Consider the following 57,671-nt stretch of genomic DNA (forward strand, 5'->3'; position numbering starts at 1 on the left):
GTCCGGCCTCGCCGACGACAGCGGCGCCCCGCCGTGGGCCCGCGGCCACCGGCTGGACATCGTCCTGATCGTCGAGGGCGCGGCGCGCGGCGTCGAGCCGGTACCCGGCGTACGCGTGGAGTCCGCGCCCGGCAGCGGCGACGACCTCATCACCGAGGTCGCCGCCCGCTCCCGCACCGCGGACCCCGACCGCCCGTGCCTCGTCGTCACCGCCGACCGTGGCCTGCGGGCGCGCGTCACGGAGGTCGGCGCGGCCGTCGTGGGGCCGCGGGCGGTCCGGCCACGCTGACGCCGGTGCCCCCGGGGGCAGGGCTCCGGTGACGCCCCGCTCGCCGGAAGGCCGTGTCCGATTTCCGCCAGCGCGGGGCGCCGGAGCCCTCGCATACTGGGACGCATGACAGTCGAGGACAGCAGATACGAGGCGGTGAGCAGCCGGGACGCGCGCTTCGACGGAGTCTTCTTCTTCGCCGTCGCCACGACCGGGATCTACTGTCGGCCGAGCTGCCCCGCGATCACCCCGAAGCGCAAGAACGTGTCCTTTTACGCGACCGCCGCCGCTGCCCAGGGCGCGGGCTTCCGGGCCTGCCGCCGGTGCAGGCCGGACGCGGTACCGGGTTCCGCCGACTGGAACGCGCGGGCCGACGTGGTGGGCCGCGCGATGCGGCTCATCGGAGACGGCATCGTCGACCGCGAGGGCGTCGCGGGCCTCGCCAACCGGCTCGGCTACAGCGCCCGCCAGGTGCAGCGGCAGCTCAACGCCGAGCTGGGCGCCGGGCCGATCGCCCTGGCCAGGGCGCAGCGCGGCCACACCGCGCGGGTGCTCCTCCAGACCACCTCACTCCAGGCCGCCGAGATCGCCTTCGCCTCGGGTTTCGCGAGCGTCCGGCAGTTCAACGAGACGATCCGGGAGATCTACGCCGCCACCCCGACCGAGCTGCGCTCGGACGCGCGCTCCGGGCCGGCGGGCGGGGCTGCCGGGGTGCCGCTCCGGCTGGCCTTCCGCGGCCCCTACGCCTCCGCGCGGGTCTTCGACTTCCTCGCCGCACGCGCCGTGCCCGGCGTCGAGGAGATCGTCGGGGGCCCCGGCAGCCGTACGTACCGCCGTACCCTGCGGCTCCCCCACGGCACGGGCATCGCCGAGGTCGATGAGCGGCCCGGCACAGGCGACTGGCTGGACTGTCGGCTCCACCTGGGCGATCTCCGCGACCTCACCACGGCCACCCAGCGCGTCCGCCGGATCTTCGACCTCGACGCCGATCCGTACGCGGTCGCCGAACGCCTCGGCTCCGACCCGCGCTTGGCCCCGCTGGTCGCCGCCCTTCCCGGCCTCCGCTCCCCGGGCTCCCCCGACCCGGCGGAACACGCCGTCCGCGCCGCCCTGGGCGAGGGCGCCGCGCCCCTTTCCCCGACGCCCCTGGCCGCCTTGGTCGCTCGACACGGCACCCCGCTGAGCGCCCCCGACGGCGCCCTCACACACCTCTTCCCGCGGGCCGAGGACCTGGCCGAGGCCGACCTGGGCAGTCCGGCCGACCGCTCCCCCGTCAGAGACCTCTGCCGCGCCCTCGCCGACGGTACGGTCACCCTCGACCCGGGCGCCGACCGCGACGCCGCCGAACGGTCCCTCCTGACCGTCCCCGGCATCACCCCTCTGACCGCGGCCCACATCCGCATGCGCGCCCTCGGCGACCCGGACGTCTTTCCCTCGACGGAGCCGGTGCCGCCTGGGACGGAGAGGTGGCGACCTTGGCGGTCGTATGCGGCTCATTACTGGTGGGGGGTGTGAGGGGGCGGTTTTGGGCGAGGGCGCGGTTGGGGCGGCCCGGGAGTGGAGCCGTCTTGAGTGCGGGGGGTGTTGCGGGCCGTTTAGTGTGAGGCCGGCGTGGGGGGTGAAGGTGCGGGGGAGCCGCCTCGCGCGGGGTCGCCGTGATCCCCTTTTTTGCCGCCCTTCCGCCTCCGGGCGCTTGGACCCGGTGTGGGGGCACCCCCGGACGGAGTCCCCAGCGACGCAGGCTCTTGGGCGGAGGGGTGCCCGGCTGGGTGGGTCAGGGGTGGGGCTTGTTCTTGAGGTTGTCCCGGCGGAGCCGTTCTTCCTCGAAGAGGCGCATGAACTTCTGCATGTGCTCGTCCGGTTCGGGGTCGGACTCCTCGTCCTCGTCGGTGAGGAGACCCTGTTCGCGCAGTTGCTGATCCTGGACCATGACGGGCGGGGTGGGGTCGGGGTCGGAGGGGCGGGGGCCCTCGGGGCCGTCGGGGCCGATGCGGATGAGGCGTTCGACGCGGATGACGCGGAAGTGGCGTCCGCCGACGTCGAGTTCGTCGCAGTGGTGTTCGTCGAGGTGGTCGGCGGCGCGGGAGTAGATCTCGCGTTGCTCGGGGCTGAGGTCCTTCTGCCAGGGGAGCATGACGCGCAGTTGCATGGCGAGGCCGTCGCGGGCCGACTGCGGGGTGGTGGCGGTGCCGCTGGAGTCGGGGCGCCAACTGCCGCCGTCGCGTTCCGCGGTCATGAAGGTGGCGGGGAGCAGGACACCGCCGGGATGGGTGTCGGCGGCGTGCCGTGAGTCGTCGCGGACGTCGGCGGGGACGGTGCCGCTCTTGCGGAGGGCGGCGAGGAGTTCCACCTTGAGGATGCCCTCGGACATGCCGGTGGCGTTGACGGGGTCGATGACCAGGCCCGCGGCGGGGTCGAAGCCGCCGGACTCGCCGGGGCCGCTCGGGTCGGGGTCGGTGTCGCGCGGGGGTTCGGGACCGTCGGGCCCCATGCGGATGAAGCGTTCGGCGCGCACCACGCGGTAGCGGATGCCGCGTACCGTCACCTCGTCGAGGGCTTCCCAGTCCATGCGCTCGCCCGCGGCGAGGAGTTCGGCCCGGGCCTCGGGGTCACCGGCCTCGTCGGCCGCGTGGGAGAGGCGGCGGAAGTGGGAGCCGAGGCTGTCGCGGGCGTCCTGCGGGGCGAGTCCGCTGAAGTACGGGTGCAACTCCCAGCCGCCGGACTCCAGTTCGCACGCGATGCCGAAGACCGGGCCGCCCGCGAACAACATCGAGGGGTAGGTCTTTCTCGCCTTCCACGCCTCGATGTCGGCGAGCGCCGCGACCGGGGACTCGGGCGTGGTGACCCGGATCGTCTGGTAGGCAGGAACATCGTCGCCGTGCGCATCCATGGGACCAGCATGCCCACACCGCGGGGCGTACGCGACCCATACGCCAAAGCCGTCATGGGTCCGTGAGTTGACGTGACGCGCGTCCACCGGCAGGTATGGGGGCAACAGTGGTTCAGACCGCGGGCTCCGCGAGCACGTGTCCGATGCCCTCGGGCGAGAGCAGATGCTGCACCGCCAGCCGCCGCGCGCCCTCGATGCCCGCCCTGCGGCCGAGCATCGTGGTCTCGATGGCGACGGTTCTGGTGGCCAGCGGGAGGGCCCTGCGGTAGACGGCGCCGCGGATGTCGGCGAGCAGGTCGTCGTGGAGGCTGGCGATGCTGCCGCCGAGCACGATGGTGTCGGGGTTGTAGAAGCTGACCAGCGAGGCCAGGACGTCGCCGAGCCGTTGGGCGGCCAGCCGTACCTGGCGGCGGGCCACCGGGTCGCCCGCGGCCACGAGGCGGACCACGTCGGCGGCGTGCTCGGCGGGCAACCCTGCCTCCCGCAGCTTCGCCGCGATGGCCGCTCCCGAGGCGACGGCCTCGACGCAGCCGGTGTTGCCGCAGTGGCACAGCACATCGTCGTGGCCCGGTACGCGGATGTGGCCGATGTCGCCCGCGGCGCCGCTGGCTCCGCGGTGCACGACGCCGCCGGAGACGATGCCGCAGCCGATGCCCGTACCGACCTTGACGTACAGCAGATGGGCGGTGGCCGGACGGTGGCCGTACTCGCCCAGGGCCATCATGTTGACGTCGTTGTCGACGAGGACCGGCGCGTGGTAGCGCCCGGCGAAGAAGCCGGGGACCCGGTAGCCGTCCCAGCCGCGCATGATCGGCGGCCGGATCACCGTACCGGTGCGGGCCTCGACCGGGCCCGGTACGCCGATGCTGATCGCACGTACATGGTCGGCGGGGTGTCCCGCGTCGGCCAGCAGGCGGCCGATCTGCTCGTGCACCCCGGTCAGTACGGCCTCGGGTCCCGCGTTGATGTCGAGGGCTTCGGTGGCTTCGGCGAGGACCCGGCCGCCGAGTTCCGCGACGGCGACCGTGCGGTGGGTGGCGCCGAGGTCGACGGCGCAGACCACGGCGTTCCGCGAGGCGAGTTGGAGGGTGAGCGGCGGGCGCCCGCGCTCGGTGGCCATCGTGCCGGTCTCGACCAGCAGTCCCTTGGAGATCAGCAGGTCCACCCGCTGGGCGACCGCGGCCCTGGACAGCCCGGTGGCGGTGGCGAGTTGACTGCGCCGGGTGGCGCCGCCCGCCACCAGTCCCGCCAGTTCGCTGAGCGCGGTCAACTGCCGGTCGCTTGCGGCTGTCACCGGTTCCTGCCCTCCCCTGCGCCGTACGTCCGTCGTCCTGGTCCGCGTCCTGGGCGGCCCGGCTCCCGATTTATGACAGAAGATAGCGGAAATATTGCCATTGTCAACCGAAACAGCGGTGGCTAGCGTTTCAAGCAAGCGGAAAGGGAGGGCACTTGTGGGCGGGACTAGCTCGGTTACAGCGGGTTCTTCGCTGCGCACGTCATCGCGTCCGGCACTGCGTACGGCCATCGCCGGTGTGGGAATGATCGGCCAGGTGCACCTGGACGCGGTGCGCAGGAGCGGCGCCCCGGTGGTCGGGGTCAGCGCATCGACGCCCGCGCGGGCCAAGGAGGCCGCGGCGGCGCTCGGGGTCGAGCGGGCCTTCGACTCTTCGGAGGCGCTGGTCACCAGTGACGACGTCGACGTGGTGCACATCTGTACGCCCAACGACGCGCACGCCGGGCTCGCCGAACTGGCGCTGCGGGCGGGCAAGCACGTGGTGTGCGAGAAGCCGCTGACCACGTCGTCGGCCACCGCGGACGCGCTCGCGGCACTCGCCGCTGACAGCGGTCTGGTGGCGGCGGTGCCGTTCGTCTACCGCTACCACCCGATGGCGGCCGAGGCGCGGTCCCGCGTGCTGGACGGCCGGGCGGGCGAGGTCCGGCTGGTGCACGGCCACTACCTGCAGGACTGGCTCTCGGAGCCGGGCGACACCAACTGGCGGGTCGACGCGACGGCGGGCGGACCCTCCCGCGCCTTCGCCGACATCGGCTCGCACTGGTGCGACCTGGTGGAGTGGGTGACCGGGCACCGGATCGCGGAGCTGACCGCGGTCAGCCAGACCGTGGACCGTACGGGTCCCGCCGGCGACGGCGGCGCGCGGGTCAGGCCGGACACCGAGGACGTGGTGCAGCTCCTGTTCCGCACCGACCGCGGCGCCACCGGTTCCGTGACGGTCTCGCAGATCTCGCCCGGCCGGAAGAACCGGCTGTGGTTCGAGGTGGACGGCACGCGGACCTCGCTCGCCTTCGACCAGGAGAACCCCGAGTCGCTGTTCGTCGGCAGCCGCGGTGAGAACGCGGCGGTGCTGCGCGACCCGGCCACGCTCTCGCCCGCCGCGGCCCGGCTCTCGGTGGTCCCCGGCGGCCACCCGATGGGATATCTCGACTGTTTCGCCGCCTTCGTCCGCGATGTGCACGCCGCGATCCGCGCCCCGGGCGCGGCGGGCGGGTCCGCGGCCGACGGCACCGGGGGCACGTTCCCCACCTTCGACGACGCCGCCCGCATGGTGCGCCTGACCGAGGCCGTACTGAATTCGGCGGCGGACCGGACCTGGAAAGAGGTCTCCTGAGATGAAGCTGGGCTTCCTGACCGCCTGCCTTCCGCAGCTCCCGCTGGACGAGATCGCCGCGTGGGCGGCCTCGCACGACTACCAGTCGCTGGAGGTGGCCACCTGGCCGTCCACCGGCTCACGGGAGTTCGAGGCCAGCCACATCGACGTGACCGGCTTCGGCAAGCAGCGGGCCGACGAGGTGCGCGGCCTGTTCGACCGGCACGGCCTGACACTGTCCGCGCTGGCGTACTACGAGAACAACCTGCACCCGGACGAGACCCGCAGGGCGGAGATCGCCGCCCACGTACGCGCCAATGTGGACGCCGCCCAACTGCTGGGCGTGGACTACGTCGGCACGTTCGTCGGCCGCCACCCCGGTCTGACGGTGAAGGAGAACATCGCGCTGGCCGAGCGGGCGCTGCCGCCGCTGGTGGAGTACGCGGGCGAGCGCGGTGTGAAGATCATCATCGAGAACTGTGTGATGGAGGGCTGGCACCCGGACGGCTATCCGGGCAACCTCGCCTACTCCCCCGAGCTGTGGGAGTGGATGTTCGGCCTCGGCCTCTATCTCAACTACGACCCCTCGCACCTGCTGTGGCTGGGCATCGACCCGGTCGAGGCGCTGAAGCCGTACATCGACCGCATTCCGCACGCGCAGGCCAAGGACGCGCAGCTCGACCCACGGGCCAGGGACCGTTACGGCTTCTTCGGCCGGTCGGTGGCGCGGACCGACGGCTGGGACAGCGGCTGGTGGCGCTACCGGGTGCCGGGGCTCGGCGACGTCGACTGGCGCCGGATCGTCGACACCCTTTACGAGGGCGGCTTCACGGGCACGCTCTCCGTCGAGCACGAGGACCCCGTCTGGAGCGGCGACGTCCAGCGGATCACCCAGGGTCTGGAGATCGCCCACCGCACACTGCGGCCGTTGATCGTCGGCTGATCCGACCGCGCGTCACCGCCGGCCGCCGCTCCCCCGCACCACCCGCACGCGCAGTACCCGCCGTACCCGCACCCGCCGTACTTCCAGGAGGCATCGTCACGATGGCCACGCCCTTGAGCATCCAGCTCTACACCCTCCGGGACCAGATCGCCGCCGACCGCGACGGCACGCTGTCCCGCCTCGCCGGAATCGGTTACACCGCCGTCGAGGCGTACGACCCCACGGCCGACCCGACCGGTTTCCGCAAGGTCGCCGACGACCTGGGGCTGAGCGTCAACAGCACGCACGCGTACGCCCTGTTCGACAAGGAGGCGTCGGAGGTCTTCGACGCGATCGCCACGGTCGGCACCGACCTGGTGATCATCCCCGGCGGGATCGCGCACGAGGAGTTCACCACCCCCGACGGTCTCTCGCGCACCGCGGACCTCCTCAACGGCTTCGCCGAGAAGGCCGCCGAGCGCGGTATGCGGATCGGCTACCACAACCACTGGTGGGAGATCGAGCCGCGCTTCGACGGCAGGACCGCGCTGGAGGAGCTGGCGGACCGGCTGGCCCCCGAGGTGTTCCTGGAGGTCGACACGTACTGGGCGGCGGTCGGCGGGGCCGATGTGCCGGCGCTGCTGCGCGCGCTGGGCGACCGGGTGCTGGCTCTGCACGTCAAGGACGGTCCCGGCGTGAAGGACGAGCCGCACACCGCGGTCGGCAAGGGCAGCATCGACGTGCCGTCGATCCTGGCCGCCGCGCCCGACGCGCAGCGGATCGTCGAACTCGACTCCTGCGCGGGCGACATCTTCGAGGCCGTCGCGGAAAGCCTCTCCTACCTCACCGCGCTGGAGCGTTCATGACCACAGGCCCGGTCGGCGTCGCCGTCGTCGGCGCCGGTGTCATCAGCACGCAGTATCTGGACCATCTCACCGCCTTCCCCGACCTGCGGGTGCTCGCCGTCGCCGACATCGACGTCGAGCGGGCCCGTACGGCGGCCGGGACGTACGGGATTCCGGCCGCGGGCGACCTCGCGTCGGTGCTGGCGATCCCGGAGGTGGAGATCGTCGTCAACCTGACGATCCCGGCCGTGCACGCGGAGGTCGCCACGGCCGCCCTCCAGGCGGGCAAGCACGTCTACGGCGAGAAGCCGCTCGCGCTGGCGCCGGCCGACGGGGCGAAGATCCTCGACGAGGCGCGGTCGCGCGGGCTGCGGGTCGGGAGCGCTCCCGACACCTTCCTCGGCGCCGGGCTCCAGTCCGCGCAGCGGGCGCTGGCCGCAGGGGTCATCGGCGAGCCGGTGAGCGCGACCGCCGTCACGCAGGGGCCCGGCCCCGAGTCGTGGCACCCGAACCCGGAGTTCCTCTTCCAGTACGGTGCCGGGCCGCTGTTCGACATCGGTCCGTACTATCTGACGGCGCTGGTCGCGCTGTTCGGGCCGGTGGCGCGGGTCTCGGCCTCGGCGCGGCAGGCGCGTGCCCAGCGGGTGATCGGTTCCGGGCCGAAGGAGGGCACGTCCTTCGCGGTGGAAGTGCCCACGCACGTGCACGCGTTGCTGGACTTCGCCGGTGGCCCCAGCGGCTCGGCGACCTTCAGCTTCGACTCCTCGGTGCCGCGCCGCCTCATCGAGGTCACCGGCACCGAGGGCACGCTGTCGCTGCCCGACCCGAACACCTTCGAAGGGCCTTTGCAGGTCCGGGCGTTCGGTGACGACGACTGGCGTGACCTGCCCGTCACCGGTACGGTCGCCGGTCGCGGCCTGGGCGTACTGGACATGGCCCGCGCCATCCGGGGCGGCACCGAGCACCGTGCCTCCGGCGAACTCGCCCAGCACGTACTCGACTTGATGGCCACGGTGACGGACGCCGCCGAAGAGCACACCGTCCGCACCCTCGAAACCAGCGCCCCGGCCGTGTCACCGCTGCCGGACGCGTGGGACCCGGCGGCCTCGACGCTGTCCTGACGCAGCAGTCGACCACCGTCGGCCCCGGTCGGCCCACCCGTGGGGGGATGGGTCGACCGGGGTTTTTGTGAGTACGGTTCACCGCTGCGCAGGTGGGTTCGCCGGTAGCCGGCGAGCCGAAGGCGGCGCCGGTGTTGAAAGGGAGAACGCGCACAGCGACCGAGGAACGAGGGAGCGAGCACGATCGACTGTCGACACCGGATTTAAGCCGCCGGAGGCGAGAGGGCGGCACAAAAAGGGGAATCGCGGTGAGCCTGCGCAAGAGGGCTCCCCCGCACGGCTCGCCGCAACCGTGGCCTCACCCAAGGCGCCTCCCTAGGCCGCGGGCAATTGGTAGTCGGGGAAGTTGCCCGGGAGGCGGTCGAGGGTGGGGCCCTCGGTGACGGCGTGGACGAGTAGTTCGCCGCCGACGAAGGCGCCGCGCCAGGAGGCGCCGAGGCCGCCGAAGAGTTCGTCGCGGTCACCGCGGGAGCGGGGCGCGCCGCGGCCGACCTTGAAGGCGCGGACCTGGGAGGCGAGGCGTTCGGTGGTGCGCGGGTCGTCGCAGGACAGGGCGGCGACCAGGGCGCCGTTGCTGGCGTTCATGGCGGAGAGCAACTCGGCCTCGGTGTCGACCAGGACGATCGTGTCGACGGGTCCGAAGGGCTCGGTGTGGTGGAGCGGCGAGGACGGCGGAGGGCCCAGCAGCGTGACGGGGGCGAGGTAGGCGGAGGTGTCCTGGCCGGGGAGGAAGAGGCCGGGGTCGAGGGCGCCGTGGTGCAGCGGCACCGCGCCGCGGTCGACGGCCTCGGCGACCAGATCGGCCAGCTCCTTCGCCTTGGCCGCGTTGATCAGCGGCCCGAAGTCGAGTGCGGGCAGCGGGTCGTCGGGCGCGGCGACGGCCAACGGGTGGCCGGTCCGTACCGACTTGACCGCCGGAAGGTACGCGGCGAGGAAGTCCGCGAAGCGGGAGCGCTGGACGACGAACCGCGGGTAGGCGGTGCAGCGCTGCTTGGCGTAGTCGAAGAGCTTGGGGATCTGCGCGCCGAAGGCGTCCCAGTCGCTGTACTCCCACAGGCCCCAGCAGTTGAGCCCTTCCTGTTCGAGGATGTGCCGCTTGCCGACGTCGGCGACGGCGGTCGCGATCCGGGCGCCGGTGTCCCGGCCGCCGACGAAGGAGACGCAGCCGATCTCCGAGGACTGCACCAGGGCCTCGGAGAGTTCGCCGCCGCTGCCGCTGACCAGCGTGACGGGAATGCCCTCGCGCCTGGCGAGCGCGGCGGCGAGGGTGAGGCAGGCCAGGCCGCCGTCGGTGGGCGTCTTGGCGATCACCGCGTTGCCCGCGAGCGCCTGGACGAGCATGGCGTGCACCAGCACGCTCATCGGGTAGTTCCAGCTCGCGATGTTGGAGACCGGACCGGCAAGTGCGGTGCGGCCCGCCACCATCGGCTCGATGCCGTCCACGTACCAGCGGACGCCGTCGATGGCCCGGTCCACGTCGGCGCGGGCCAGCCGCCAGGGCTTGCCGATCTCCCAGACCAGCAACAGGGCCAACAGGTCGCGGTGTTCGGTGAGGGCGTCCAGAGTCGCCGAGACGCGCGCCTTGCGGTCGGGCAGCGGTACGTGCCGCCAGCTCCGGTGTTCGTCGAGCGCGGCGCGTACCGCCTGTCGCGCGGTGGCCGCGTCGAGCCGGGGCGGACCTGCTATCGGGCTGCCGTCGACCGGTGAAGTGGCGGGCAGCGGGCGGCCGTCGGCCTGCCAGCGGCCGTCCCACAGATTCAGCACACGGTCGTCGCGGAATGCCTCGGGCGCGGTCCGCAGGGCGCGCCGCCACGCGTCGCTCCAGGCCGTTCCGGGCTTGAGGATGAGGGTCATACGGAACTCCGCTCTCGTCGGGGGGCGGAACTCGCGCGGCGCACCACCGCGCGTCTGCCGACGATAGCGACTGGACTCCCGGGGGTTCCGGTGTTCGACCACGGGTGTGTCGGTCGTCACCGTGCCCGGCCACGGCACGGGAGGAGGCGGGTCACGGCACGGGAGAGCGGGGCTCACCGCACGGGAGAGGGGCCGGCCGACGGGATGCGCCCCCTGTGCCGGCCGGCCCCACTGTGTCCCCCGTGTACCCCTGTGTGACTAGGGGTAGCTGGTCAGGTACGTGACCTGATGGCCGCTGTTCACGGCCGCTCCCGTGGTGTTGATGACATGGCTGATGGTGCCGACACCGCCGAGCGAGACGGTCACCATGTCGTGGAACTTCACCCCGGAGGTGTTGGGCACCTGGAAGGAGTTGGCCGACACCACCGAGGAGTTGGCGGAGAAGTAGCAGTAGCTGCCGAGCCCCCACGCCTCATGGCTGGTGACCGAGTCGGCCACCTTGTAGGCGGGGTAGCCCTGCGAGGAACCGTTCATCCAGGAAGCCTGGTTGGGCGGATCGTAGGGCATCTCGTTCTGGAAGAAGTACGTTCTGCCGCCGTTGCCGTTCCACTGCACCTGGGTCTGCTGGTAGTGCTCGACGAACAGGCCGTACATGGTGACGTTCTGGCCGTTGACGACGAGACCCGTGGCGGCGGTGTTGGTGTTCCAGCCGACGGTGCCGCCGTTGCCGTGGTCGGCGCGCCACAGCCACATGTGGTCGCCGATGACGTTGTTGCTGTTGACGACCAGGGACTGGGTGGCCTTGCCGACGGCCGCGCCGCCGATCCGGAAGAAGACGTCGGACAGGCTGGTCGGGTCGGCCGCGTGGTTGGCGGACGAGCCGGCCGGGCCGATCTGCATCAGCGTCTGGGAGTTGGTGGTGCCCGCGTCGATGAGCAGCCCGGCCAGCTTCACACCGTCCACGTCGGCCGTGGTCAGCGCGGTGACGCCGCCGTCCGGGACGAGCGTGGCCAGACCGAGACCGAGGACGACGGTGTCGGGCCGGGTCACGTTGATCGTCTGGTTGAGGTGGTAGACACCCGGCGTGAACAGCAGGTTCTTGCCCGCCGCGAGCGCCGCGTTGATGTCGGAGGCGGTGTTGCCCGGCTTGACGATGAAGAACTGGTCGATCGGCAGCGACTGTCCCGCCGGCGTCTTGCCGCTCCAGGTGGTGCCGGACGCGTTGGACTGGAGCGCGGGCACGAAGACCTGGTATTTGCCCGCGCTGTCGATGTACAGGAAGGGCTTCTCGCGCACCACGGGCGCGCTGGCGACGGTGGTGTACGTCGGGAAGCTCTGCGCGGGCGCGCCCTTGTCGCCGACGAAGACCATGTTCCAGTTGGAGCCGCTCCAGGACCCCATCTCGGTGTCCTTGGTGAGGAACTGCTGCTGGGAGCCGGACTGGATCTGCCCGTCGATCTTGGAGTCGGAGATGAAGCCGCCGCTCGACCAGCCGCCGTCGTCCAGCGCGAGGTTGCCGCGGACGTGCATCCGCCGGTACGGGGCGGCCTGCGAGACGGCCCAACGGTCGCTGCCGCCGGTCGGGTTGACGGACATGTTCTCGGCGTCACGCCAGAAGTTCTGGGTGGCGTTGCCCTGGAACCAGTCGGCCTCGGCGTGCACCTTGCCGTTGATGGTGACCGAGTCGGGGCTCAGGCCGAGTCCGGCGACCTGGGTGTAGAAGCCGACGTTGACGTCCGCGCTGTAGGTGCCGGGCTTGAAGAGCACCGCGTAGCGCTGGCTGCCGAACTGGTTGGTCTCCTGCTGGCTGAAGATCGAGTTCAGCTTGGACTGGATGGTCGCGGCGGACATCGACGGGTCGAAGACGACCGTGTTCGGGCCGAGGTCGGGGTCTCCGCCGCTGGGCGGGGTGGTCGGCGGCGTGGTGCCGCCGCCGCTGCCGCTGACGTTGAACGACTGCGCGGCGGTGCCGTTGCACGTGTACTGCTGGAGCTGCACGCTGTCGGCGGTCGACGCGCTGGGCACGTCGAGGCACTTGCCGCTGTTGCGGTTGACGAAGTGGAAGGCGCCGCTGCTCTCGGCGACGGGCTGCCACTGCTGGTTGCTGCCGCCGCCGTACAGCCAGAGCTGTGTGGTGGCGCTGTCGGCGGTGGAGACGCCGGTGACGTCCCACACCTGGGCGGGCGCGGTGGACACGCCGATCCGGTAGTAGCCGCTGTCGGTGGCGGTGAACTGCCACTGCTGGGCGGCGCTTCCGTTGCAGGCGTACTGCTGCACCGCTGTGCCGTTGGCGGTGGCCGCGGCGCGCGCGTCCACGCACTTGCCGCTGCTGACGCTGGTGACGCTGGCCGGGGCGGCCGGGATGGTGGCGGCGCCCGCGTCCCGTGCGGTGACCAGGGCGATACAGGCCGAGACCGGCAGGACGAGCGCCGCCGCTATGGCGGCTGTTCGTCTGCGGGTGCGGGAGGTGCGGGTGAGCGTGCCGGGCACGGTGGGGACCTGAGTCACACGTGTCTCCTCGGTCGCGTTGTGGGGTCGCGATGCGGTGTGGACGCTAGGGGCCGCCCGTCGGCGAGTCAATACACATCAAAAAATAAGTCGTGAACTATCAGGCCGGAAAAGAGGGCCCGGCCGTCCCGGCCGGGCCCTCGGAGTGCGTCTGACGGGGGGTCAGGAACCGATCGTGTCCGTCGTCAGGAGGCCGATCAGCACGATGCCGACCACGATCCGGTAGATCACGAAGGAGTTGAACGAGTGCTTGGCGACGAACTTCAGCAGCCACGCGATGGAGACGTAGGCGATCACGAACGACACCACGGTGCCGACGGCGAGCGCGGGCACGCCGACGCCCCCGCTGGTGGCGTCCTTCAACTCGTACAGTCCCGCGCCGGTGAGGGCCGGAAGGCCGAGGAAGAACGACAGGCGGGTGGCGGCCACCCGGTCCAGGTCGCGGATGAGCGCGGTGGAGATGGTGGCGCCCGACCGGGAGAAGCCGGGGAAGAGCAGCGCGAGGATCTGCGAACAGCCGACGATCATCGCGTCCTTGAAGGTGACCTGGTCCTCGCCTCGCTTGAATCGCGCCATCTGCTCGGCGCACCACATGACGACGCTGCCGCCGATCAGCGAGAAGGCGACGACCCACAAGGACGCGAGGGCGCCGTCGATCAGCGGCTTGGCGGCCAGTCCGACGACGACGATCGGGATGGTCGCGTAGATCACCCACCAGGTGAACTTGTAGTCGTGGTTGTCGCGCTCCCTCTTGTTCGCGAGCCCCTTGAACCAGGCGCCGACGAACCGCTTGATGTCGGAGAAGAAGTAGACGAAGACGGCGGCGATGGCGCCGGTCTGGATCACCGCGGTGAAGCCGACGACAGCCTTGTCGTCCACCGGGATGTTCATCAGGCCCTCGGTCATTTTCAGGTGACCGGTGGAGGAGACCGGAAGGAACTCGGTCACTCCTTCCACGACGCCGAGAATGACGGCTTGGCCGACGCCGATGACGCTCATTGGGTGGTCCCGCCCCTTGTCCGCCGGTGATCACCCCGGCCCGTTACGACTACATGTTCGTAGACAACGGTCAGACTTTAGAGGATCGGCGGCCGGACCCCGAAGCCGGGGCCCGGCCGCCGCGGGAGGCGGATCAGCAGGCGCCGAGGTCCTGCCAGACACCCCACTCACCGGTGGTGCCGGGCGTCTCGCCCGTCGTCCACCACTTGGCCTTCCAGGTGTGACCGGCGTACGAGACGGTGTTGCCGCCCACGTAGACCGCGCTGCTGTTCCACGCGGTGGCGGTGCAGCCGGTGGTGGTCCCGGTGACCGTGAGCGTGTACGCGGCGGTGTGGGTCGTGGTGCCCGCCTTGCCGGTGACGGTCAGGGTGTACGTGCCGGGGGCCGCGGCGGCCGTGGTGGCGACCGACAAGGTGGCGTTGCCGCCCGCGGTCACCGAGGTGGGGCTGAGCGTGGCGGTGACGCCGGCCGGGGCGCCGGAGACGGTCAGCGCGACGGACTGCGCGGTGCCCGAGGCGACGGCGGTGTGCACGCTGGAGGTGGTGGAGCCGCCCGGCGCGACGGAGCCGGAGGCCGGGGTCAGCGACACCGAGAAGTCGTTCGCCGGGGGCGGGGTGGTGGTGCCGCCGCCGGTGAAGGGCTGGAAGGTGTGGCTGAACTGCCAGGTGCTCTGCGCGACGCCCGAGCAGGTGTCGGAGCCGCCCTGGCCGGGGCAGCCGCCATTGTCGCGCTGGAGCGCCCAGAAGGACAGCGTGTTGATGCCCTTGCTGACCGCCCAGTTGTAGACGGTGGTGGCGTTGGCGGTGGTGAAGGTCTCGGCCGCGCCGAAGTCGTCGATGCCGGGCATCTCCGTGACACCGACCATGCCCCAGATCTGCGCGTCGGTCTTCGACGGGTAGAGCGCGGCGAGCTGGTCGTGCAGGCCGGTGGCGGCGGTCTGGGTGTCGGTCGCCATGTTGTGCGTGGCGTTGTCGTAGTAGTCGAACGTCATCAGGTTCACGACGTCGACCTTGACGCCGTTGGAGATGGCGTTCTTGATCACCGACAGGCCCGAGCCGTCGCCCGCGGTGCCGGTGGTCAGCCCGTGGGTGGTGGTCGGCAGGGTGTAGGAGAACTGCACCGAGCGGCCGTTGCTCGCCGCCCAGTCCTGGACCATCTTCACGGCCTTGTTGCGGCGGTCGATGCCGCCGGCGTTGGTCAGCGAGTTGTCCTCGATGTCGAGGTCGATCCGGCTGATGTCGTAGGTCGTGATGACCTTCTCGTAGGCCGCGGCGATCGAGCTGACATTGGTGCAACTGTCGGCGATCTCGGTGCCGCTGTTGTCGGCCGCGTAACCGCCGAAGGACGGGATGACGTCGCCGCCTCCCGCCTGGAGGGTGTCGATGTCGGCGCCGAAATTCGCCTGGGCGATCGGCAGCGAGCTGTCCCCGTTCCAGTACGGGGTGCAGGAGCCGACGGACGGCGTCTGGATGAACGCCATGGTGAGGAATTTGTTGCCGGAGGCCGAGGCCAGGCCGGAGAGGCTGTCGCCGTTGTACGCCTCGAAGTACGGGGCGAACACGTGGGCGGGCAGCGGGGTGGCGGCGTGGGCGGTGCCGCTGCCGGTCAGGGCGAGCCCGGCCGCCGCGGTGGCGGTGACGAGTCCGGTGAGCAACGCGCGGAGGGGTCTGCGAACGGGTCCGGTCATGGACCGCGCTCCCTTCGAGGGGGGATGTGTGGGGCCGACAGCACAGGGGGCGCTGCTGGTCTGGACCAATACTGTTGGTCTGGACCACCCGACTGTCAAGAGTCCTAACAGATAACGGAGTTGGACCACTCACCCCACGGGACCGGACATTTCCGGCGCCCGCACAGCACGCGTCACCGCCGCGCCCGCGCGGACGCGGCGGTGACCTGTCAGTACCCCGCTCGCGCGGTCAGCGCCGCCAACTGGCGATCGCCAGCGCGGGAACGAACCGCGCGGCGTCCAGCGTGCCGACACCGGTCGCCATGTCGTACCCCTTCACCGCGGTGTAGCCGGTGACGCCGTCGTAGGAGTTGTTCGTGCCGTCCTTGACGTCCACGATCCCGGTGAGCCTGCTGTCACCCCGGTAGAGCGCGTACAGCGCCTGGTGGATGTCGCCCACCCGGTGCCCGGCGAGCTGGTCGGCCAGCGCGACGATGCCGGAGACCAGCGGGCTGGACTCGCTGGTGCCGCCGTAGACGTCCCACCCGACGGCCGTCGGGTCGAAGGAGGAGTACACCCACGCGCCGCCGTCCACGGCCGCGGCCATCGAGATGTCCGGGGTGCCGCGCCGGGCGCCGACCACGTTCTTGACCACGTCCTGGTACGAGGGCCTGGTGAAGACGTGCGACTGCCCGCCGCCGCCCGCGCCGTAGTCGTTGTAGACGCTGTCGGGCGCGGTGCGGTCGCCCGTGTCGTCCAGGTGGAGCTGCGTGCCGCCGATCGAGGTGACCAATGGGTCGGACGAGGGCCAGGAGTTCACCGGGTACGGGTAGTCGGTGGCGCCGTCCGCCATCGAGTCGGTGGCGCCGCCGTCGCCGGAGGACGACAGCACCGTCACGCCGTGCGCGGCGGCGGCCTTGAAGGCGTACCGCAGCTTCTGGATGCTGGAGAAGTCGCCCCGGTCGAAGCCGGGGAAGGTGTTCTCGGTGGCACCGAAGCTCTGCGTGATCACGTCGCCGACGCCGTGCTCGATCATCGACTTCTCGGCGTCCATCATCTCGGGCAGCCCCTCGACGCCCTCGGTCTCCGCGACGCCGGTCTCCACCAGCACGATGTGCGCGTCGGGCGCGACGGCATGCGCCATCTCCACGTCCAGCGTGCTCTCGCTCGCCCAGCCGGTGTGGTCCGGATTCGTCGGGTCGAACGGCGGCACGTCACCCCACTTGACGACCTGTACGTGCGAGCTGGCGATGCCGAACTGCCGGCTGTACACGTCGAGGTCGTGCTGGATCGACGGCGACCCGAACGAGTCCACGATCACGATCGTCCGCCCCTTGCCGGTGATACCGGCGCGGTAGAGCGGCTTGAGGTCGTACGCCTGGCGGTACTGCTGCGGGGTGTAGCAGTTGATGCCCCACTTCGCCTGGCACTGCGCGCTGGTGAGCGGGCTGCTCACCCCGCTCACCAGCCGGTGTCCCGTGACCGCGGGCACGGCCTTCACCACCGGTGCGGTACGCGCCGGGGCGGCGGTGGCGGACCCGGCGACGGGAGCGGCTGTCAAAGCGGCGGCGGCGAGGGCGGTGACCCCTGCCGCCGCGACCGCGGCGCGGGGCCGCGGACGGAATCTGCGCATGGACTCTCCTTGTGTGGAGTGCGACCGCACGAGACGGATGCCGCGATCACACCCACAGATCATGCCCAGGACAAGAGACTTCGCCGTTTGCTGCCGACCGCTTTACTCCGGATGGCCGCCCCTTGGTCATTTCATGGGCATGCCATGACGAGGCGTCATGGTGCGGCGGCGTCACGGGGGTCCCGTCACACCACGGCACGTCACGGCAAGCACGGCCGACGGCGGGTCACGACACGATGTCCTTGGTGCGGAAGCCGCGGAAGGCCAGCGCCGTCAGCACGATCGCGTACGAGACCGACACCGAGGTGCCCTGGAGCATGCCGGACCATTCCATCGTCGGCTGGAGCGCGTCCGCCCAGGAGAACTGCCAGTGCGCGGGCAGCACGTCGCGCCACCGCCCGAGCGCGGTGACGGCGTCCAGCACATTGCCGACGATGGTGAGGCCGACCGCGCCGCCGACCGCGCCCAGCGGCGCGTCGGTGACCGTGGAGAGCCAGAAGGCGAGCGCGGCCGTGACGAGTTGGCTCACGAAGATGTAGATCACGGCGACGGCCAGCCGCGGCAGCGCCTCACCGGACGCCAGCGCCCCGCCGGTCGGCAGTTCCAGGTCCCCCCAGCCGTACGCGACGGTGCCCGCCACCAGCGCGACCGCGGGCAGCAGGACGAGCGCGACCGCGCTGAAGCCCAGCGCCACGGTGAGCTTCACGGCCAGCAGCCTGGTCCGCGGCACGGGCGCGGCCAGCAGATAGCGCAGCGAGGACCAGCCCGCCTCCGAGGCCACGGTGTCGCCGCAGAAGAGCGCGACCGGTACGACGAGCACGAAGCCCGCGGAGACGAACAGGCAGGTCGCGCAGAAGTTGGCGCCCGAGGCGGTGGCGGTGTCGATCAGCGTCGGGCCGTTCCGGCCCTCGCCGCTCGGGGTGCCGCCGATCGCGAAGGCGGCGATCAGGATGAACGGCAGCGCCGCGAGCAGCGCGGCCACGATCATCGTGCGGCGCCTGCGCAACTGCCGCCTGGCCTCGACGCGCAGCCGCAGCGTACGGCCGGGGCGGTAGCCGGGCGCGGTGGCGCGGGCCGGTGACCCGTCCGGTGCGGGCGCGGGGGCGGGCATGGCGGGTGCGGCGCTCACGAGGAGCCTCCGATCAGGGTCAGGAAGGCGTCCTCAAGGCGGCGGTGCGGCCCGACCTGGGCCACGGGCACGTCGAGACGGACGAGTTCGGCCACGAATTGCGCCGGGGTCAGGCCGTCGAGCACCGCGAGCAGACCGTCCTCCTCGCGGACCGCGGTGGCGACCCCGGGCAGTGCGGCGACCTTCTCGACCGCGCTCTGCGGCAGTTCGCCGTCAATCCCGACCAGCACGGTGTCCGCCGAGCCGATGATGTCGGCGACGGGACCGGCCGTGACCAGCCGCCCGCGGTCCATGACCACCAGATGCGTACAGGTCTGCTCGACCTCGGCCAGCAGGTGGCTGGAGACGATCACGGTCCGGCCCGCCTCCGCGTAGCGGATCAGCACCTCGCGCATCTCGCGGATCTGCGGCGGGTCGAGTCCGTTGGTCGGCTCGTCGAGGATCAGCAGGTCCGGCAGGCCGAGCATGGCCTGCGCGATGGCCAGCCGCTGCCGCATGCCCTGCGAGTACGTGCGCACGGCCCGTTCCAGCGCGTCGCCGAGGCCCGCGATCTCCAGGGCCTCCGCCAGGTGGGCGTCCTGCGCCGGCCGGCCGGTGGCCTGCCAGTACAGGTCGAGGTTGGCGCGGCCGGACAGATGCGGCAGGAATCCGGCGCCCTCAACGAAGGCGCCGAGCCGGGACAGCACGGGCGCGCCGGGCCGTACCGCCTCGCCGAACACCCGGATCTCGCCCTCGTCGGGGCGGATCAGGCCCATCAGCATCCGCAAGGTGGTGGTCTTGCCCGCGCCGTTCGGCCCGAGCAGACCGAGCACCTGGCCGGGTTCGACGCGGAAGGACAGGTCGCGTACGGCGTACTGGTCGACGGACTTCGCGTACCGCTTGCTGAGACCGGTGATCTGCAACGGGACCGCGGCGAGCGCCGGGTCGGCCGGGCGCGGGCGGACCCGGCGGCGGCCGGTGAGCAGCAGGACGGCGGCCACGGCCAGCGCGATCAGCGGCAGGGCCCAGGCCCACCACGCGACCGAGGTGGCGTCGGCGCCGAGCCCGGTGTCGGTGGGCAGGGTGAGCGTCGGCGACGCGAGCGAGACGGTCAGGGCCGCGGGCGCGGCCGGGGAGGCGTAGCCGAGGTCGGTGGTGGACAGCACCACGCGCAGTCGGTGCCCGGCCGCGAAGTCGTGGTCGACGGCGGGCAGTCGGACCGTGACGGTGGTGCCCTGCCCGGACCCGACGACGCGTACGGGGGCGGCGAGCGAGGCGGGCAGGGTCTCCTTGCCGCCGGGCGTGACGTCATAGAGCTTCGCGAAGAGCACGGCGTCGGGCGCGTCGGTGGCGACCTTCACCCGCACCGACGGCGCTCCGGTGAGCTGGGCGCCGTCGCGCAGCGGCGCGGACTCGAACACCGCGATCTGGCCGGGGAAGTCCAGGGAGATGCCGGCGCCGACCGAGGAGAGTTGGGCGAGCGCGCCGAGGCCGGGGACGGCGGAGATCGCGGGCGGGGCGCCGCCCGCCGGGTTGGTGATCCGCTGGGCGGAGCCGGCGAGCGCGATCTTCCGGCTGCCCGATCCGTCGAGGCCGGGGTAGCTGTCGCCGCTCGCGCCGCGCAGGGTGACGCTGCCGTCGGTGGAGTTGAGGCCGCCGGTGCGGGTGACCCGGAAGGCGGGTCCCGTGCTCGTGGACGTCTCGCCCTTGAGGTAGTGGTCGAACCAGGCGGTGACCCGCTGGTCGATCCTGCCGTTCTCGGTGTTGCCGCCGTCGTGTCCGCCCGCGATCCAGTCGACGGTCACGGGTGCGCCGTTGGCCTTGATCGCCGTGGCCATCGCGTCGGACTGGGCGAGCGTGAACAGCGAATCGGTCTGGCCCTGCACGATCAGCGCGGGGACCTTGATACGGGAGCCGACCGCGGACGGGCTGAGCGCGTCGAGTTGCGCGCGGGCGGCGGCGTCGGGCCTTCCTGCCTGGGCCACGCGTTGGTAGAGCGCGCAGACGGACGGTTCGAACCGCCCGCAGAGGGGGTCGGCGGCGGGGGCGCCGGTCGTGGGGGCTCCGGTGGGGGCGGGCGTGGGCGTGCCTGTGCCCGTGCCTGTGCCTGTGCCCGTGCCTGCGCCCGGGGTCCGGTCGCCGCCCGCCGCCACGTCCAGCGGGGTGGAGCCGCTGGAGAAGAAGATGCCGGCCCACAGCTTCTTGTAGACGTCCTTCGGGAAGAGCGCGTCGCTCAGATTCCAGTACGTCATGCGCGGCGCGATGGCGTCGATGCGCTTGTCGTAGCCGGCGGCGAGCAGGGAGATCGCGCCGCCGTACGAGACGCCGGAGATGCCGACCCGCGGGTCGCCCGGCGCGTCCAGCCGCACGTCGGGGCGGTCCGCGAGCCAGTCGACGAGCTTGCCGACGTCGGCGACCTCGCCGTCCGGCGCGTTGAGCCCGATGCGTCCGGTGGAGTGCCCGAAGCCGCGCGCGGACCAGGTCAGTACGGCGTAGCCGTGCCGGGCGAGCGCTTCCGCCTGGCCGCGCACGTCGTCCTTGCTGCCGCCGAAGCCGTGCCCGAGCAGTACGGCGGGCCGCCTGCCGGGACCGCCTGAGGTGAAGTACGAGGTGTCCAGGCGTACGCCCCCGGCGCCGTCGAGCATCGCGTCGCTGCGGTGCACCGAGCCGCCGTCACCGGACGCGGTCGCCGTACCGACCGCGACGCCGCCCGCCACCAGCACCACGAGCGCCCCCGCGGCGGCGAACCACCTCTTGCGTCGCGGCCATCGAAGATCCATCCCCTGATCCTAGGCTGCGCGGGCCGGGGACCGGGCGTGGGCGGAGGGTTCTCCGGGTATTCCCATACTCCGCGCCTGTCAGGTGTCTTGACTTCTCCGGTGGCGCGTGCAATCCATGCGGTGCCCACGCGTCCGCCCGGGCGCGGGCAGGAGGGGCCGCATGCTCTCGCTCGGCGATATCTCCGACCGGCTGGAAATCCAGGATCTGTTGATCGAATACAGCCACGCGGTGGACACCGGCCAATGGCCGTTGCTGGACGCGGTCTTCACGAAGGACGCGGTCCTCGACTACACGGCGACCGGCGGACCGCGCGGAACTCTGCCGGAGATCAAGGAATTTCTCGCGGCCGTCATGCCGCGTTTTCCCGGATATCAGCATTTGCTCGGGAATTGCGCGATCCGGCTCGACGGCGACCGCGCGACGGGCCGCACCATGTGCCTCAACCCGCTCGTGCTTCCCGAGGGTGGCAAGGCCGCGGAACGCGGTGTGCTGCTGTGCGGCTTCTGGTATGTGGACGGTTTCGCGCGGGACGGCGGCGGTTGGCGGATCGTCTCGCGGCGGCAGGAGACGTCGTACATGTACCGGGCGCCGGGCTCCGCGCAGGCGTGACCGACCGGCCGCCTTCCGGACGTACCCGGTTCGCGGGGCGTCCGTGAACCGCCGCGGCGCGGGGGGGGGGGGGGGGGCCGGGGGGGGGGGGGGGGGGGGGCGGCGGGGGGGGGGGGCGGGCGGGGGGGCGGGCGGGGGGCGGGGGCCGCGGGGGGGGGGGCCCCCCCCGCGGGGGGGGGGCCGCCCCGGGGGGGGGGGGGGGCCCCCCCCCCCCGGGGGGGGGGGGGCGGGGGGGGCCCCCCCCCCCCCCGCGCCGGGACGCCGCCCGTGGGACGGGCGGCCGGTGGTGCGGCGGATCAGCGGTGTGCCGCGCCGCGCCTGCGGTTGAAGACGAGCAGGCCCGCGCCCGCGGCGACGACGGCCGCGGCGACGCCCGCGATCATCGGCGTCGAGCTGGAGCTTCCGGTCTCGGCCAGGTCACCGGAGGCCGGGGAGGTGCTGGCCTGCACGACCGGGGCGTTCGAGGTCGCGGTCGTCTCGGGAGTGGTCGGCGGCGCGGTGGGCGTCTCGGACGCCGGGGTGGTCGGCGGCTGGCTCGGCGGCGCGGTGGTGGGCGGCGTCGTCTCGGGCGTGGTGGGCGGCGTGGTCGGCGGCTTCTCGCACGGCTCGGACGTCTTGTACTCGTCCCTGCCGTACTGCTTGCCGTCGCCCGCCTTCACGACCAGGTGCACCTTGATCGCGGTGCTGTGGTCGGGCAGCGCACCCGTGAAGTCGTAGCTGCTGCCGAACGACTCGTTGCTCGCGAGCACGGCGCCGCCGTCCACGGAGACGGTCACCGAGTTGGTGACCCGGCCGTTGTAGGCGGTGAGGTGGACCGAGACCGAGTCGCAGTCCACCGACCAGTTGGGGGTGTGTGCCGATGCGGGCGCGGCCAGTACGGCCGACCCGATGAGCGCCACCATTCCGGCGCCCGCTATGACACCGGAGCGCCTGCGGCTCTGGCGCGTCATTTGCATGAATCCTCCCTGAATTTCGCTGTGTTCTCCGACTCCCTGGCGACGCCCCCGTCCGCCATAACTACGGGGACCGGGACCCTACACCCCGCTGAATTCCGCCCGGCGACCGCCCCCCACCATTACGGAGGCCGTATCAATTCACCTGCAATTCCAGGGGATTGGATCACCGGGCGCCGGTCCGGGAACCCGCCGGTCGCGGCGCGCGGGGAGTGTCGGCCGCGGGCGGTACCGTGCGGGAGACAGCACGGGCACGTCAGGCGGAAGGAGGCAGGTCGCGTGGCCAAGGCACTGACCCCCGCTCAGCGGAAGGCGGTCGCCGGCTCCGATCCGTCGACCGGCCGGCTCTCGGCGCGCGCCGACGTCTGCGCGGCGCTGGTGGCGGCGGGTCTCGCGGTGCCGCACGGCCGCAGCGGCCACCACAACTACTACCTGTCCCAAGAGGGTCTGCGGCAGCGCGCCGCGCTGGCGGCGGCCGAAGCGGCACGGGAGGCGGCACGGGAGGCGGAAGCCGCCGCGGAGCCGCCCGCGGTCCCCGACGGCACCTTCACGGCGGACGACGGTACGGGGACGGTGACGGTGACGCCCGACCGTGGTCCCGCCCGCGCGGCCGAGGTGGCCGCCGCGTGGGAGGGCCTGCTGGGAATCCGGGCGGTGCTCCTCGACGGCGTGACCGACGTGCCCGCGCCGTGGGAGCGCGAACGGCTCGTGCACGCCGTGGCGTTGGCCCTCGAAGCGGCGGGCTGTCCGCCCGGCCCGGACGGTTATACGGTCACGCCTTCCGCGCAGGACGGCGCCGTCGAGGTGTCCTGGCGGGGCGCTGCCACCCCGGACGAGGCCGCCGGCCACCTCGGCCGGTGCGCGGCGCTCCTCGACGCCCGCGGCTGGCAGTCCACCCGGCACCGCGACCGCGCCGCACACCCCTTCCTTCTCGTCTCCCCCCGGCGATCGGCGCCGCGCCGCTGAGGTGCCGCTCAGCCGATGATGACCACACGCGCCCAGGACGGCGGGGAGTCCGGGACGTAGTCGGCGTCGTCCTCGCGCACGGCGCGCGAGGGGCGGGGGAAGAGGCCGACGACGGTACGGCAGGGCGGCTGCTCGGACGGCCACGGTGTCTGACCGTCCGTCAGGGCGACGACGACGTCCGGGCGGGGCCGGGAGCGCAGGGCGCGGGCGAAGCCGGAGCGCAGATCCGTACCGCCGCCGCCGATCAGCTCGATGCCCTCGGCGCGGCGGCCTCCCAACTCCGGGGCGAGGGCCAGGCGCCGCCGCGCCGCGTCTCCGTGCTCGGCAGCCGGTGGATCAGCGTCGGCCTGGCTTCGAGGAAGCCGCAGACCGCGCGCCGCGCGAGGGCCACGGCCTTGGGCAGCGACTCCGGTACGAGCCTGGGCAGTTCCGGGCGCGGCCAGACGCCGCCGAGGCCGCGTACCACCACCTCCCGGTCGTGCACCCAGAACAGATGGACGAAGCGGTTGGCCAGCGGCGGGCTCAGCTCCCACCCGTCGGCCGCGGACGCGCGCGGGTTGGCGGCGGCCACGATCCTTACGCCGGGCGGCAGTTGCAGGGCGCCGACCCGGCGCTCCAGCACGACCCGGAGCAGCGCCGCCTGAACGGCCGGTGTGGCCGTGGACAGTTCGTCGAGGAAGAGCAGTCCGCGCCCGGCGCGGACCAGTTCCACGGCCCACTGGGGCGGCGCCATCGGCACACCGCGTACCGCGGGGTCGTCGCCCAGGATGGGCAGCCCGGAGAAGTCGGTCGGTTCGTGGACGCTGGCGATCACGGTCGTCAACGGCAGGTCGAGGGAGGCGGCGAGCTGGGTCAGCGCCGCGGTCTTCCCGATGCCGGGCTCCCCCCACAGCAGTACGGGCAGGTCGGCCGCGACGGCCAGGGCGAGCGCTTCGAGCTGTTCGTCGGGGCGCGGTTCTGTGGTGCTGGTCCGAAGGAGCGTCAAGAGGTCATCGGCGACGGCGAGTTGGGGGTCGCCCGCAGGGGTGGAGGCAGGGGCGGAGGCAGAGACCAAGGCGGTCGTGGGAGCGGTCATGAAGGCAGTCGTGGGCAGGAGGGTGCTGGACGTCATGGGCATCACCTGGGGTTGGTCAGGGGAACGGGACGGCCCGCTCCGAAGGGTTTGTGAGGCATGGCGGCGCTCGACGCGCCCCGCAAGGAAGGGACCTGACCCGCGGTCAGACGAAGGAAGGGTCAGCGGGCCGTTCCGGTTCGGGGCCTGGCCCTGCTGATGAGCTTGGCGCGAATGTGCCGCGGCGTATGGCGGACGAGGCGCGGACGGCGCTGCGCCGAGGCGGGGTGTTCGGCGACGAGTCCCGCGCGGAAGACGCCGTGGTCGACGCGGCGGACGGCGGCCCGCTCCAACTCCTCGCAAAGCGGCCCATCGCGGAGTACCGCGCGCGGCCCGAGCAGTCCCTCGACGACAGCCAGCGCCCCGGCCATGTCGCCGTGGCGCAGCCGTTCCCGTACCGCGGGCAGTGCCTCGGGGTCGCGGTGCACGGCGTCGATCGCCCGCAGGCAGGGCAGCGCCGGTCCGCCGAGGGCCACCAGCAGGTCCTCGCGGCGCAGTTCGGCCGGGTCGTGGTCGACCGCCGTCAGCGCCCCGTCCCGCAGCGCGATCCGGTGGACCTCGCCGCGGCACTCCACCCGGTGCGGATCACCGGGCTCGGGGCCGTGACCTGAGGCCGGGGCGGTGTCGTACGACGCCAGCGCCGCGGCGACCAGCGGGTGCAGCCGGTCGGCGGTGATCAGCCCGGCCCGTAGCAGTTCCAGGTCCGGCAGGACGCGGGCCGCCGCTTCCGGCAGTACGGGCAGCGCCGCGATGTCGTGCGGTCGCAGCGGTTCGCGCAGCGGCCGGCAGGTCGGGGCATGGCTGTCGTCGGGCGCGACGAGTTCGAACGCCGCACGGTCGCGCGCGCCCAGCCGTACGGCGAAGGCGCCGCGCGGGCGGCCTTCGGCCCGCAGCAGCAGTTCGGCCTCCGCGGCCCACCGCCCCGACGCCCACGGACCCTCGTCCGCGCCGCAGCGCCGCGCCAGTTCGCCGCTCCGCCCGGCGTCCCAGAGATGCCGGTGCAGGTCGAGCCGGAAGCGCCGCTCGGGATACGGGTGCGGGTGGATTCCGGCGGCGCCGTGCCCCGGTTCCTGCCACAGCGCCAGCGCCATCCGCTGCCCCGCGTCGGCTCTGGCCGGCGGTGTCCGTACGACCAGGTCGACCGGCGGACCGGCCGAAGCGCCGTACCGCGCGAGGAGGATGGTCACACCGGGCCGCAAGCGGCCGTCCGGCGCGATCCTCGGCATGTGCCAGCGCAGCAGATCGGGCGCCAACCGGCGCAGATCCGCCCGGAGTCGGGCGGCCATTTCGGTGCCGTGCCGCGTGCGCACGGCTCGCAGATCGAGATCCGAGTCGACCCGGGCCGCGGCGCACGCCCCGGCCCAGTCGCCGACGGCGCGCCGCGCGGTGGCGGTCTCGATCATGGACGGTGGCACGGCGTACTCGCGTACACGGCGCCACATCAACACGTGGGCGGGAATCTCGTCCGTGAGGTGAGGTGCCATCAGCACTCACCCTGGTCGAACGATTCCCCCATTTCGTACGAGAAGGAGTTCGTCATCGCGCCCATCATAGGCACAGCCGCCGCGCGGACTCCATCAACGGGTGGGCCTCCGTCAGGCGCCCGGGGAGCCGATGGCTCCGGCGGACGGGGAGCAGGCCGCTCCGGCGGGCGGGGAGCCGGTGACGCCGACCGCCGGGCGAGACGGCCTCAGATGTGTGGAGCATCGGGAATTATCGGATTTTGAAGCCGTCTATGACGGTCAGGTGTCGTGGATATTGCGAGGAGCCATCGCATTTTTGCGCAGACTCATGGACTTACTGCGACCCGCCTCGTAGTCTCTCCACGCCTGGCCGGGTGTTCCCCCCTAGTCCCCCCAAGTTCCACCCCCTCACCCCCTCACCCCCCTCGACGCGCAAGGACGTGTGCCTGTGTCGCACTCATTGCAGAGCCATGAGTTGAGTCCTCAAAGAAGCCGCAGAGTCAGACAGCGCGGCGCCGCCGCGGTGCTGTCGTTCGCCGTGGCCGCGGCAGCCGCGCTGACCGCCGTGACCTTGGCGAACGCCCCCGTCGCCCACGCGGCAGGCGTACCCGCCCCATCACCGGTCGGCATATCGGGCCGCGGCGCGAACGTGCCGTTCAAGGAGCTCGAGGCCGAGTACGCCAATACCAACGGCGCGCTGATCGGTCCCGACCGCTACTACGGCCACCTGCCGTCCGAGGCGTCGGGCCGTCAGGCCGTCACCCTCAGCGCCGCCGGACAGTACGTGGAGTTCACGCTGACGGCGCCCGCGAACGCGATGTCGCTGCGCTACAGCCTCCCGGACACCGCGGACGGCAAGGGCAGGGACGCCACGCTGGACGTGCAGGCCAACGGGACCTCGATCAAGACCCTGCCGGTGACGTCGAAGTACAGTTGGTACTACGGCGGTTACCCGTTCAACAACAACCCGGGCGACACCAACCCGCACCACTTCTACGACGAGTCGCGGACGATGTTCGGGACCACGTACCCGGCCGGCACCAAGATCCGCGTGCAGGTGACGTCCACGGCGCAGTCCCCGACGTTCACCATCGACCTGGCGGACTTCGAGACGGTCGCGGCCCCGATCGCCAAGCCCGCGGGCGCGCTCGACGTGGTGACGGACTTCGGCGCCGACCCGACGGGTGCCACGGACTCCACCGCCAAGTTCCAGGCGGCCGTGGACGCGGGCAAGGCGCAGGGCAAGACCGTATACATCCCGCAGGGCAACTTCACGCTGTACAGCCACGTCATCGTCGACAAGGTCACCCTCGTCGGCGCGGGACCCTGGTACAGCGTGCTCGGCGGCCGTGACCCGGTGAACCGCTCCAACGCGGCCGGCATCTACGGCAAGTACACCAACCAGGGCGGCCCGAGCACCAACGTCAACCTCAAGGACTTCGCCATCATCGGCGACATCCGCGAGCGCGAGGACAACGACCAGGTCAACGGCCTCGGCGGTGCGATGTCCAACTCCACCGTCGACAACCTGTGGTTGCAGCACGTCAAGTGCGGCGCGTGGATGGACGGTCCGATGGACCACTTCACCATCAAGAACAGCCGCATCCTGGACACGACGGCCGACGGTGTGAACTTCCACATCGGCGTCACCAACTCCACGGTCACCAACACCTTTGTGCGCAACACCGGTGACGACGGTCTGGCGGGCTGGCCGGAGAACGTGCCGAACGTGAACGACAGCTTCGACCACAACACGGTCGTGCTGCCGATCCTGGCGAACAACATCGTCACGTACGGCGGCAAGGACTTCAACATCTCCGACAACGTGATGGCCGACACCATCTCCAACGGCGGCGGCCTGCACATCGCCAACCGCTACCCGGGGGTCAACGCCGGTTCCGGCACCGCGGTCGCGGGCACCATCACGGCGGCGCGCAACACGCTGATCAGAACCGGTAACAGCGACTTCAACTGGCAGTTCGGCGTCGGCGCCATCTGGTTCGACGGCCTCCAGGGCAAGGTCGACGCCAACATCCAGATCACCGACACGGACATCCTCGACAGCTCCTACGAGGCGATCCAGTCGATCGAGAGCGGCGTCACGGGCGTCACGTTCAAGAACGTCAACATCGACGGCGCGGGCACCTACGCGATCCAGGCGCAGGCACCGGCCGACATGACGTTCATCAACGTCAAGGCCAAGAACATCGCCCAGTCCGCCACCCCGATCCACAACTGTGTCGGCACCGGTCTGAACATCATCGACGGCGGCGGCAACTCCGGTATCACCGGTCAGACCTGCACCGGCACCTGGCCGACCCCGATCTGGACCAACGGCGGCGTGCCGACCGGCGGTGGCGGCGGTACGACCACGCCTCCCACCACCCCGCCGACCACGCCCCCGACCACACCGCCCACCACTCCCCCGACGACCCCGCCGACGACTCCGGCCAACGGCAACCTGGCGCAGGGCCGCCCCGCGACCGCCTCGTCCGCGGTGCAGAGCTACTCGGCGGCCAACGCCGTCGACGGCAACGCGTCCTCGTACTGGGAGAGCAACAGCAACGCCTTCCCGCAGACGCTGACCGTCGACCTCGGCGCGGCCACGTCGATCGGCAAGGTCACGCTCAAGCTTCCGCCGTCGGCGGACTGGGCGACCCGTACCGAGACCCTGTCGGTGCTGGGTTCGACGGACAACAGCTCCTGGAGCACGCTGAAGGCTTCCGGTGGCGTCTCCTTCAACCCGTCGTCGGGCAACACGGCCACGCTGACCTTCAACGCAGCCACCGCGCGGTACGTCCGGCTGAACATCACCGGCAACACCGGCTGGTCCGCGGGCCAGATCTCGGAGTTCGAGGTCTACGCGGCCGACGGCACGCCGACCACGCCGCCCACCACGCCCCCGACCACCCCGCCGACGACGCCTCCCACGACCCCGCCCGCCAACCCGAACCTGGCGCAGGGCCGTACGGCCACCGACACCGGTCACTCCGACATCTACGTCGCGGCCAACGCGGTGGACGGCAACGTCAACTCCTACTGGGAGAGCGCCAACAGCGCCTTCCCGCAGTCCCTGACGGTCGACCTCGGCTCCGCCAAGACCGTCGGCCGGCTGGTGCTGAAGCTGCCGACCAACTGGGGCACCAGGACCGAGACGCTGAGCGTCCTCGGCTCCACCGACAACAACACGTACAGCACGCTCAAGGCGTCCGCGGGCTACACCTTCACCCTGGGTACCGGCACCGCGACCGTCACCCTGACCCCGACCACCACCCGCTACCTGCGGCTCACCTTCACCGGGAACACCGGCTGGCCGGCGGGCCAGCTCTCCGAGCTGGAGGCCTACGCCTCCTGATCCGGTGACCGCACCGACTCTCCGCCCCGGCGGCCCCGTAGGTCAGGGCCCCCGGGGCGGGGCATTTGTGCCGGTCGCGGCGGTACGGGCGGGCGATCTAGAGTCGGTTCCATGGAATACCGTCACCTTGGCCGCAGCGGCCTGATCATCAGCGAAATCGCCTACGGAAACTGGCTCACCCACGGCTCCCAGGTGGAGGAGGACGCGGCGACCGCGTGTGTGCGGGCGGCGCTGGACACGGGGATCACGACCTTCGACACCGCGGACACGTACGCGCAGACCCGCGCGGAGTCGGTGCTCGGCCGGGCGCTGAAGGGCGAGCGCCGGGAGGGTCTGGAGATCCTCACCAAGGTCTTCTGGCCGACCGGTCCCGGACGCAACGACCGGGGTCTGTCCCGCAAGCACATCATGGAGTCGATCGACGGCTCGCTGCGACGGCTCCAGACGGACTACGTCGACCTCTACCAGGCGCACCGGTTCGACCGGTTCACGCCGCTGGAGGAGACGATGGAGGCGTTCGCCGACGTCGTGCACTCCGGCAAGGCGCACTACATCGGCGTCTCGGAGTGGACGGCTGACCAGATCCGCCGCGGGCACGCGCTCGCCCGCGAGCTGCGCATCCCGCTGGTCTCCAACCAGCCGCAGTACTCCGCGCTCTGGCGCGTCATCGAGGCCGAAGTGGTGCCCACCTGCGAGGAGTTGGGCATCGGTCAGATCGTGTTCTCGCCGATCGCGCAGGGTGTGCTGACCGGCAAGTACGTGCCGGGGCAGCAGCCGCCCGCCGGTTCGCGCGCCACCGACGCCAAGGGCGGCGCGAACATGATCGACCGCTGGATGAACGACGACGTGCTGGGGCGGGTGCAGCAGCTCCACGCGCTGGCCGCCGACGCCGGTCTGACGATGGCTCAGCTCGCGGTCGCCTGGGTGCTCCAGAACCCGAACGTCTCGGCCGCGATCGTCGGCGCCTCCCGCCCCGAGCAGGTCGCGGAGAACGTGAAGGCGGCCGGCGTGACCCTGGACGCGGGTCTGCTGGCGAAGCTGGACGCCGTCCTGGAGCCGGTCGCGATCACCGACCCGCTGAAGACACCGCAGATCACGCCCGCCGCGCGGCCGTAGGACCCGAGGCACGCCCGCGGAACACGGTCCGATCCATCGCGCCGAGGGGAAGCCCGCCCGGCCGCCGCGTACAGTATGTCTACGTGCCTGTAGACGAAACTGACGCCCGCGGCCGGGCGGGCCTTTCGCGTACCGAGCGAGAAGGGCCGCTCCCCCGATGACCGCCCGCGCGCCATGGCGTCGCGTACTGCTCCCGGCCGCCTTCGCCGCCGCCTTCGCGGTGCTCGCCTGGGTGGTGCTGGCCGGGCACGGCACGCCGTACGCGGTGGACACCGGGCCGCACCGCTGGTCGGTGGGGCACCGGCCGCACGCCATGGTGACCGTGGCCCGTACCGTCACCGACCTCGGCACCGGCCCGTTCCCGTATCTCGCCGCCGTGCTGGGCGGCTGGCTGGCGGGCGGCGGCGGTGTGGGACGCGGCGCGCTGCGGACCTCGCGCGGTGTGCCCACGGCGCTGCTCGCGCTGGTCGTGCTGCTCGCGGGCCAGGCGGTACGCACGCTGCTGGTCATGGCGCTGCACCGGGCCAGGCCGCCCGCGGCGGACTGGGCGACGCACGCCTCCGGCTACTCCTTCCCTTCCGGGCACACCGCGTCCAGCGCGATGGCCGCCGGGCTGCTGGCCTGGGGGCTGCTGCGCTGGCGGCCGGGCCGCACCGGGCGGCTGCTCGCCGCGCTGTGCGCGCTCGTCGCGCTGGCCGTCGGCTGCACCCGCGTGTATCTGGGCGTGCACTGGCCGACGGATGTCTTCGGCGGCTGGCTCTTCGCCGGTTGCTGGCTCACCGCGGCGCTGCCGCCGCTCACGACGTTCGCCGGCCGGAGCGGGCCGGGCGGACCCGGCCCGTCCGATCAGATCGAGACGCCGCGAGCCCGCAGATAGTGCAGCGGGTCGATGTCGTCGCCGTATTCGGGTCCCGTCCGCATCTCGAAGTGCAGGTGCGGTCCTGTGACGTTGCCGGTCGAGCCCGAACGCGCTATCCGCTGGCCGGAGGTGACCTGCTGTCCGACCTTGACCGAGATCTGTGACAGGTGGGCGTACTGGCTGTAGTCGCCGTCCGCGTGCCGGATGACGATCTGGTAGCCGTAACTGCCGCCCCAGCCCGCCGTCACCACGGTGCCCGCGGCCACCGACTTCACGCTGGTGCCGGTGCCGACCAGGAAGTCCACGCCGGTGTGGTAGCCGCTGGCCCAACTGGAGCCGGAGGCGTGGTAGGGCGTGCCGATCGGCGCGCCGCTGACCGGCAGGGTGTACGCGGTGTGGGTCGGGGCCGCGGCGGGCTTCGTCGTACGGTCCAGCGTGCGGGTGCCCGCGGGGGCCACCGACTTCTTGGGCGTGGCCTTCGGGGTGGCCTTGGGCGTCGGCTGCGGCTGCGCCTTGGGGTGGGTCGTGGTCTGCGGCTTGCGCTGCGTCGTGTGCTGCGGCTGCGCCACCGGGGTCCGCAGGTCGAGCCGCTGGCCGGGGAAGATCAGATCGGGGTCGTCGCCGACCACCGAGCGGTTGTCGGCGTAGAGCCGGGGCCAGCCGCCCGCCACATGGTGGTCGTCGGCGATGCCGGACAGCGTGTCGCCCGACATCACCGTGTAACGGTCCTTGCCCGGGGCCGACTTGGGCTGCGCGGTCTTCGGCGTGGTCTTCTTCGCGGGCGCCTTGGCCGGGGAACTGGCCCGGGCCTTCGCGGTGCTCTTGGTCTCGCTCCTGACCGGGGCCTTCGCGGGCGTCCTGCGCGCCTGGTCGGACGCGGTCCGCACCTTCGCGGCGGGCACCTCGACCTTGTGGGAGGCGGTGGCGGCGGTACGGGTCAGCCCGGCGCGTACCGAGCAGACCGGCCAGGCGCCGGGGCCCTGGCTGTGCAGCACCTTCTCGGCGACGGCTATCTGCTGGTTCTTCGTCGCGAGGTCGGCGCGCGGCGCGTAGGCCCTACCGCCGAAGGACTTCCAGGTGCTGGAGGCGAACTGGAGCCCGCCGTAGTACCCGTTGCCCGTGTTGATCTGCCAGTTGCCCGTGGACTCGCAGTTGGCGACCTTGTCCCAGGTGCTCTCGGAGGCCGCGTGGGCGCTGCTCAGCCCGATCAGCGGCAGGGCGAGACCGGCGCCGCCCGCGGTGACGGTGAGGGATGCCTGCGATACGCGGCTGGGGCGGTATCGGCGGTGACGTCCGCGTAAGGGCATAGCACGAGTCCTCTCCAGGACCGGCCCGTGGGGCCTGGGCTGCCGTACGCCCGAATTGCCGGGCGGGCCAAAGATAGGGCCCGTACACACTCGGCCACAAGGGGTGACGACAAGTGTTCGGTTTCGGGCGGTTCGGGAATGACGGGGTCCGGTACGCGTTGGAATGAACGTGAGTTCTCCGCTGCGCGACACCCCGTTCTCCGTCCTGGACCGCTCCCGCACGAGGGAGGGCCAGGACGGCGCTCAGGCGCTGCGCGACACCGTGGCGTTCGCGCGCGAGGTCGAAGCGCTCGGCTACCACCGCTTCTGGGTGTCCGAGCACCACAGCGTGCCCGGCGTGGCCGGTTCCGCGCCGACGGTGCTCGCGGCGGCGGTCGCGGCGGCCACCTCGCGGATCAGGGTCGGCACCGGCGGTGTGATGCTGCCCAATCACCAACCTCTGGTCGTGGCCGAGCAGTTCGGGGTCCTGGAGGCGCTGTTCCCGGGCCGGATCGACATGGGTCTGGGGCGGTCGGTGGGCTTCACCGACGGCATCCGCAAGGCGCTGGGCCGCGGCAAGGAGGCGGCGGGCGCGTTCGACGCGCAGATCGACGAACTGCTCGGGTACTTCACCGGCACCCAGCGGGTCCACCCGCAGGTGCACGCCTGGCCCGCCGAGGGGCTGCGTCCGCCGGTGTTCCTGCTGGCCGTCGGCAGCGGCGCGGACCTGGCCGCCGCGCACGGCCTGCCGCTGGTGATCGGCGGTGTGCGCGGCGAGGACGCGATGCTGCGCGCGGTGGACCGCTACCGCGCCGCCTTCCGCCCCTCCGCGTGGTCGGCCGCCCCCTATGTCGTGCTGTCCGGCACCGTCGCGGTCGCCGACAGCGGCGAGCGGGCCCGCAGGCTGCTGGTCCCGGAGGCGTGGTCGACGGCCTGGTCCCGTACGCACGGCGTCTTTCCGGCCCTCGCGCCGTACGAGTCGACGGCCGCGCGCGCGATGGCGGGTCCGGAGCGGGAACGCTTCGAGGAGGCGATGGCCGGGCATCTGCACGGCACGCCCGAGGACGTCGCGAAGGCGCTGGAGTCGCTGCTGGAGCGCAGCGCGGCCGACGAATTCCTCGTCACGACCAGTACGTACGACCGCGCGGAGCTGCTGGAGTCCTACCGGCTGCTGGCCGCGATCACCTCGGGAGACCCGGCCGGCGCGTGAGAGCGCCGGGTTAGGGTCACCTGGTGAGCGAACAGATCATCGAACCGGTCTCCGGCGACCTCGATGTCCGCTGGCACGCGGGGTGGCCGTCGGCCAAGCACGACCCGGCGCCGGAGATCCAGGTGCACGCGTACGACGAACACACCCTGATCCTGCGGCAGAACATGTCGGTGCACTTCGAGGCGCCCTTCCTCTTCCTGCTCCTCGGCGCCGAGCGCGCCCTGCTGCTGGACACCGGCGCCACCGCCGACGCCCGCCACTTCCCGCTGCGCCGCACCGTGGACGCGGCGATCGAGGCATGGCTGGCCCTCCAGCCGGGCACCGCGCCGGACGCGTACGAGCTGGTGGTGGCGCACACCCACGGCCACGGCGACCACATCGCGGGCGACGCCCAGTTCGCCGACCGGCCCCGTACCGTCGTGGTCGGTCCGGACCTCGACGCGGTGACCGCCTTCTACGGGCTGCGGGACTGGCCGCGGGGCACCGCCACGTTCGACCTCGGCGGCCGGGTCCTCGACGTGCTGCCGGGCCCCGGGCACGAGGCCGCCGCCACCGTCTTCCACGACCGGCGCACCGGAATCCTGTTCACCGGCGACACCCTCTACCCCGGTCATCTCTACGTCCGCGACCCGGCCGCGTACACCGCGACCGTGGACCGGCTGCTGGCCTTCTGCGAGCGGCACCCGGTCACCCATCTGCTCGGCTGTCACATCGAGATGACCACCACGCCCGGCGACGACTACCCGCGCGGCACCACCCACCAGCCGGACGAGCCGCCGCTCCAGATGGACGTGGGCCACCTGCGGGCCCTGCGCGCGGCGCTGACCGCGGTGGACGCCCGCCCCGGCGTCCACGGCTTCGCCGACTTCCTCGTCCACATCGAACCCCACACCGAACCTCTCGACACGGAGCGCACATGAGTACGGTAAACGTCGGCGTCATAGGCGTGGGGAACTGCGCCTCCTCCCTGGTCCAGGGTGTGGAGTTCTACGCGTCCGCGGCCGGCACGGGCGACGGCCCGGAAGCGGGCCCGGCGGGCCTGACCCACCCGGTGTGCGCGGGCTACGCCGTCTCCGACGTCCGGTTCACCGCCGCCTTCGACGTCCACACGGCCAAGACCGGCCGCGACCTGTCCGAGGCGATCTGGGCGCCGCCGAACAACGCGCGGGCCTTCGCGAAGGTGCCGCACCTCGGTGTGGAGGTGACCGAGGGCGCGCTGAGCGACGGCGTCGGGCGCAGCGCCGCCGACCAGGTCGACGCGCGCGGTACGGCCACGGTCGACGACATCGCGCGGCGGCTGCGGGACAGCGGAACCCACGTCCTGGTGAATTTCCTGCCGGTCGGCAGCCAGGCCGCATCCGAGCTGTACGCGCGGGCCGCGCTGCGCGCCGGGTGCGCCTTCCTCAACTGCATCCCGTCGGTGATCGCCCGCTCCCCGCAGTGGGCGGGCCGGTTCGCCGAGGCGGGGCTGCCGCTGGCCGGTGACGACCTGAAGAGCCAGTTCGGCGCGACGCTCGTGCACCGCGCGCTGGTGGACGTGCTCGCGCGCAACGGCGTACGGCTGCGGAGCACGTACCAGCTGCTCGGCGGCGGGAACATGGACTTCCTGAACATGCAGGACGCGGAGCGGATGGCGAGCAAGAAGGCCACCAAGACGCAAGGGATGTACGGGGGTTCGGGCGAGGCGGCGCCGTCGCACGTGGGCGCCGACTTCATCCCGTTCCTCGCCGACCGGAAGGTGGCCTTCATCCGGGTCGAGGCGGAGGGCTTCGGCGGCACACCGCTGGAGATCGACCTGCGGATGGAGGTCGACGACTCGCCGAGCGCCGCGGGGAATGTGCTGGACGCCGTCCGCTACCTGAAGGCCGCGCTCGACCGCGGTCTGGGCGGCGTGGTGGACCCGGTGTCGGCGGCCGTCATGAAGGCCACGCCCACGCCGCTGGACGAGGCCGCGATCGAGGCGGGGCTCGCTGCGCTGTCCGACGGGTGATCAGGGCGCTTCGGGAACCGGGGATGTGACGGCGCGTCGGATCCGGCCGCCGGCCGGTGAGCGGCCGTCAGCCGGTCGGCCCCCGGGCGTCACGCCGGTGGCGGCGGTGTCTCATCCTTATGGGTCACGTCGCCGCGCCGACCCGGCCACGGCGTTCCTACGGTGACGGCATGAACGTCTTCCGCGCCTCGTCGTGCCGCCACGACCGTCCTCGTAAGACCGCCGCCCCCGCCGTCTGCGCCGTCGCGGCCTCGGTGGCCGCCGCCAGGTGTCTGGCCATCGGCTGCTGCCTCGCCGCCGCGACCGCGCTGGCCACCGTGTCCGCCGCCGCGACCGCCCCCGCCGCGGCCCTTCCCGGGGACGGCGGGCGCGGCTCGTCGGGCCCCGGCGCCGCGACGGTGGTCGCCGGCGGTCCGCTGCTCGCCGGGCACGGGGTGCTGGTGCAGCCGCACGCCGGGTCGCCGCGGCTGCCGTCCGGGCTGTCCGCGCTGTCGTGGACGGTCTCCGACGCGCGCACCGGCCAGGTGCTGGCCGCCAAGGACCCGCACCGCAGGCTTCCGCCCGCCAGCACCCTGAAGACGCTGTTCGCGGTCACCGTGCTGCCGCGCTTCCCCGGCGACGCCACCCACCGCGTCACCGACTCCGACCTCGCGGGGATCGGCGCGGGCAGCAGCCTGGTCGGTATCCAGGCCCGGCAGACGTACACCGTCGCCGACCTGTGGCGCGGTGTCTTCCTCAGCTCGGGCAACGACGCCGTGCACGTCCTGGCGCACATGAACGGCTCGGTGCCGCTGACCGTCAGCCAGATGCAGGCCAAGGCCGAGATGCTCGGCGCGGACGACACCCATGTGGTCTCCCCCGACGGCTACGACATGCCGGGCCAGGTCTCCTCGGCCTACGACCTGGCCGTCATCGCCCGCGCGGGCCTGGCCATGCCGGACTTCGCGACGTACGCCTCCACCCGGTGGGCGCAGTTCCCCGGCGGCTACGACGCGCACGGCAAGTACGTGAAGTCGTTCGGCATCCAGAACACCAACCGGCTGCTCACCGGCGCCGACGGCGTCAAGCGCTACCCCGGCGTGATCGGTGTGAAGAACGGCTACACCACCAACGCGGGCAACACCCTGGTCGCCGCCGCCAAGCGCGGGGACCGCACGCTGATCGCGACCGTGATGAATCCGCAGTCCGGGCTGCCGCAGGCGGTGTACCACGAGGCGGGCGCGCTGCTGGACTGGGGCTTCTCGGCCGCGGGCCGCACCTCGTCGGTCGGCACGCTGAACACGGCGACGACCGCGTACCACGACGATTCCGCGCACGCCTCCGAGGAGGCCGAGCGGCCCGCGCCGCAGCCCGCCCAGGAGCCCGCGCGGCAGGAGCCGAAGCCCGCCCCCGCGCCGCACGCGCCCAGCACCGCGGACGCCGCGTCGTCGTCGCCGACCACCTGGTACGTGGGCGGCGCGCTGGCGCTGGGCGCGGCGGGCTCGGTGGTCGTGCTGCGCCGCCGGTACGCGGCGAAGGCGCGCTGAGCGAAGAGCGCCAACTCGGGCCGCGCTGTGGGCCGGAAGCGGTGACGACGCGCTGGCCAGGGGCGTACTCTCAGTTGCCGGGCAGGGGACACGCACGGTGTCCGCAGCGCCGCGCCGAGAGGGAGCCGTACCCGCATGAGCCGCCGTACTTCCGGTCCCGTATCCACCTGGGCCGAGGTCCAGCGGCAGCGCCAGCGGCAGCAAGAGGCCCAGCAGCGCGCCTGGTTGCAGGCGCGGCGGGAGACCGAGCGGCAGCAGCGCGCGGCGGAGCGGGCCGCCTCCCGGCGCAGCCGTGAGCAGCAGGCCGCGTACCGCGCGAGCCGGGAGGCCGACGCGCAGCAGCGGACCGACGACCTGGAGCGCCGGTTCGCCGAGCTCCAGGGCCTGTTGGCGGCCGGCTGCGCGGCGCCCGTCTTCACCCCCGCGGCGCTGCTGACGCCCGAGGTGGTCGAGCCGTTCGCCCCCGGACGGCTCGCCGAGCCGATCCCGATGCCCGACCCGAACGCGTACACGCCCCGGCAGGGCGGCGGTTGGGGCGCGGCGCGGCACGAACGCGAGCGGGCCCGCACGCTGTACGAGAACGACCTGCGGGCCGCGCAGGCCACCGAGGCGCTGCGGCAGCGCCAACTCGCCGACTACCAGCGGCAGTACCGGCAGTGGGCCGACCAGCGGCTGGCGGAGATCCGGCGGCAGAACGCCGAGGTCGAGACCTCCGTCGCCGCACTGCGCGACGGGGACCCCGAGGCGGTCGAGGACTATCTGACGGCGGCCCTCTACGCCTCCGCCGCGTGGCCGCACGGCCTGCCGCGGCAGGTCTCGGCGTCCTACGACCGGGCCGACCGGCAGCTCGTGCTCGACTGGGAGCTGCCCGCCTTCTCCGTGGTGCCCGAGGCGTCGCTGGTGCGGTACATGCCGGGCGCCGACCGGGACAAGGAGGTGGCGCGCCCGGTCGCCGAGCGCCGCGCCGCCTACCGGGACGTCCTGGCCCAGTGCCTGCTGCTCGTGCTGCGCGAGCTGTTCGGCGCCGACGCGCACAATGTCCTGGACTCGGTGGTGCTCAACGGCTTCGTGGACGACACCGACCCGGCCACCGGCCACCGTACGAAGACCGTCGTCGCCTCCGCGCTGGTGTCGGACGCCGCCTTCGCGGCGGTCAACCTCGACCGGGTCAACGCGGTCGACTGCTTCACCGAGGCGCTGGACGGCCGGCTCTCCCCCCGCCCGGACAAGCGCGCGGCCGTCGAGCCCATCCGACTGCCGGGCGAGGCGGGCCGCACGATGGTCTCGCACGGCGGCGAGGAGGAGCCGGACCTGCTGGCCATGGACCCGCTGGAGTTCGAGGAGCTGGTCGCGCGGCTGTTCCGCGCGATGGGGATGAACGCGGTCACGACGGTGCGCTCCGGCGACGGCGGTGTGGACGTGGACGCGCTGGACCCCGACCCGATACGCGGCGGCAAGATCGTGGTGCAGGTCAAGCGCTACCGCAACACGGTCTCGCCGAGCGCCGTACGCGACCTGTTCGGCACGGTGCAGAGCGTCGGCGCCAACAAGGGCGTGCTGATCACCACCTCCGGTTTCGGGCCGACCTCGCACGCCTTCGCCAACGGCAAGCCGCTGACGCTGGTGTCGGGCCCGGACCTGGTGGACCTGCTGCACAGCAACGGGCTCGGCGGCCGTCTGGGCCCCGCCCCCGGCACCGTCGAGCGCACCCCGACACTGGTCTCGACGGTGCTGCCCGGTATCGACGCCGACGCGGACGCCGACTCCGAGGCGAGCGTGCTCGGCATGTGGTGGGCAGGCGGTGTGCGGCTCGACGTCTGCGCGCTGGTGTGCCGGGGCGGCCGGGTGCTGGACGACGACCACTTCGTCTTCTTCAACAATCCGCGCACGCCCGACGGCAGTGTGCGGATGATGCCCGCGCTCGGCGAGGACAAGGCCGCGATCTGGGTGAGCTTCGACCGGCTGCCCGCCCGCGCGGACCGGGTGGTGCTGGTCGCCGCCGTCGACCCGGAGGCCGACCCGGACGCCGACCTGACCGGATTCACCGACGCCCGGATCAGGCTCACCGACCCCAGCGGAGCCGAAGCCGACCGCCTTGAGGTCTCCGACGGCAGGCCCGGTGAGACGGCGCTGGTGCTCGGTTCCTTCCGCAGGAGCGGTACGGGCGCCGACTGGCGCTTCGTGGCGGGCGGCAAGGGGTACGCGGGCTCGGGCGGGCTGGTGGCGCTGGTCGGGGAGCACGGGATCGCGGTCGACTGAGCGGCGGTTTCCCGCCCCGGGATACGGGTTCGGGAACATCCGCCGACCCCGCCGTGTTATGGTCTGTGTGCAGCACATGTCTGCGCCCCTTCTTGCGGCGCCGGTGCTCGTTTGAATGACAGCTCCTCGCGGTGACGCGCCCCAGGCCCCATGGCTCTGGTCCCGGTCCCCACGGAGTTCTCGAATCACCTGACGGTCGCACGACGGCCCTGTGGTGATCTCCCGCGGTACGTGGAGCGTGTTGTGCCCGCTCACGCCGAAATCCCTTTCCGGCATGCCCGTTTGACGCATCACACGCCAGACCCGCCGCACTCCGTACTCGCACGGCGACCTGCCGTGCACACGACTTTCCTCTCGTCCGAGAAAGGACGACTCCCATGACTGACATCCTCGAACGCCCCCCCGTCCGGCAGGAAACGCCGGTTCGGGTGGCGGGCGTACTCGACATCCACGGCGGCCAGGGCCGCCTCCGATCCGCCGGGCTGCTGCCGACACCCGACGACGTACACGTACCGCAGGCCCAGATCCGGCAGGCCGGACTCAGGAACGGCGACCTCGTGGAGGGCACCCTCGGCGGAAAGCCCGGCACGCTGGGCCGCGTCGACCTGGTCAACGGTGTCCCGGCCGAACACCTGGGCCCGCGACCGCACTTCAGGGACCTGACGCCCCTCCACCCCCGGCAGCGGCTGCGGCTGGAGAGCCCGGCGCTGACCGGCACCGGCGCGCTCGCCGGACGGGTGATGGACCTGGTGACCCCGCTCGGCAAGGGGCAGCGCGGCCTGCTCGTGGCCCCGCCCAAGGCCGGAAAGACGATGCTGCTCCAGAGCATCGCGACGGCCGTCGCCGAGAACCACCCCGAGTGCCACCTGATGGTGGTGCTGCTGGACGAACGCCCGGAGGAGGTCACCGAGATGCGCAGAACCGTGCGCGGCGAGGTGATCGCCTCGACCTTCGACCGGCCGGCCAAGCAGCACATCGCGGTCGCGGAACTCGCCGTCGAGCGGGCGAAGCGGCTGGTGGAACAGGGCCAGGACGTGGTGGTCCTGCTCGACTCGCTGACCCGGCTGTGCCGGGCGCACAACTCGGCCGCCTCCACCGGCGGTCGCACGCTGACCGGCGGTGTGGACGCCGCCGCGCTGATCGGCCCCAAGCAGTTCTTCGGCGCCGCCCGGCTCGCCGAGGAGGGCGGATCGCTGACCATCCTGGCCACCGCGCTGGTGGACACCGGGTCGCGCGCCGACGACTATTACTACGAAGAGCTGAAGAGCACCGGCAACATGGAGCTGCACCTGGACCGCTCCCTCGCCGAGCGGCGGATCTTCCCGGCCGTTGACGTCGGCATCTCCGGCACCCGCCGCGAGGAACTGCTGCTGCCCGGCGCCGAACTGGCGGTCGTACGCGGCCTGCGCCGGGTCCTGCAAGGGCGCGGCACCCAGTCCGGCCTCGAAGTCCTGCTGGACAAGATCCGGCAGACCCCGGACAACAACGCCTTCCTGCGGCAGATCCGGAGCACGGTTCCCGGCGAGGTCTGAGCCGGCCGGGACCCGGACCGGGCACGAGCCCGCGCCGATGCCCGCATCCGCGCCCGCCCCCGCCCCCGCCCCCGGAGTAAATCCGGTGGCCGTCGCGCATCGCGCGACGTGATGATCGGGGGATGGACGACGCCACGGACAGCCACGCCGACGACGCGTGGGAGCGGGCCTTCCTCAGGGACGGCTTCGTGAGGATCGAGGGCGCGGTACCCGCCCCGACCGCCCGCGCCTGCGCCGATCTCCTGTGGAAGGAGACCGGCTGCGACCCCGCCGACCCCGCGACCTGGACACAACCGGTGCACTGGGTGGGCGGCATGGCCCAGCCGCCGTTCGCCGAGGCCGCCAACACCCCCGTACTGCACGCCGCGTTCGACCGCCTTGTCGGCGCCGGACGCTGGTCGCCGCGGTACTCCCTCGGCTCCTTCCCGCTGCGCTTCCCGCACCCGGACGAGCCGGACGACGCGGGCTGGCACATCGAAGGCAGCTACGAAGTCCCCGGCGAGCAGTGGCCCTTCGCCAACCTCCGCTCCCGCGACCGCGCGCTGCTCATGCTGTTCCTGTTCACCGACGTGGACGAGGAGAACGCGCCGACCCGGATCCGCGTCGGCTCCCACCTGGACGTGCCCGCGGTCCTCGCCCCGTACGGCGAGGGCGGTGCCTCGATTCTGGCGGTCTCCGAGCAGATCGCGTCGGCCACGGAACACCGCCCGCTCGCCCTCGCCACCGGCTCCCCCGGCGACGTCTACCTCTGCCACCCGTTCCTCGTGCACGCCGCCCAGCCGCACCACGGCAGCCGCCCGCGTTTCATGGCCCAGCCGCCGCTCCTGCCCGCGGCGCCGTACGAACTGGAGCGGGCCGACGGCGGCTACTCGCCGGTCGAGACCGCGATCAGACGCGGCCTCGGCATGGAGTCCGCGCGGGGGCCCGCGGGGAGGGAAGCGGACTCCCGGCCCGTGATCGGTTAGCGTGCCCGGCATGTTGTACGGACGGGACACCGAGACGGCCGCGCTGGAAGAACTGCTGGCGGGGGCGAGGGCGGGCCGCAGCGGAGTGCTCGTGGTGCGCGGTGACGCCGGGATCGGCAAGACCGCACTGCTGGAGCAGACCGTGGCGGCGGCGCGCGACCTGACGGTCGTCCGCAGCTCCGGCGTGGAATTCGAGGCCGAACTCCCCTACGCGGGGCTTCAGTTGCTCCTGCGCAGGGCGATGGGGTCGCTGGAGGCGCTGCCCGTGCCGCAACGGCGGGCGCTGCGGGCCGCGTTCGGCCTGGAGGCCGACACCGCGAGCGAGCCCATGTTCGTCGGCCTGGCCGTGCTGTCGCTGCTGTCGGACCACGCGGGCGAGGGGCCGCTGCTGTGTGTCGTGGACGACGCGCAGTGGCTGGACCGGGCGTCCACCGACGCGCTGGTCTTCGCGGCGCGACGGCTCGACGCCGAGGGCGTGGCGATGGTCTTCGCCGTACGTGACGGCGCCGGGTCGTTCACCGCGCCCGGCCTGCCCGAACTGCGGCTCGGCCCGCTGCCCGAGGACGCGGCGCGGGCGCTGCTCGCCGACCGCGGCGGCGCACCGGCCGACACCGTACGCACCCGCGTGCTCTGCGAGGCGCGGGGCAATCCGCTGGCGCTGCTGGAACTCCCGCTCGGACCGTCCGCCGACACGCGGGGCGGGGGCGGTTCCGCCGCGGCCGGCGGCGGGCTGCCGCTGACCACGCGCCTCCAGATGGCCTTCCACGGCCAGGTCAGCCACCTGCCGCCCGGCACCCAGACGCTGTTGCTGGTGGCCGCGGCCGACCACACCGGCGACCCCGACATCCTGGTACGCGCGGCGGCGGTGCTGGGCGTCGGCGTCGACGACCTGCCGCCCGCGGAGGAGGCGAAGCTGGTCTACGTGGACGACGAGGACATGCTGCGCTTCCGGCACCCGCTGGTCCGCGCCGCGATCCATCAGCGCGCCGCCCTCCCCGACCGTCTCGCCGCGCACCGCGCCCTCGCCGAGGCCGCCGACCCGGTACGCGACCCCGACCACCGCGCCTGGCACCTGGCCGCCGCGGCGACCGGCCCCGACGAAGCCGTGGCGACCGCCCTCCAGCGGACCGCGGGCCGCGCCCGCGAACGCAGCGGTCACGCGGCGGCCTCCGCCGCCTACGAACGCGCCGCCCGTCTCAGCACCGACCCCGTCGCCCGCGTCGAACGACTCCTCCTCGCCGCCGAATCCGCCTCCGAAGCGGGCGACATCCCCCGCGCCCGCGCCTTCGCCGACCAGGCGACCCGCGCCGCCGGGACCGAGGCGGAAGCAGCGGCCGTACGAGGCGGCGCGGAGCCGTCGTCGGCCCCAACGGCCCACGCGGAGCCGGGCACTTCACCCCGCGCGTCCACGCCGGGCGGTCGGGCACCCGCCGGATCGACCTCCGCTGTCGACGCCGCCGGGCAGAGCGCTTCGCCCGACTCGTCCGGACCGGGCGGCCCCGCACCCGGCGATCCGACGTCCACCGCCGACACCGGCGGCGTTGGCCGGCCCGTTCCGCCTCGCCCGTCCGGGCCGGGCCGCCCGGCGCCCACGGAATCTGCGTCCACCGCCGCGCGGGGCGCGGCGAACCCGTTGTCCGCCGTGCGCGGCAGAGCGCTCTACGTGCGGGCGCTCGCGGACTTCTGGGAGGGGGATTTCGGCGCAGCGCATCAACTCCTTTTGGAAGCGGCGGATTTGCTGGCGGAGGCGGATTCGGCGGCGGCGGCGCGGATGCTGGTGCAGGCGACGCATACGGCCTGGTACCTCGGCGACGACGAGGTGGCGGGGACGTTGGGGCGGCTTGCGGCGCTGGAGCTGCCGCCGTGGGCGCCGATCCGGCCGGTGGCGGAGTTCCTGGTGCGGGCGATCGGGCCAGGCAGCGCGGCGGCCGGGCCGCCCGACGTGGCCGAGGCCGCGGCGGCGTCGCGGGCCGCGCGCGGGGGCCGGGTCGATCCGCGGGACCTGGTGATGCTGTGCGGGGTGGGCCTGGCGCTCGGGCAGGACGCGGCGGCGTACGACCTGGCGACGGCGCTGGCGGCGGAGAGCCGCGAGAGCGGCGGTGTCGGCAGGCTGACGACGCTGATGTTCTTCCGCGCGGAGGCGGAGCTGTTCGACGGCCGCCTCGACGAGGCCGTCGCCACGGCGTCCGAGGGGCTGCGGATCTCACGGGACACCGGACAGCAGCAGTGGGTCAGCCAGTTGAGCAGTGCGCTGGCGCATGTCGCGGCGCTGCGCGGGGACGAGGCCGAGTGCCGCCGGCTGGTGGACGAGGCCCTGGCGGGCGGCGCGGGCACGGCGATGGCGCCGGGCGCGCCGTGGGCGTACTGGTCGCAAGGGATGCTCGAACTGGGCCTGGGCCGTACGCAGTTCGCGCTCGACCGGCTGTCGCTGCTGACCGAGCCGACCGTACGGCACCACATTTCCGCGACTCGCGGCGTCCCCGACCTGGTGGAGGCGGCGGTGCGGCTGGGCGTGCCGGAGCGGGCGGACGAGCCCGTGGCCAGATTCGAGGCGTGGGCCGCGCGTTCCGGGCAGGACTGGGCGCGGGCGCTGGTGGCGCGCTGCCGGGCGCTGCGGGCCAAGGACGCCGACGCGGAGGCGTACTTCATCGAGGCGCTGGCCCGTCACGACCCGCACCGAAGGGTGTTGGAGTCGGCGCGCACGGCGCTGCTGTACGGCGAGTGGCTGCGCAGGGCCCGTCGCAAGAGCGAGGCGCGCGGGCACCTGCGGACCGCGCTGGAGACCTTCGAACGGCTCGGCGCGCGGCCGTGGGCGGACCGGGCGCGCAGTGAACTGGGCGCTTCGGGGGCCTCGGTGACGGTAAGTCAGGAAACGGTCAGGTCGGTCGCGGACGAGGCAGGGCTGACGCCGCAGGAGTCGCAGATCGTCCGGCTGGCCGCGCTCGGGCTGACCAACCGGGACATCGCCGCGCAGCTCTTCCTCAGCCCGCGCACGGTCGGCCACCACCTCTACAAGGCGTATCCCAAGCTCGGTGTGGTCTCGCGCGGCGAGCTGGCCGCGCTGTTCCCGGACACGTGACCGCGTAACGACAGGACCGCGCAACGACGTCACCGCGTGACCACGTGGACCCGCGGGCCCTTCACGCGGCTGTGCCCGCCCGGTGGTGAGGAACCGGGCGGGCACGGATGCCGCGGGGAGCCGCCACAGCGGCTGTGGAGCGGGTGGGTCAGGAAACAGTGACGCCGTGCGAGGCCAGGTAGGCGACCGGGTCGATGTCGGAGCCGTAGTCCGGGGTCGTGCGGACCTCGAAGTGCAGGTGCGGGCCGGTCACGTTGCCGGTCGCGCCGGAGACGCCGATCTGCTGGCCCTCGGTGACGGTCTGCCCGGCCGAGACGAGCGCCTGGGTCAGGTGGCCGTACAGCGTGTACTTGCCGTCGGCGTGCTTGATGATCACGTCGTTGCCGTACGCGCCGTCCCAACCCGCGGAGACGACGGTGCCCGCGGCGACCGACTTCACGCTGGTGCCGGAGCCGACCAGGAAGTCCACACCGGTGTGGTAGCCACTGGACCAGTTGGCGCCGGAGGCGTGGTACTGGGTACCGATCGCCGCGTCCCCGACCGGCTTGGTGTAGCCGGAGGAGCTGGCGGCGGTGGTGTCGGCGGACTTGGTGGTCGTGTTCGTCGTGTCGGACGACTTCGACGGGGCGGTGGTCTCGGCGGGCGCCGGGGTCGCCTTCTTGGTGGGGGCCGGGGCAGCCTTCTTCGGCGCCGGGGCGGACTTCTGCGCAGCGGCGGGCTTCTCGGTGGAGGCGCCGTTCAGCGTGAGGTGCTGGCCCGGGTAGATCAGGTTCGGGTTGGAGCCCACGACCGACTTGTTGTCGGAGTAGAGCTGCTGCCAGCCGCCGTTGACGTGGTGGCTGTCGGCGATCTTCGACAGCGAGTCACCGCTGACCACGGAGTACTTGGTGGTCTTGGCCTTGGCCGCCTTGGGTGCGGCGCTCTTGTCCGCCACGGTCGTCGCCTTGACGGCCGAGGTGTGCGAGGCGGCGGCGGGGGCGCTGTGGGCGGGCTCGGCCGCCGAGGCGATGCCCGCGCCGACCAGCGGCAGGGCGATGGCCACGCCACCCGTGCCCGCGGCGATGCAGATGCGGGTGAGGCGGCTCATACGGGTCTTGCGGTGCTGTCCCTTTGCGGGCATGGGGGATTTCCTCTCCTACGCCTACGAGGTGAGCTGTCGGGTTCGGGCAGGAGATGCCCGGTCACGTGGAAATGCCGTTGCGTGTACGCAAGGCGCCGCGACTTCACCCCGAGCCGTCCGGTACTGCTGGACGGCGGCTTACCTGGGTCCCCCGCCCCTGCCGTGTGTGATCAAAGATCCAGGAAACCGGGCGGCGGCAGGATTCGGCGTTCCGCCCGACGGACATTCACAATTCGCGGGCATCCGGCCCGCAGGAGGCGAAGCTAAACGACCGGCCGAGCGGCGGGCAACCAACCGTGATCGTCATCGGGCACCCCGAGCGGAGCGTGGTCACTCCCGGTCATCCGGCGTCATCGCTGCGTGTGCGGGCCGCTCACCGTCCGTGCCTCCGTGACCGATTCCTGGTGACAAACCGCCCGGATCGGGAACAGTGGGTACATCGGAGGAATCGGACCGTGTTCCCGAGGTGATGCCGCTCACTGCGGACCGGTCGAGTGAGCCGCATCACGCCTAAATGCCCGATTTAATACGCTACTTGGGGATATCAGTAGCTGCCGGGCGAGCCGCCGATCCGGCCGTCGAGCGACCTGCTGAGCCGGTACGCGACCGGCCGGAAGCCGACCGCGGGCCAGTGCCCCGCCGCCAGCGGTGAGGCGGAGTGCCAGCGGGCCGACATGTAGCGGTGGCCGTGGTCGTACGCCCAGGCCAGCGCGGTGGCGAGCAGGACGCGGCTGACGCCCTCGCCGCGCGCGGAGGGTTCGACGTACGCCTCGGCCAGCTCCACGCAGGACTCGGGGATCACCGGGTCGGGCGTGGCGGGGACCAGCAGCACCATGCCGATCTCCTCGCCCCTGCGGGAGGCGATCCAGGCGGCGCTGCGCGGGTCGCCGAGCGCGTCGGCGTAGTAGACCCGCAGGGCGGCGAGCGCCCGTTCCGGCTGGGGCTGGAACACCGCGGACTCGCGCTGCCTGCGCGAGGACTCGGCGGCCATCCGGCCGATCTGCGGCAGGTCGCCGACGCCCGCGCGCCGGATGCCGAGCCCTTCGACGCCGCGCGGCTGGCGCCCGCGCGCCTTGACCGCCATCAGACCGTGCACCAATTCGCGGCCGAAGCCGAGGTCCGCCCAGGGCAGGGTGGCGGTCTCCCCCGCGGGCACGTCGACGTAGTGGACCAGCCGTCGCTCCGCGACGAGCCGGGCCGCGACGCGGGCGTACAGCGCGCGCAGCACCTCCGACTCGCGTCCGCCGGGCAGCGCGTGACCGCCGTGCGGGACCAGCGCGGAGTGCGGGTGACTGCGCAGCCCCGCCGGGTCGTCCTGGGCGAGGTCCACCGGGACGGCGGCGAGGTGTCCGATCAGGCCGCCGTCGCCGTCGAGCGCGCGGGCGGCCTCGAGACCCGGAACGCCGATCAGCTTGCCCAGCAGCTCCTCACCGCGCACGGGGCCGTCGGCGAGCCACGACCGTTGCGACGGCGGGCGGCGGGCGCGCGCGAACCAGCGGTCGTAGCGCTGCACGGCCTGGGGTATGTGCTCGGTGGTCAGCGGCGCGATGGCGACAGTCATGGTGGATGGGGACGCTAGCGGGGTGCGCGGTCCCACGGCAAGGCGAGGCCGGACCGGCGGCGGCCGGGAGGTCAACGGGCTTGCGCGCGACGGCCGTTCAGCCTGTCCAGGCGGGGTGTCTCGGGTCGTCGGCACGTACCAGGACATCGGCGGTCTGTTCCGGCATCGCCTCCTGGTCGTAACGGTCGAACGCGGGCAGCGTCCACCGGTCGGCCTGCGCCGTGCGCCGCTCCAGCGCGGCCGGGGACAGCCGCAGATGGACCGTCAGATCGAACGGCAGCCCCTGCCCGAGGAGCAGCGGCCCGTCGAGTACGAGGACGCCGCCGGGCGGCAGGCGCACGTAGTCGGCGCGCGTGGCGCGGTCGGTGGCGGCGTCCCACAGCGTCGGCAGGACGCGGCCTGAGCCGCCGGGGCCGAGCGGGTCGAGCACTTCGCGGCGCAGCGCGCCGGTGTCCAGCCAGAGCTGGTAGTACGCGTCGGCGTCCCGGTGGCCGTACTCGTACCGCAGGGACGCGGGCCGCAGGAAGTCGGCGGCGCGCACCCGGAGCGCGCGGCGGCCGAGGGCGGGCAGCGCGGCGGCGACGGCGTCTGCCAGATCGCCGGGACGCGCGGCGTCCGCGCCGTCCACGGCCACCCGCCACCAGGGCCCCGGCCCGTCCGCGCTCACCCCCGCGGTCGCGTCCGCGATCCGCTCGGCGAGGGTGTCGGCCAACCGTGACCAGGTGATCGGGGTGAGCTGCACACCGGCCATCCTGCACCGCCGTCACCCGTTCGGGCGACTTCGCTGCGCCAGGAGCGGGGCGGGGGGCGCGGTGGGCACATGAACCGGTCCTGGCGGGCAATGCTCGCGCCGGACACCGTTCGCCGCCTCCCCCACATGGTGGAAATTCGCTACAAATCACTCATTTGCCACCGTGCGTGATCTATTACTTTTTGTGAGCCTGGAAGAACTCATGGTGACCGTCCCCATCACCCAGGAGAAAGCCAAATGATCCTGTCGATCTCCGGCGTCGTCCTACTCGGCGTCATCTGCTTCCTGTTCTTCCGCAAGGACGGGCTGAAGGTGTCCCACGGCCTCGTCTGCGCCCTCTTCGGCTTCTACCTCGCGGGCACGGCCATCGCCCCGAGCATCAAGGCGGGCGGCGCGAGCCTGGCCAGCCTGCTGGGCGGGATCAAGGTCTAGGGCCCCGGCCTGGGACCTGGCCGTCGCCGGCGGGCGGCCACTCCAGTACGGGCCCGGCGCGGTCGTCCGCTCCGGGCCCGTGTCCATTCCGGCCGCCGCCCGTCCCCCCGCCGCACCCTCAGGGCGCCGCCCTTCCCCACGCGGCCCTTCCCGCACCCGAAGCCCGAACCCGAACCACCCATGGAGCACCCCGTGGCCAGGCGTCCCCTTCCCAGCATTCTGACCAGCCGACCCGCGCTCGTCCGTGGGCGCGATCTGGCGCGTACCGCGGCAGACAGCGCCACCGACGTGCTCCATCCGGTCATCACCATCGCCCGCGGCATGCGCAAGCAGGTGCTGTGGGCGGGCGGCTGGTGGGGCCGCACCCCCAAGGACCGCCGCGGCCCCGCGCTGCTGCTGGCCGCCGCGGGCGTGGTCGTCGTCGTGATGATGCCGTACGGCCCGCTGCTGGCGATCGGCGCGATCATGGCGTCCGCCGCGTGGATGGGCCGCGACCGCACCCCCGCCGCCCCGGCGGGCCCGAGCGAGGCCGAGACCGGCCGGCTCCAGGCGCTGTACGAGGCGCTGGTGCCGTACCTGTCGGACGCCGGGGACCCCGCGCCGCTGTACGCGCACGAGGGAAGCTGGGAGAAGGTGTTCAGCGAGTACGAGTTCCAGGGCGGGCGGCTGGCCCGGCTGCACCTGCGCTACCCGGCGTACTTCACCGACGGCGAGGCAGAGTCGCGCGCCCGGGTGGAGCAGCTTCTGCACGCCAAGGCGGGCCGGGGCCGGGAGTACCGCTTCGACTGGAACGAGGAGGAGAACCACCTCACCCTCACCGCGCTGGCGCCGCTGCCGACCGACATCGTGGCGCAGCGGTTCATCACCTCGCCCGGCGAGACGGTCCTCGGCTTCACCGACGCCGGGGCCGTCCAGCGGACGGTGCCGGTGACCGGCGGCGAGGGCACCAGGGACGCCCCGCCGGTCGTCTGGCGCACCGGCCCCCGCTCCACCGAGCCGCACCTGCTGGCGCTCGGCCAGCCCGGCACCGGCACCACGAGCCTGCTGCGGTCCATCGCGCTCCAGGCGCTGGTCCACGGTGACGTGGTGGTCGTGGACGGCAGCGGCACCGGTGAGTACGCGTCCCTGATCGGGCGGCCCGGCGTCCTCGCCGTGGAGGGCGGCCTGTCCGGCGCCTCCGCCACCCTCGAATGGGCCGCGCACGAGACGGAACGGCGGCTCATCGCCGTCAACCGGGCGCGGCAGAACGGCGATCCGGTCTCCGAGGACGTACGCCGTCCGCTGTGGATCCTGGTGGACCGGCCCACCGCGCTGACCCAGCTCGCCCTCGCCGAGGGGCGGCCCGACCCGCAGACGCTCCTCGACGTCCCGCTGCGGCACGGGCGCGCGGCCAATGTCGCCGTCGCCATCGCCGACCAGCTCGACGCCACGGAGGCGCTCGCGCCCGTCGTGATCGCCCAGACCCGGGCCCGGGTCGTCCTCGGGCCGCTCGCCCCGGAGCACGTCGAGGCCGTTCTCGGCGCCCCGCAGCGCACCACCCCGGCCGCCGACGTTCCTCCCGGCCGCGGGTACGCCCGGCTCGGCACCGGGCCCGTCCTGCGCCTCCAGGTGCCCTCCACCCCCGACCCCTACGACGACGAGTGCGCCCAGTCGCACCGCGACGCCGTTCTCGGCCTCCTCCCCACCACCTCCGAGGCCGAGGCCGACTCCGTCGAGGTCCCCGAGCCCGAGGAGTCCTCTCCCGCCGTCCTCGAACCGGCCCCCGTCGCCCTCCGCAAGGACGCCGTCGTCCGCACCGTCGCCGACCTGGAACTCGGCTAGCCCCTGCCTCTAGCCGCACGACGGGACGTGCCCCGTAGGGGCGCGGGGAGCTGCGCGACCAGCCGTCCCGGCGGCGAGCTGTGAGAACCGGCCTCAGCGGGTCAGTTGCTGTCGTGTCCGGGCTGACAGCCCGTCGTGGCTGAGCACGCAGTTCCCCGCGCCCCTAAAAGAGCGGCGCGCCGCCCCGGCGCAAAGGGGCCGCAGAGGGGCCCTAGGCCACGAAGAGGCCGGTGGTTTCGCCGTCGGCGGCGCCGCCGGAACGGACGACGTGGGCGGCTTGGGCAAGCCGGGCGGCAGCCTCGGCGGCGGCGGCCCCGCTGACGGTGAAGGGAAGCCGGATGTACGGCTCGAAGGCACCGTCAACGCCGAAGCGGGGCCCGGACGGCACACGGACACCGAGCCGTTCACCGGCGACGGCCAGCCGCGAGCCGGACACGTCACCGGTGTGGACCCACATGGTCATACCGCCACGGGGCACCGCGAAGTCCCAGTCGGGAGTGTGCTCACGCAAGGCGGCGACGAGGTCGTCGCGACACTCGCGGGCCCGCTCGCGGCGAGCCGCGAGGGCCAGGTCCCAGCCGCCGCCGCGCAGCAGCCAGGCGACGGCGAGCTGATCGACGACGGGCGAGCCGATGTCGAGGTAGGCGCGGGCCGAGACCAGGCGGCGTACGACGTCCGGGGTGGTGCGGACCCAGCCGATCCGCAGCCCCGCCCAGACCGCCTTGCTGGCGGAGCCCACGGTCATGACGGTGCCGCCGCGGTCGAAGGCGGCCATCGGCCGCACCCCCGACTCCTCACCGTCCAGGACGAGTTCGGCCATCGTCTCGTCGGCCACGACGACCGTGCCCGCCGCGCGCGCGGCCTCGACCAGGTCGCGCCGCTGGTCCTCCCCGATGAGACTGCCGGTCGGGTTGTGGAAGTCCGGCATGACGTACGCCATACGCGGTGCGGCGTCCCGCAGCACGCGCCGCCAGGCGTCCATGTCCCAGCCGCCGAGCCCCTCGCGCAGCGTGACCGGCACGAGCCGGGAGCCCGTCTCGCGGAAGAGCTCCAGCACGTTGGCGTAACTGGGCGACTCGACGGCGACCCGTTCGCCGAAGCCGACCAGCCGCCGGGCCGCCGCCGCGATGGCGCCCATCGCCCCGGTGGTCACCATGATCTGCTCCGGCATGGTGGGCACACCGCGCGCGGTATAGCGGTCGGCGATGGCCTCGCGCAGCACCGGCAGCCCCGCGGGGAAGTCGCCGTGCGTGGCGGCGTAGGCGGGCAGTTCGGCGAGCGCGCCCTCCATGGCGCGGGTCAGCCACGGCTCGGGCGCGGGCAGCGAGGCGCAGCCGAGGTCGATCACGGACCCCGCGGCGTCCGGCGGCAGCGGCTCCAGGCTGCGCGAGGGCAGCACATGGCCGTCGGGGATCGCGGTCCAGCTTCCGGCGCCGCGCCGCGAGCGGGCGAATCCCTCGGCGCGCAGCGCCTCGTAGGCGGCGGCGACGGTGGTCCGGCTGACGCCGAGCGCGAGAGCCAGTTCCCGTTCTGCGGGCAGCCGCGCGGCGACCTGTACCCGGCCTTCGAGCACCAGCAGCCTGATCCCGTCGGCCAGCCCCCGGTAGGCGGGCAGTTTCCGCCCGTGGCCCGCCGCCGCTCCGGCGCCGCGGCCGCTTTGCGGGCGTGGTTCGAGAAGCCGGGCGAGGTGCGCGGCGCCGACCGTCGCAGTCCACTGGGACACAGAAATCAGTCCACCTTCCACAGATTGGCCGTGGATTCGAAGCACTTACAGGCCACAGAGTGGCATGTGCGCCAACACGTCCGCCAGGGGGGTTCCGTTGTTCTCGTCGTTCCCGCACCCGTCGCTCTCGCCGGTCCCGTACCGCCGCCTCGTCCGTCTCTACGTCGGGCTGGTCCTGTACGGGGCCAGCTCCGCGCTGATGATCCGCGCCGCGCTCGGCCTGGACCCGTGGGACGTCTTCCACCAGGGGCTGTCCCGGCTGACCGGACTGAGCATCGGCGTCGTCTCCATTGTCGTCGGCGCGGCCGTTCTGCTCCTGTGGTGGCCGATCCGGCAGCGCCCCGGCCTCGGCACGGTCTCCAACGTCTTCGTCGTGGGCCTGGCGATGGACGGGACCTGCCGCCTGGTGCCGCACGTGGAGGCCCTGGCCGTACGCGTCCCGCTGCTGCTGGCCGGGGTGGCGCTCAACGGCCTGGCGACCGGCCTCTACATCACCGCCCGTTTCGGCCCCGGCCCGCGCGACGGCCTGATGACCGGCCTGCACCGCAGGACCGGCCGTTCCGTACGGCTGGTGCGTACCGGCATCGAGGTGACCGTACTGGCCGCCGGTTTCGCCCTGGGCGGCGGCGTGGGAGTCGGTACGGTGCTCTACGCGCTGGCCATCGGCCCGCTCGCGCAGTTCTTCCTGCGGGTCTTCGCGGAACCGGGGGGAGAGCCGGGTCCGGTCGTGGTCAGGGACGGGGCCAAGGACGCGACCAGGGACGGGGATGTGAATTCGGATACGAATTCGGGTGCCGACGCGGGCTCGACCCCGGACGTAATGCCCGCTTCTGCGGTGATTCGTCGGGACGCGCCCGAACGCGCTGTGGTCGATCCGATTTAGCCGGAGGCGGTGCGGACCGGTAGTGTACGCGGTTGGCCCAGCAGCTTGACCGTTACTGCACGCAAAAGATATGACGACACCGGGTGACATCTCCGCCCAGATGTGACAAACCGGGCACCGGTGGGTACAAACAGGGGCGACACGACGGGCGACGCATCTCCCTAAACGGGAATCTTCACCGCCGACCGGACGTTGACCGGATGACGACGACAGCGACACCTGTCCTGTGGGCGACCAAGCCCGGGAGGCACGATTCATGAGTGAGCGAGCTCTCCGCGGCACGCGACTCGGGGCCACCAGCTACGAGACCGACCGCGGTATCGATCTGGCCCCGCGCCAGACCGTTGAGTACGCATGCCGGAACGGACATCGATTTGAGATGCCGTTCTCGGTTGAGGCCGAGATTCCGCCGGAGTGGGAGTGCCGCGCCTGCGGCCAGACCGCCCTGCTGGTGGACGGAGAGGGCCCGGAGGAGAAGACGACCAAGCCCGCGCGCACGCACTGGGACATGCTGATGGAGCGGCGCACGCTCGAGGAGCTGGAGGAGGTGCTGGCCGAACGGCTGGCCGTCCTGCGCTCCGGAGCGATGAACATCGCCGTGCATCCGCGCGACAATCGCAAGAGCGCCTGACAGCGCGGGCTCACCCATGGGGGCACCCCAGGGATCACCTCCCCGGGGACCAAGGCCCCCCGACACTTCCCCGCCGGGGGCGGAGCACCTGCTCCGCCCCCGGCGGTTTTTTGCGTGGCGCGGCGCTGATCCCGAGATCTGCGTGGCGCGGACCGCCGGACCTGCGCGCATGATCAGTCCCGGTGGTCGACGACCTCGCCCTGGATGACCTTGCCGTCGGGCTTGTGGATCCGGATCTGCTCGTTGGCGTCCCGCGCCTGCTGGAAGAGGTCGCCGACGGAGCCGGGCTCCGCGGCGGCGGTCCGGGCCGCGAGGGCGCGGGCGTTGAGCCGGTCGACGCCCTTGCCGATGAGCCTGCGGGTCGGCGGGAAGAGCAGGAACAGCGCCACGGCGTCGGAGATGAAGCCGGGGATGATCAGCAGCAGGCCGCCGAGCATCGCCAGTCCGTTGCGCCCCTTGCTCGCGGCGGGCGGGGTCGGGGCCGCGTTCGGGTCCCGCGCGGCCTGCGCCTGGGCGGCCTGCACCTGCGCGGTCAGATTCCGCCACGCGCTGCGCCCGGCCCGCTTGACCGCGCTCGCGCCCAGGATCAGCCCGGCGACGATCAGCAGGAAGACCGTCAGCCCGCTGGTCGCCCCTGCCACCATGATGAGCAGCCAGATCTCCAGCACCGCCCAGGCCGCGACAGCCAGCGGCAGGATGGTGCGGACGCGCGAACGGCGCCGTCGCTGCGGGCCGGGCTGCTGCGGACGGACAGAGGGCGGAGTGCTCATCGTCATAGCTCAAGTGTGCCAAAGATCAGGTAAAGACCGGATCGGTGGACGCTTCCCTCTTCGGGTTCCGCGGGGATTCCCGCGGACGCCCGTGCGCACGTCCGTGCGTCACGCCCCCGCCTGCCCCACGAAGGGGCCCAGGGGGCCGTGAGCGGCCTTACGGCTTGCGGCCGACGATCTTGCCCGCCCGGGAGCCCACGCCCCACGCGGTGACCCGCCACAGCGCCTCGACCACGATGTTGCGGCTCATCTTGCTGTCGCCGCGCTCGCGCTCGACGAAGGTGATCGGCACCTCGACCACGTGGAAGCCGCCCTTGACCGCGCGCCAGGCGAGGTCCACCTGGAAGCAGTAACCGGCGGAGGCGATCTCGGCCATGCCGAGACCTTCCAGGGTCTCCTTGCGGAAGGCGCGGTAGCCGCCGGTCACGTCGCGGATCGGGACGTCCAGCAGGAGCCGGGAATACGTGCTGCCGCCGCGCGACAGATACTCGCGGGACTTCGGCCAGTTGACGACCCGTCCGCCCGGGATCCAGCGCGAACCGAGCACCAGGTCCGCGCTCTTGAGCGCGGTCAGCAGCCGGGGCAGTTCCTCCGGCTGATGGGAGCCGTCCGCGTCCATCTCGACCAGGACGCCGTAGCCGTTGTCGATGCCCCACTGGAAGCCGGCGAGGTACGCCGCGCCCAGGCCCTCCTTGCCCTGCCGGTGCAGGACGTGGACCTGCTCGTCGGCGCCCGCAAGCTCGTCGGCGAGCTTCCCGGTGCCGTCCGGGCTGTTGTCGTCGGCGACGAGGATGTGGGCGTCGGGTACCGACGTGCGCACCCGCTGCACGATCGGCTTGATGTTCTCGGCCTCGTTGTAGGTCGGGATGATGACCAGAACCTTGCCGAGCGGCCCGAAGCTCCGCTGCTCGCCGTCGTTCACTACTGCCCCTTTGCCATGCCCATGCGTGTGCGGTCGCGCCTGCCGAGCGCGAAGGCGACCGCACAGGACAGGAGCCCAACAATAGCGAGTGACCACTCAGGAACCGTACCGACGCGGTCGGCGAGAGTGATCTCGTCGCGCAGCGGGATGTCGGCACTCAGCACCTGCTGGGTGAACTCCGCGCTTTGCTGTTCGATCTTGCCATCAGGAGCGACGATCGCACTGATTCCGCTGGTCGCGGCGGTGACGATGGCGCGGCCGTGCTCGACGGCGCGCAGCCGGGACATGGCGAGCTGCTGTTCGGGCTGGCCGGTGCGGCCGTAGGTGGCGTTGTTGGTCTGGACGACCAGGGCGCGCGCCCCGGCTTTCACCGTGTCGCGCACGATGCCGTCGTAGGCGACCTCGAAGCAGATCACGTCGCCGAGTTCGGCCGGGCCGATCCGCATCACGCCGGTGCCCTTGCCAGGGTAGAAGTCCCGCGGGATCTGGTTGAGCATCGGGACGACCTTGGTCAGCGCCTTGCGGAAGGGCACGTACTCGCCGAACGGCACCGGGTGCTGCTTGGTGTAGTGGGCGCCGGGGCCGGTGACCGGGTCCCACACGATGCCCTCGTTCTGCACGTGGTCCTCGTCCGGGCCGTCGACCAGGGCGCCGACCAGCACCGGCACGCCCACCGCCTTCACGGCCTCGGCGATCTTGTCGTACGCCTCCGGGTACGTGAAGGGGTCCAGGTCGGAGGAGTTCTCCGGCCACAGCACGATGTCGGGCTTGGGCACCTTGCCCGCCTCGATGTCGGCGGCGAGCTTGAGCGTGGCCTGTACGTGGTTGTTGAGGATCTGCATCGGGCGGCCGAGGAAGTGCATGCCGGGCTGCTGCACATTGCCCTGGACGACGGCGACGCGCACGTGGCCGACGGCGTTGGTGTGCACCGGCACGAGCAGGCCGGACAGCAGGACGGCCACCGACAGGGCCAGGGCGGTCACGCCCGGCAGGACGGCGGCGCGGCGGGCTTCGTACGCCCGGTACCCGGCCAGGGCCGCCGCGGCCAGCAGCGTGCCGCTGAGCGCCACAGCGAAGGTCACCAGCGGGGCGCCGCCGAGCGCGGCGAGCGGGGTGTACGGGGAGGCGGTGTTGGCGAACGCCAGGCGCCCCCACGGGAAGCCGCCGAACGGCAGCCGGTCGCGTACCAGCTCCTGTGCGACCCACAGGCACGCGGTCCACAGCGGCCAGCCCGGCAGGCGCCGGGCGAGCACGATCAGCGCGGCCATCAGCACGAGATACGCCGCCTCGACCGCCGACAGCAGCGGTACGGCCAGCCAGATCACCGAGCGCAGCCACACCAGGAGCCACAGGAAGAAGGGGAACGCGAAGGCGAAGCCCAGCCAGGCCGCCTGGCGCACCGTCCTGCCCTCGAGCACCAGTGCCAGGGCCGCCACCGCCACCACCGACAGCGGCCACACCCCGTACGGCGGAAACGCCAGCGCCAGCGCGCAGCCGCTCACCGCGGCCACCGCCGACCTGGGCGCGGCCGCCCGCGCCGCCGCCGCGAACCGCTCGCGGCGCGACGACTTCCCCTC

Annotated in this window: 43 protein-coding genes, 1 pseudogene and 1 riboswitch (2 of these 45 cut by a window edge); of the genes and pseudogenes, 23 read left to right on the forward strand and 21 right to left on the reverse strand. The window is 72.6% G+C overall.

Translation table 11 applies throughout. The annotated features are described in order from the left end of the window. Positions 1-289 carry the 3' portion of an NTP pyrophosphohydrolase gene (locus ACFZBB_RS23780; protein ID WP_391125800.1) on the forward strand. The gene continues 134 nt to the left of window position 1, outside the view, so 289 of the gene's 423 nt are visible here — the last part of the coding sequence; its start codon lies beyond the left edge, outside the window; its stop codon occupies positions 287-289. Positions 290-394: 105 nt separating this feature from the next. Beyond that, positions 395-1,783: an AlkA N-terminal domain-containing protein gene (locus ACFZBB_RS23785; protein ID WP_391125803.1), complete on the forward strand. Its 1,389-nt coding sequence runs from the start codon at positions 395-397 to the stop codon at positions 1,781-1,783. Positions 1,784-2,042: 259 nt separating this feature from the next. Here the strand turns inward: ACFZBB_RS23785 and ACFZBB_RS23790 are convergent, their stop codons facing one another. Together ACFZBB_RS23790 and ACFZBB_RS23795 are read right to left on the reverse strand one after the other, a co-directional pair. Continuing rightward, the gene (locus tag ACFZBB_RS23790; protein ID WP_391125806.1) at positions 2,043-3,158 is read right to left on the reverse strand and encodes a DUF5954 family protein; all 1,116 of its coding nucleotides are present in this window, start codon (positions 3,156-3,158) and stop codon (positions 2,043-2,045) included. Positions 3,159-3,270: 112 nt separating this feature from the next. Then, positions 3,271-4,452, reverse strand: a complete 1,182-nt coding sequence (locus ACFZBB_RS23795) for an ROK family protein (RefSeq protein ID WP_391125809.1) — start codon at positions 4,450-4,452, stop codon at positions 3,271-3,273. Between the two features lie 157 nt (positions 4,453-4,609). Here ACFZBB_RS23795 and ACFZBB_RS23800 point away from each other — a divergent pair, with 157 nt between their 5' ends. The 4 genes from ACFZBB_RS23800 to ACFZBB_RS23815 all read left to right on the forward strand — a co-directional run bounded on the left by ACFZBB_RS23800 (position 4,610) and on the right by ACFZBB_RS23815 (position 8,652). Next, positions 4,610-5,785 carry a Gfo/Idh/MocA family oxidoreductase gene (locus tag ACFZBB_RS23800; RefSeq protein WP_391125813.1) on the forward strand — a complete coding sequence of 392 codons (1,176 nt, stop codon included), beginning with the start codon at positions 4,610-4,612 and terminating at the stop codon, positions 5,783-5,785. Position 5,786: 1 nt separating this feature from the next. Continuing rightward, positions 5,787-6,707, forward strand: a complete 921-nt coding sequence (locus ACFZBB_RS23805; RefSeq protein WP_391125816.1) for a TIM barrel protein — start codon at positions 5,787-5,789, stop codon at positions 6,705-6,707. Positions 6,708-6,808: 101 nt separating this feature from the next. Then, positions 6,809-7,552 carry a sugar phosphate isomerase/epimerase gene (locus ACFZBB_RS23810; protein WP_355347778.1) on the forward strand — a complete coding sequence of 248 codons (744 nt, stop codon included), beginning with the start codon at positions 6,809-6,811 and terminating at the stop codon, positions 7,550-7,552. Next, positions 7,549-8,652: a Gfo/Idh/MocA family oxidoreductase gene (locus ACFZBB_RS23815; RefSeq protein WP_391125819.1), complete on the forward strand. Its 1,104-nt coding sequence runs from the start codon at positions 7,549-7,551 to the stop codon at positions 8,650-8,652. Before ACFZBB_RS23810 ends, ACFZBB_RS23815 begins: the two co-directional genes overlap by 4 nt. 315 nt (positions 8,653-8,967) lie before the next feature. Here the strand turns inward: ACFZBB_RS23815 and ACFZBB_RS23820 are convergent, their stop codons facing one another. From ACFZBB_RS23820 to ACFZBB_RS23850, 7 genes are all read right to left on the reverse strand, one after another. After that, a complete protein-coding gene (locus tag ACFZBB_RS23820) occupies positions 8,968-10,506 on the reverse strand; it encodes an aldehyde dehydrogenase family protein (protein WP_355347784.1) in 1,539 nt (512 codons plus the stop codon). 258 nt (positions 10,507-10,764) lie between these two features. Beyond that, positions 10,765-13,014 (reverse strand): RICIN domain-containing protein, encoded by a 2,250-nt coding sequence (locus ACFZBB_RS23825; RefSeq protein ID WP_391125822.1) that lies wholly within the window; start codon positions 13,012-13,014, stop codon positions 10,765-10,767. 162 nt (positions 13,015-13,176) lie between these two features. Then, on the reverse strand, positions 13,177-14,013 hold the full coding sequence (locus ACFZBB_RS23830; RefSeq protein ID WP_391125825.1) for an undecaprenyl-diphosphate phosphatase: 837 nt from the start codon (positions 14,011-14,013) through the stop codon (positions 13,177-13,179). 133 nt (positions 14,014-14,146) lie between these two features. Further along, on the reverse strand, positions 14,147-15,700 hold the full coding sequence (locus ACFZBB_RS23835) for a glycosyl hydrolase family 18 protein (protein ID WP_391125828.1): 1,554 nt from the start codon (positions 15,698-15,700) through the stop codon (positions 14,147-14,149). A gap of 229 nt (positions 15,701-15,929) precedes the next feature. Then, positions 15,930-17,312, reverse strand: a complete 1,383-nt coding sequence (locus tag ACFZBB_RS23840) for a S8 family serine peptidase (protein WP_391125831.1) — start codon at positions 17,310-17,312, stop codon at positions 15,930-15,932. A 226-nt stretch (positions 17,313-17,538) separates the two neighbouring features. Beyond that, on the reverse strand, positions 17,539-18,423 hold the full coding sequence (locus ACFZBB_RS23845; RefSeq protein ID WP_188282197.1) for an ABC transporter permease: 885 nt from the start codon (positions 18,421-18,423) through the stop codon (positions 17,539-17,541). 14 nt (positions 18,424-18,437) lie between these two features. Then, the gene (locus ACFZBB_RS23850) at positions 18,438-21,200 is read right to left on the reverse strand and encodes an alpha/beta fold hydrolase (RefSeq protein WP_391125833.1); all 2,763 of its coding nucleotides are present in this window, start codon (positions 21,198-21,200) and stop codon (positions 18,438-18,440) included. A gap of 160 nt (positions 21,201-21,360) precedes the next feature. Here ACFZBB_RS23850 and ACFZBB_RS23855 point away from each other — a divergent pair, with 160 nt between their 5' ends. After that, positions 21,361-21,810: a nuclear transport factor 2 family protein gene (locus tag ACFZBB_RS23855; protein ID WP_391125836.1), complete on the forward strand. Its 450-nt coding sequence runs from the start codon at positions 21,361-21,363 to the stop codon at positions 21,808-21,810. A gap of 296 nt (positions 21,811-22,106) precedes the next feature. On the opposite strand, the gene ACFZBB_RS23860 is transcribed toward ACFZBB_RS23855, so the two are convergent. Next, positions 22,107-22,760, reverse strand: coding sequence for an LAETG motif-containing sortase-dependent surface protein (locus tag ACFZBB_RS23860; RefSeq protein WP_391125839.1), 654 nt, complete (start codon positions 22,758-22,760; stop codon positions 22,107-22,109). Between the two features lie 282 nt (positions 22,761-23,042). Here ACFZBB_RS23860 and ACFZBB_RS23865 point away from each other — a divergent pair, with 282 nt between their 5' ends. Continuing rightward, positions 23,043-23,729, forward strand: coding sequence for a hypothetical protein (locus ACFZBB_RS23865; RefSeq protein ID WP_391125842.1), 687 nt, complete (start codon positions 23,043-23,045; stop codon positions 23,727-23,729). Between the two features lie 8 nt (positions 23,730-23,737). Here the strand turns inward: ACFZBB_RS23865 and ACFZBB_RS23870 are convergent, their stop codons facing one another. The 3 genes and pseudogenes from ACFZBB_RS23870 to ACFZBB_RS23880 form a co-directional block, all read right to left on the reverse strand. Beyond that, positions 23,738-24,007: a VWA-like domain-containing protein gene (locus ACFZBB_RS23870; protein WP_391125845.1), complete on the reverse strand. Its 270-nt coding sequence runs from the start codon at positions 24,005-24,007 to the stop codon at positions 23,738-23,740. Beyond that, positions 23,995-24,804: pseudogene (locus ACFZBB_RS23875) on the reverse strand (AAA family ATPase); the annotation flags it as partial. The gene ACFZBB_RS23870 and the pseudogene ACFZBB_RS23875, both read right to left, overlap by 13 nt. A gap of 158 nt (positions 24,805-24,962) precedes the next feature. Beyond that, complete coding sequence (locus tag ACFZBB_RS23880; protein WP_391125848.1) at positions 24,963-26,324, reverse strand: hypothetical protein; 1,362 nt, start codon at positions 26,322-26,324, stop codon at positions 24,963-24,965. A 427-nt stretch (positions 26,325-26,751) separates the two neighbouring features. Here ACFZBB_RS23880 and ACFZBB_RS23885 point away from each other — a divergent pair, with 427 nt between their 5' ends. The 3 genes from ACFZBB_RS23885 to ACFZBB_RS23895 all read left to right on the forward strand — a co-directional run bounded on the left by ACFZBB_RS23885 (position 26,752) and on the right by ACFZBB_RS23895 (position 31,651). Beyond that, entirely contained in the window at positions 26,752-29,658 is a 2,907-nt protein-coding gene (locus ACFZBB_RS23885; protein WP_391125851.1) for a discoidin domain-containing protein, read from the forward strand. A gap of 111 nt (positions 29,659-29,769) precedes the next feature. Next, positions 29,770-30,774 (forward strand): aldo/keto reductase, encoded by a 1,005-nt coding sequence (locus ACFZBB_RS23890; RefSeq protein ID WP_391125854.1) that lies wholly within the window; start codon positions 29,770-29,772, stop codon positions 30,772-30,774. 157 nt (positions 30,775-30,931) lie between these two features. Then, entirely contained in the window at positions 30,932-31,651 is a 720-nt protein-coding gene (locus ACFZBB_RS23895) for a phosphatase PAP2 family protein (RefSeq protein WP_391125857.1), read from the forward strand. Here the strand turns inward: ACFZBB_RS23895 and ACFZBB_RS23900 are convergent. Then, a complete protein-coding gene (locus ACFZBB_RS23900) occupies positions 31,621-32,940 on the reverse strand; it encodes a transglycosylase family protein (RefSeq protein WP_391125860.1) in 1,320 nt (439 codons plus the stop codon). The two genes, ACFZBB_RS23895 and ACFZBB_RS23900, sit on opposite strands and share 31 nt — an antisense overlap. 163 nt (positions 32,941-33,103) lie before the next feature. Between ACFZBB_RS23900 and ACFZBB_RS23905 the strand changes: the two genes are divergently transcribed. The 8 genes from ACFZBB_RS23905 to ACFZBB_RS23940 all read left to right on the forward strand — a co-directional run bounded on the left by ACFZBB_RS23905 (position 33,104) and on the right by ACFZBB_RS23940 (position 45,480). Then, positions 33,104-34,129 carry an MsnO8 family LLM class oxidoreductase gene (locus tag ACFZBB_RS23905; RefSeq protein ID WP_391125863.1) on the forward strand — a complete coding sequence of 342 codons (1,026 nt, stop codon included), beginning with the start codon at positions 33,104-33,106 and terminating at the stop codon, positions 34,127-34,129. Positions 34,130-34,152: 23 nt separating this feature from the next. After that, positions 34,153-35,049 carry an MBL fold metallo-hydrolase gene (locus tag ACFZBB_RS23910; RefSeq protein ID WP_391125866.1) on the forward strand — a complete coding sequence of 299 codons (897 nt, stop codon included), beginning with the start codon at positions 34,153-34,155 and terminating at the stop codon, positions 35,047-35,049. Continuing rightward, a complete protein-coding gene (locus tag ACFZBB_RS23915) occupies positions 35,046-36,119 on the forward strand; it encodes an inositol-3-phosphate synthase (RefSeq protein ID WP_391125869.1) in 1,074 nt (357 codons plus the stop codon). The genes ACFZBB_RS23910 and ACFZBB_RS23915 overlap by 4 nt, the downstream gene beginning before the upstream one ends. Positions 36,120-36,289: 170 nt before the next feature. Next, positions 36,290-37,645 carry a D-alanyl-D-alanine carboxypeptidase family protein gene (locus ACFZBB_RS23920; protein WP_391125872.1) on the forward strand — a complete coding sequence of 452 codons (1,356 nt, stop codon included), beginning with the start codon at positions 36,290-36,292 and terminating at the stop codon, positions 37,643-37,645. Between the two features lie 135 nt (positions 37,646-37,780). Continuing rightward, on the forward strand, positions 37,781-39,904 hold the full coding sequence (locus ACFZBB_RS23925; protein WP_391125875.1) for a restriction endonuclease: 2,124 nt from the start codon (positions 37,781-37,783) through the stop codon (positions 39,902-39,904). Positions 39,905-40,281: 377 nt separating this feature from the next. Further along, positions 40,282-41,436 carry a transcription termination factor Rho gene (gene rho / locus ACFZBB_RS23930; protein WP_391125879.1) on the forward strand — a complete coding sequence of 385 codons (1,155 nt, stop codon included), beginning with the start codon at positions 40,282-40,284 and terminating at the stop codon, positions 41,434-41,436. 122 nt (positions 41,437-41,558) lie between these two features. Then, a complete protein-coding gene (locus ACFZBB_RS23935) occupies positions 41,559-42,401 on the forward strand; it encodes a phytanoyl-CoA dioxygenase family protein (RefSeq protein ID WP_391125882.1) in 843 nt (280 codons plus the stop codon). A 10-nt stretch (positions 42,402-42,411) separates the two neighbouring features. Then, complete coding sequence (locus ACFZBB_RS23940) at positions 42,412-45,480, forward strand: AAA family ATPase (protein ID WP_391125885.1); 3,069 nt, start codon at positions 42,412-42,414, stop codon at positions 45,478-45,480. A gap of 148 nt (positions 45,481-45,628) precedes the next feature. Here ACFZBB_RS23940 and ACFZBB_RS23945 read toward each other — a convergent pair whose 3' ends face one another. From ACFZBB_RS23945 to ACFZBB_RS23955, 3 genes are all read right to left on the reverse strand, one after another. After that, positions 45,629-46,600 (reverse strand): peptidoglycan DD-metalloendopeptidase family protein, encoded by a 972-nt coding sequence (locus ACFZBB_RS23945; RefSeq protein ID WP_391125888.1) that lies wholly within the window; start codon positions 46,598-46,600, stop codon positions 45,629-45,631. 5 nt (positions 46,601-46,605) lie between these two features. Continuing rightward, positions 46,606-46,819, reverse strand: a riboswitch (cyclic di-AMP (ydaO/yuaA leader). Between the two features lie 325 nt (positions 46,820-47,144). Continuing rightward, entirely contained in the window at positions 47,145-48,161 is a 1,017-nt protein-coding gene (locus tag ACFZBB_RS23950; RefSeq protein WP_391125891.1) for a GNAT family N-acetyltransferase, read from the reverse strand. 97 nt (positions 48,162-48,258) lie between these two features. Next, on the reverse strand, positions 48,259-48,903 hold the full coding sequence (locus tag ACFZBB_RS23955; protein ID WP_391125894.1) for a uridine kinase: 645 nt from the start codon (positions 48,901-48,903) through the stop codon (positions 48,259-48,261). Positions 48,904-49,149: 246 nt separating this feature from the next. Between ACFZBB_RS23955 and ACFZBB_RS23960 the strand changes: the two genes are divergently transcribed. Together ACFZBB_RS23960 and ACFZBB_RS23965 are read left to right on the forward strand one after the other, a co-directional pair. Then, positions 49,150-49,344, forward strand: coding sequence for a hypothetical protein (locus ACFZBB_RS23960; RefSeq protein WP_188279792.1), 195 nt, complete (start codon positions 49,150-49,152; stop codon positions 49,342-49,344). Positions 49,345-49,536: 192 nt separating this feature from the next. Continuing rightward, positions 49,537-51,165 (forward strand): hypothetical protein, encoded by a 1,629-nt coding sequence (locus ACFZBB_RS23965; protein ID WP_391125897.1) that lies wholly within the window; start codon positions 49,537-49,539, stop codon positions 51,163-51,165. A 211-nt stretch (positions 51,166-51,376) separates the two neighbouring features. On the opposite strand, the gene ACFZBB_RS23970 is transcribed toward ACFZBB_RS23965, so the two are convergent. Beyond that, complete coding sequence (locus ACFZBB_RS23970) at positions 51,377-52,888, reverse strand: aminotransferase class I/II-fold pyridoxal phosphate-dependent enzyme (protein WP_391125900.1); 1,512 nt, start codon at positions 52,886-52,888, stop codon at positions 51,377-51,379. A gap of 199 nt (positions 52,889-53,087) precedes the next feature. Between ACFZBB_RS23970 and ACFZBB_RS23975 the strand changes: the two genes are divergently transcribed. Both ACFZBB_RS23975 and ACFZBB_RS23980 read left to right on the forward strand, forming a co-directional pair. Beyond that, entirely contained in the window at positions 53,088-53,771 is a 684-nt protein-coding gene (locus ACFZBB_RS23975; RefSeq protein WP_391126285.1) for a YitT family protein, read from the forward strand. 256 nt (positions 53,772-54,027) lie between these two features. After that, positions 54,028-54,402, forward strand: a complete 375-nt coding sequence (locus ACFZBB_RS23980; RefSeq protein WP_093713023.1) for an RNA polymerase-binding protein RbpA — start codon at positions 54,028-54,030, stop codon at positions 54,400-54,402. A 173-nt stretch (positions 54,403-54,575) separates the two neighbouring features. Here ACFZBB_RS23980 and fxsA read toward each other — a convergent pair whose 3' ends face one another. The 3 genes from fxsA to lnt all read right to left on the reverse strand — a co-directional run. Then, on the reverse strand, positions 54,576-55,178 hold the full coding sequence (gene fxsA / locus ACFZBB_RS23985) for an FxsA family membrane protein (RefSeq protein WP_391125903.1): 603 nt from the start codon (positions 55,176-55,178) through the stop codon (positions 54,576-54,578). Between the two features lie 151 nt (positions 55,179-55,329). Continuing rightward, positions 55,330-56,094, reverse strand: a complete 765-nt coding sequence (locus ACFZBB_RS23990) for a glycosyltransferase (RefSeq protein ID WP_391125906.1) — start codon at positions 56,092-56,094, stop codon at positions 55,330-55,332. Beyond that, positions 56,094-57,671, reverse strand: partial view of an apolipoprotein N-acyltransferase gene (lnt, locus tag ACFZBB_RS23995; protein ID WP_391125909.1) — the 3' portion only. Its footprint extends 36 nt past the window's final position; the window shows 1,578 of its 1,614 coding nt (coding positions 37-1,614); its start codon lies off the right edge, out of view; the stop codon is at positions 56,094-56,096. The genes ACFZBB_RS23990 and lnt overlap by 1 nt, the downstream gene beginning before the upstream one ends.

It is taken from the genome of Streptomyces sp. NPDC008139 (genome assembly GCF_042957025.1).
Classification (GTDB): Bacteria; Actinomycetota; Actinomycetes; order Streptomycetales; family Streptomycetaceae; genus Actinacidiphila.

Excerpts from the sequence above, each read along its gene's own strand:
- ACFZBB_RS23785 (WP_391125803.1), top strand. The coding sequence starts at position 395 with ATGACAGTCGAGGACAGCAGATACGAGGCGGTGAGCAGCCGGGACGCG.
- ACFZBB_RS23790 (WP_391125806.1), bottom strand. The coding sequence starts at position 3,158 with ATGGATGCGCACGGCGACGATGTTCCTGCCTACCAGACGATCCGGGTC.
- ACFZBB_RS23805 (WP_391125816.1), top strand. The coding sequence starts at position 5,787 with ATGAAGCTGGGCTTCCTGACCGCCTGCCTTCCGCAGCTCCCGCTGGAC.
- ACFZBB_RS23810 (WP_355347778.1), top strand. The coding sequence starts at position 6,809 with ATGGCCACGCCCTTGAGCATCCAGCTCTACACCCTCCGGGACCAGATC.
- ACFZBB_RS23815 (WP_391125819.1), top strand. The coding sequence starts at position 7,549 with ATGACCACAGGCCCGGTCGGCGTCGCCGTCGTCGGCGCCGGTGTCATC.
- ACFZBB_RS23820 (WP_355347784.1), bottom strand. The coding sequence starts at position 10,506 with ATGACCCTCATCCTCAAGCCCGGAACGGCCTGGAGCGACGCGTGGCGG.
- ACFZBB_RS23830 (WP_391125825.1), bottom strand. The coding sequence starts at position 14,013 with ATGAGCGTCATCGGCGTCGGCCAAGCCGTCATTCTCGGCGTCGTGGAA.
- ACFZBB_RS23835 (WP_391125828.1), bottom strand. The coding sequence starts at position 15,700 with ATGACCGGACCCGTTCGCAGACCCCTCCGCGCGTTGCTCACCGGACTC.
- ACFZBB_RS23840 (WP_391125831.1), bottom strand. The coding sequence starts at position 17,312 with ATGCGCAGATTCCGTCCGCGGCCCCGCGCCGCGGTCGCGGCGGCAGGG.
- ACFZBB_RS23845 (WP_188282197.1), bottom strand. The coding sequence starts at position 18,423 with ATGCCCGCCCCCGCGCCCGCACCGGACGGGTCACCGGCCCGCGCCACC.
- ACFZBB_RS23850 (WP_391125833.1), bottom strand. The coding sequence starts at position 21,200 with ATGGATCTTCGATGGCCGCGACGCAAGAGGTGGTTCGCCGCCGCGGGG.
- ACFZBB_RS23855 (WP_391125836.1), top strand. The coding sequence starts at position 21,361 with ATGCTCTCGCTCGGCGATATCTCCGACCGGCTGGAAATCCAGGATCTG.
- ACFZBB_RS23860 (WP_391125839.1), bottom strand. The coding sequence starts at position 22,760 with ATGACGCGCCAGAGCCGCAGGCGCTCCGGTGTCATAGCGGGCGCCGGA.
- ACFZBB_RS23880 (WP_391125848.1), bottom strand. The coding sequence starts at position 26,324 with ATGGCACCTCACCTCACGGACGAGATTCCCGCCCACGTGTTGATGTGG.
- ACFZBB_RS23890 (WP_391125854.1), top strand. The coding sequence starts at position 29,770 with ATGGAATACCGTCACCTTGGCCGCAGCGGCCTGATCATCAGCGAAATC.
- ACFZBB_RS23895 (WP_391125857.1), top strand. The coding sequence starts at position 30,932 with ATGACCGCCCGCGCGCCATGGCGTCGCGTACTGCTCCCGGCCGCCTTC.
- ACFZBB_RS23900 (WP_391125860.1), bottom strand. The coding sequence starts at position 32,940 with ATGCCCTTACGCGGACGTCACCGCCGATACCGCCCCAGCCGCGTATCG.
- ACFZBB_RS23905 (WP_391125863.1), top strand. The coding sequence starts at position 33,104 with ATGAACGTGAGTTCTCCGCTGCGCGACACCCCGTTCTCCGTCCTGGAC.
- ACFZBB_RS23915 (WP_391125869.1), top strand. The coding sequence starts at position 35,046 with ATGAGTACGGTAAACGTCGGCGTCATAGGCGTGGGGAACTGCGCCTCC.
- ACFZBB_RS23920 (WP_391125872.1), top strand. The coding sequence starts at position 36,290 with ATGAACGTCTTCCGCGCCTCGTCGTGCCGCCACGACCGTCCTCGTAAG.
- ACFZBB_RS23925 (WP_391125875.1), top strand. The coding sequence starts at position 37,781 with ATGAGCCGCCGTACTTCCGGTCCCGTATCCACCTGGGCCGAGGTCCAG.
- rho (WP_391125879.1), top strand. The coding sequence starts at position 40,282 with ATGACTGACATCCTCGAACGCCCCCCCGTCCGGCAGGAAACGCCGGTT.
- ACFZBB_RS23935 (WP_391125882.1), top strand. The coding sequence starts at position 41,559 with ATGGACGACGCCACGGACAGCCACGCCGACGACGCGTGGGAGCGGGCC.
- ACFZBB_RS23940 (WP_391125885.1), top strand. The coding sequence starts at position 42,412 with ATGTTGTACGGACGGGACACCGAGACGGCCGCGCTGGAAGAACTGCTG.
- ACFZBB_RS23945 (WP_391125888.1), bottom strand. The coding sequence starts at position 46,600 with ATGCCCGCAAAGGGACAGCACCGCAAGACCCGTATGAGCCGCCTCACC.
- ACFZBB_RS23950 (WP_391125891.1), bottom strand. The coding sequence starts at position 48,161 with ATGACTGTCGCCATCGCGCCGCTGACCACCGAGCACATACCCCAGGCC.
- ACFZBB_RS23960 (WP_188279792.1), top strand. The coding sequence starts at position 49,150 with ATGATCCTGTCGATCTCCGGCGTCGTCCTACTCGGCGTCATCTGCTTC.
- ACFZBB_RS23975 (WP_391126285.1), top strand. The coding sequence starts at position 53,088 with ATGATCCGCGCCGCGCTCGGCCTGGACCCGTGGGACGTCTTCCACCAG.
- ACFZBB_RS23980 (WP_093713023.1), top strand. The coding sequence starts at position 54,028 with ATGAGTGAGCGAGCTCTCCGCGGCACGCGACTCGGGGCCACCAGCTAC.
- fxsA (WP_391125903.1), bottom strand. The coding sequence starts at position 55,178 with ATGACGATGAGCACTCCGCCCTCTGTCCGTCCGCAGCAGCCCGGCCCG.